General features: G+C 38.9%; 59 protein-coding genes, 1 other RNA gene and 1 riboswitch (1 of these 61 running past the window's edge). Of the genes, 13 read left to right on the plus strand and 47 right to left on the minus strand.

Going from position 1 to position 57,671, the window contains the following annotated elements:
• Positions 1 to 106: 106 nt before the first annotated feature.
• From LQZ76_RS04215 to LQZ76_RS04230, 4 genes are all read right to left on the minus strand, one after another.
• Positions 107 to 613 (minus strand): competence protein CoiA, encoded by a 507-nt coding sequence (locus tag LQZ76_RS04215; RefSeq protein WP_230098519.1) that lies wholly within the window; start codon positions 611 to 613, stop codon positions 107 to 109.
• An 84-nt stretch (positions 614 to 697) separates the two neighbouring features.
• Positions 698 to 1,429, minus strand: coding sequence for an adaptor protein MecA (locus tag LQZ76_RS04220; protein WP_230098520.1), 732 nt, complete (start codon positions 1,427 to 1,429; stop codon positions 698 to 700).
• Between the two features lie 132 nt (positions 1,430 to 1,561).
• The gene (gene spx, locus LQZ76_RS04225; RefSeq protein WP_230098521.1) at positions 1,562 to 1,966 is read right to left on the minus strand and encodes a transcriptional regulator Spx; all 405 of its coding nucleotides are present in this window, start codon (positions 1,964 to 1,966) and stop codon (positions 1,562 to 1,564) included.
• Positions 1,967 to 2,096: 130 nt separating this feature from the next.
• Complete coding sequence (locus LQZ76_RS04230; protein WP_230098522.1) at positions 2,097 to 2,837, minus strand: MBL fold metallo-hydrolase; 741 nt, start codon at positions 2,835 to 2,837, stop codon at positions 2,097 to 2,099.
• A gap of 74 nt (positions 2,838 to 2,911) precedes the next feature.
• Between LQZ76_RS04230 and LQZ76_RS04235 the strand changes: the two genes are divergently transcribed.
• Positions 2,912 to 3,412, plus strand: coding sequence for a hypothetical protein (locus tag LQZ76_RS04235; protein WP_230098523.1), 501 nt, complete (start codon positions 2,912 to 2,914; stop codon positions 3,410 to 3,412).
• Positions 3,413 to 3,456: 44 nt separating this feature from the next.
• Here LQZ76_RS04235 and LQZ76_RS04240 read toward each other — a convergent pair whose 3' ends face one another.
• From LQZ76_RS04240 to LQZ76_RS04275, 8 genes are all read right to left on the minus strand, one after another.
• Positions 3,457 to 5,169, minus strand: coding sequence for a proline--tRNA ligase (locus tag LQZ76_RS04240; protein ID WP_230098524.1), 1,713 nt, complete (start codon positions 5,167 to 5,169; stop codon positions 3,457 to 3,459).
• A gap of 24 nt (positions 5,170 to 5,193) precedes the next feature.
• Positions 5,194 to 6,480: an RIP metalloprotease RseP gene (gene rseP, locus LQZ76_RS04245; protein WP_230098525.1), complete on the minus strand. Its 1,287-nt coding sequence runs from the start codon at positions 6,478 to 6,480 to the stop codon at positions 5,194 to 5,196.
• Positions 6,481 to 6,499: 19 nt separating this feature from the next.
• Positions 6,500 to 7,297, minus strand: a complete 798-nt coding sequence (locus tag LQZ76_RS04250) for a phosphatidate cytidylyltransferase (protein ID WP_230098526.1) — start codon at positions 7,295 to 7,297, stop codon at positions 6,500 to 6,502.
• A gap of 15 nt (positions 7,298 to 7,312) precedes the next feature.
• A complete protein-coding gene (uppS, locus tag LQZ76_RS04255) occupies positions 7,313 to 8,086 on the minus strand; it encodes an undecaprenyl pyrophosphate synthase (RefSeq protein ID WP_290368166.1) in 774 nt (257 codons plus the stop codon).
• A 93-nt stretch (positions 8,087 to 8,179) separates the two neighbouring features.
• Positions 8,180 to 10,003, minus strand: coding sequence for a Stk1 family PASTA domain-containing Ser/Thr kinase (gene pknB, locus LQZ76_RS04260; protein WP_230098527.1), 1,824 nt, complete (start codon positions 10,001 to 10,003; stop codon positions 8,180 to 8,182).
• Positions 10,004 to 10,005: 2 nt separating this feature from the next.
• Positions 10,006 to 10,746, minus strand: coding sequence for a Stp1/IreP family PP2C-type Ser/Thr phosphatase (locus LQZ76_RS04265; RefSeq protein ID WP_230098528.1), 741 nt, complete (start codon positions 10,744 to 10,746; stop codon positions 10,006 to 10,008).
• A 172-nt stretch (positions 10,747 to 10,918) separates the two neighbouring features.
• The gene (locus tag LQZ76_RS04270; RefSeq protein ID WP_230098529.1) at positions 10,919 to 11,419 is read right to left on the minus strand and encodes a hypothetical protein; all 501 of its coding nucleotides are present in this window, start codon (positions 11,417 to 11,419) and stop codon (positions 10,919 to 10,921) included.
• 39 nt (positions 11,420 to 11,458) lie between these two features.
• Positions 11,459 to 11,860, minus strand: coding sequence for a DUF948 domain-containing protein (locus LQZ76_RS04275; RefSeq protein WP_230098530.1), 402 nt, complete (start codon positions 11,858 to 11,860; stop codon positions 11,459 to 11,461).
• A 183-nt stretch (positions 11,861 to 12,043) separates the two neighbouring features.
• On the opposite strand from LQZ76_RS04275, the gene LQZ76_RS04280 reads away from it, so the two are divergent.
• Positions 12,044 to 12,562 carry a hypothetical protein gene (locus tag LQZ76_RS04280; RefSeq protein WP_230098531.1) on the plus strand — a complete coding sequence of 173 codons (519 nt, stop codon included), beginning with the start codon at positions 12,044 to 12,046 and terminating at the stop codon, positions 12,560 to 12,562.
• A 116-nt stretch (positions 12,563 to 12,678) separates the two neighbouring features.
• Here the strand turns inward: LQZ76_RS04280 and LQZ76_RS04285 are convergent, their stop codons facing one another.
• Entirely contained in the window at positions 12,679 to 14,046 is a 1,368-nt protein-coding gene (locus tag LQZ76_RS04285) for an RsmF rRNA methyltransferase first C-terminal domain-containing protein (RefSeq protein ID WP_230098532.1), read from the minus strand.
• Between the two features lie 106 nt (positions 14,047 to 14,152).
• Between LQZ76_RS04285 and LQZ76_RS04290 the strand changes: the two genes are divergently transcribed.
• Complete coding sequence (locus tag LQZ76_RS04290) at positions 14,153 to 15,289, plus strand: ArgE/DapE family deacylase (protein WP_230098533.1); 1,137 nt, start codon at positions 14,153 to 14,155, stop codon at positions 15,287 to 15,289.
• 77 nt (positions 15,290 to 15,366) lie between these two features.
• On the opposite strand, the gene rbsK is transcribed toward LQZ76_RS04290, so the two are convergent.
• The 10 genes from rbsK to LQZ76_RS04340 form a co-directional block, all read right to left on the minus strand.
• Positions 15,367 to 16,296, minus strand: a complete 930-nt coding sequence (rbsK, locus tag LQZ76_RS04295) for a ribokinase (RefSeq protein ID WP_230098534.1) — start codon at positions 16,294 to 16,296, stop codon at positions 15,367 to 15,369.
• A gap of 86 nt (positions 16,297 to 16,382) precedes the next feature.
• Positions 16,383 to 16,895, minus strand: coding sequence for a hypothetical protein (locus LQZ76_RS04300; protein WP_230098535.1), 513 nt, complete (start codon positions 16,893 to 16,895; stop codon positions 16,383 to 16,385).
• A gap of 2 nt (positions 16,896 to 16,897) precedes the next feature.
• Positions 16,898 to 17,881: a hypothetical protein gene (locus LQZ76_RS04305; RefSeq protein ID WP_230098536.1), complete on the minus strand. Its 984-nt coding sequence runs from the start codon at positions 17,879 to 17,881 to the stop codon at positions 16,898 to 16,900.
• A complete protein-coding gene (locus tag LQZ76_RS04310) occupies positions 17,874 to 18,746 on the minus strand; it encodes a DUF3450 domain-containing protein (protein WP_230098537.1) in 873 nt (290 codons plus the stop codon). Before LQZ76_RS04310 ends, LQZ76_RS04305 begins: the two co-directional genes overlap by 8 nt.
• Positions 18,747 to 18,935: 189 nt before the next feature.
• A complete protein-coding gene (gene rpoZ, locus LQZ76_RS04315) occupies positions 18,936 to 19,181 on the minus strand; it encodes a DNA-directed RNA polymerase subunit omega (protein WP_230098538.1) in 246 nt (81 codons plus the stop codon).
• Positions 19,178 to 19,798, minus strand: a complete 621-nt coding sequence (gene gmk, locus LQZ76_RS04320) for a guanylate kinase (RefSeq protein WP_230098539.1) — start codon at positions 19,796 to 19,798, stop codon at positions 19,178 to 19,180. Before gmk ends, rpoZ begins: the two co-directional genes overlap by 4 nt.
• 74 nt (positions 19,799 to 19,872) lie before the next feature.
• Complete coding sequence (coaE, locus tag LQZ76_RS04325; protein WP_230098540.1) at positions 19,873 to 20,472, minus strand: dephospho-CoA kinase; 600 nt, start codon at positions 20,470 to 20,472, stop codon at positions 19,873 to 19,875.
• A gap of 18 nt (positions 20,473 to 20,490) precedes the next feature.
• A complete protein-coding gene (gene mutM / locus LQZ76_RS04330) occupies positions 20,491 to 21,324 on the minus strand; it encodes a bifunctional DNA-formamidopyrimidine glycosylase/DNA-(apurinic or apyrimidinic site) lyase (RefSeq protein WP_230098541.1) in 834 nt (277 codons plus the stop codon).
• A gap of 19 nt (positions 21,325 to 21,343) precedes the next feature.
• On the minus strand, positions 21,344 to 24,022 hold the full coding sequence (polA, locus tag LQZ76_RS04335) for a DNA polymerase I (protein WP_230098542.1): 2,679 nt from the start codon (positions 24,020 to 24,022) through the stop codon (positions 21,344 to 21,346).
• Positions 24,023 to 24,051: 29 nt separating this feature from the next.
• Positions 24,052 to 26,850 carry a helicase C-terminal domain-containing protein gene (locus tag LQZ76_RS04340; protein WP_230098543.1) on the minus strand — a complete coding sequence of 933 codons (2,799 nt, stop codon included), beginning with the start codon at positions 26,848 to 26,850 and terminating at the stop codon, positions 24,052 to 24,054.
• 216 nt (positions 26,851 to 27,066) lie between these two features.
• Here LQZ76_RS04340 and mvk point away from each other — a divergent pair, with 216 nt between their 5' ends.
• Genes mvk through LQZ76_RS04365 form a run of 5 tightly spaced genes read left to right on the plus strand, consistent with a single transcriptional unit; the run spans position 27,067 to position 31,627 of the window.
• A complete protein-coding gene (mvk, locus tag LQZ76_RS04345) occupies positions 27,067 to 28,026 on the plus strand; it encodes a mevalonate kinase (protein ID WP_230098544.1) in 960 nt (319 codons plus the stop codon).
• The gene (gene mvaD / locus LQZ76_RS04350; RefSeq protein ID WP_230098545.1) at positions 28,026 to 29,000 is read left to right on the plus strand and encodes a diphosphomevalonate decarboxylase; all 975 of its coding nucleotides are present in this window, start codon (positions 28,026 to 28,028) and stop codon (positions 28,998 to 29,000) included. Before mvk ends, mvaD begins: the two co-directional genes overlap by 1 nt.
• A gap of 13 nt (positions 29,001 to 29,013) precedes the next feature.
• Complete coding sequence (locus LQZ76_RS04355) at positions 29,014 to 30,093, plus strand: phosphomevalonate kinase (protein ID WP_230098546.1); 1,080 nt, start codon at positions 29,014 to 29,016, stop codon at positions 30,091 to 30,093.
• A gap of 2 nt (positions 30,094 to 30,095) precedes the next feature.
• Positions 30,096 to 31,133, plus strand: coding sequence for a type 2 isopentenyl-diphosphate Delta-isomerase (fni, locus tag LQZ76_RS04360; protein WP_230098547.1), 1,038 nt, complete (start codon positions 30,096 to 30,098; stop codon positions 31,131 to 31,133).
• A 41-nt stretch (positions 31,134 to 31,174) separates the two neighbouring features.
• On the plus strand, positions 31,175 to 31,627 hold the full coding sequence (locus LQZ76_RS04365; protein ID WP_230098548.1) for a flavodoxin domain-containing protein: 453 nt from the start codon (positions 31,175 to 31,177) through the stop codon (positions 31,625 to 31,627).
• A gap of 96 nt (positions 31,628 to 31,723) precedes the next feature.
• On the opposite strand, the gene LQZ76_RS04370 is transcribed toward LQZ76_RS04365, so the two are convergent.
• The 4 genes from LQZ76_RS04370 to LQZ76_RS04385 all read right to left on the minus strand — a co-directional run bounded on the left by LQZ76_RS04370 (position 31,724) and on the right by LQZ76_RS04385 (position 34,750).
• Positions 31,724 to 32,299: a hypothetical protein gene (locus LQZ76_RS04370; RefSeq protein ID WP_230098549.1), complete on the minus strand. Its 576-nt coding sequence runs from the start codon at positions 32,297 to 32,299 to the stop codon at positions 31,724 to 31,726.
• 128 nt (positions 32,300 to 32,427) lie between these two features.
• Positions 32,428 to 33,315 carry an RluA family pseudouridine synthase gene (locus LQZ76_RS04375; protein ID WP_230098550.1) on the minus strand — a complete coding sequence of 296 codons (888 nt, stop codon included), beginning with the start codon at positions 33,313 to 33,315 and terminating at the stop codon, positions 32,428 to 32,430.
• Between the two features lie 19 nt (positions 33,316 to 33,334).
• The gene (locus LQZ76_RS04380) at positions 33,335 to 34,135 is read right to left on the minus strand and encodes an NAD kinase (protein ID WP_230098551.1); all 801 of its coding nucleotides are present in this window, start codon (positions 34,133 to 34,135) and stop codon (positions 33,335 to 33,337) included.
• A 12-nt stretch (positions 34,136 to 34,147) separates the two neighbouring features.
• Entirely contained in the window at positions 34,148 to 34,750 is a 603-nt protein-coding gene (locus LQZ76_RS04385) for a GTP pyrophosphokinase (RefSeq protein ID WP_230098552.1), read from the minus strand.
• Positions 34,751 to 34,984: 234 nt separating this feature from the next.
• Between LQZ76_RS04385 and LQZ76_RS04390 the strand changes: the two genes are divergently transcribed.
• Positions 34,985 to 35,575, plus strand: a complete 591-nt coding sequence (locus LQZ76_RS04390; protein WP_230098553.1) for a DsbA family protein — start codon at positions 34,985 to 34,987, stop codon at positions 35,573 to 35,575.
• Positions 35,576 to 35,611: 36 nt separating this feature from the next.
• Here LQZ76_RS04390 and LQZ76_RS04395 read toward each other — a convergent pair whose 3' ends face one another.
• The 4 genes from LQZ76_RS04395 to LQZ76_RS04410 are packed head-to-tail and all read right to left on the minus strand — an operon-like array spanning position 35,612 to position 39,248.
• Positions 35,612 to 36,262, minus strand: coding sequence for a TIGR01906 family membrane protein (locus LQZ76_RS04395; RefSeq protein ID WP_230098554.1), 651 nt, complete (start codon positions 36,260 to 36,262; stop codon positions 35,612 to 35,614).
• The gene (locus tag LQZ76_RS04400; protein WP_230098555.1) at positions 36,246 to 37,025 is read right to left on the minus strand and encodes a TIGR01457 family HAD-type hydrolase; all 780 of its coding nucleotides are present in this window, start codon (positions 37,023 to 37,025) and stop codon (positions 36,246 to 36,248) included. The genes LQZ76_RS04395 and LQZ76_RS04400 overlap by 17 nt, the downstream gene beginning before the upstream one ends.
• Before the next feature lie 15 nt (positions 37,026 to 37,040).
• Complete coding sequence (locus LQZ76_RS04405) at positions 37,041 to 37,859, minus strand: YutD family protein (protein WP_230098556.1); 819 nt, start codon at positions 37,857 to 37,859, stop codon at positions 37,041 to 37,043.
• 9 nt (positions 37,860 to 37,868) lie between these two features.
• A complete protein-coding gene (locus LQZ76_RS04410) occupies positions 37,869 to 39,248 on the minus strand; it encodes a bifunctional metallophosphatase/5'-nucleotidase (RefSeq protein WP_230098557.1) in 1,380 nt (459 codons plus the stop codon).
• A gap of 153 nt (positions 39,249 to 39,401) precedes the next feature.
• Positions 39,402 to 39,496: riboswitch (THF riboswitch) on the plus strand.
• A gap of 46 nt (positions 39,497 to 39,542) precedes the next feature.
• Here LQZ76_RS04410 and LQZ76_RS04415 point away from each other — a divergent pair.
• Together LQZ76_RS04415 and LQZ76_RS04420 are read left to right on the plus strand one after the other, a co-directional pair.
• On the plus strand, positions 39,543 to 40,085 hold the full coding sequence (locus LQZ76_RS04415) for a folate family ECF transporter S component (RefSeq protein ID WP_230098558.1): 543 nt from the start codon (positions 39,543 to 39,545) through the stop codon (positions 40,083 to 40,085).
• A gap of 188 nt (positions 40,086 to 40,273) precedes the next feature.
• A complete protein-coding gene (locus tag LQZ76_RS04420; RefSeq protein ID WP_230098559.1) occupies positions 40,274 to 41,620 on the plus strand; it encodes an RNA-guided endonuclease TnpB family protein in 1,347 nt (448 codons plus the stop codon).
• 202 nt (positions 41,621 to 41,822) lie between these two features.
• Here LQZ76_RS04420 and LQZ76_RS04425 read toward each other — a convergent pair whose 3' ends face one another.
• The 14 genes from LQZ76_RS04425 to LQZ76_RS04490 form a co-directional block, all read right to left on the minus strand.
• Positions 41,823 to 43,328 (minus strand): carboxypeptidase M32, encoded by a 1,506-nt coding sequence (locus tag LQZ76_RS04425; protein ID WP_230098560.1) that lies wholly within the window; start codon positions 43,326 to 43,328, stop codon positions 41,823 to 41,825.
• A gap of 86 nt (positions 43,329 to 43,414) precedes the next feature.
• A complete protein-coding gene (locus tag LQZ76_RS04430) occupies positions 43,415 to 44,605 on the minus strand; it encodes an acetate/propionate family kinase (RefSeq protein ID WP_230098561.1) in 1,191 nt (396 codons plus the stop codon).
• A 29-nt stretch (positions 44,606 to 44,634) separates the two neighbouring features.
• Complete coding sequence (locus LQZ76_RS04435; RefSeq protein ID WP_230098562.1) at positions 44,635 to 45,588, minus strand: class I SAM-dependent methyltransferase; 954 nt, start codon at positions 45,586 to 45,588, stop codon at positions 44,635 to 44,637.
• A gap of 85 nt (positions 45,589 to 45,673) precedes the next feature.
• Positions 45,674 to 46,009 carry a hypothetical protein gene (locus LQZ76_RS04440; RefSeq protein WP_230098563.1) on the minus strand — a complete coding sequence of 112 codons (336 nt, stop codon included), beginning with the start codon at positions 46,007 to 46,009 and terminating at the stop codon, positions 45,674 to 45,676.
• A complete protein-coding gene (locus LQZ76_RS04445; protein ID WP_230098564.1) occupies positions 45,972 to 46,448 on the minus strand; it encodes a competence type IV pilus minor pilin ComGF in 477 nt (158 codons plus the stop codon). The genes LQZ76_RS04440 and LQZ76_RS04445 overlap by 38 nt, the downstream gene beginning before the upstream one ends.
• On the minus strand, positions 46,396 to 46,614 hold the full coding sequence (locus LQZ76_RS04450) for a hypothetical protein (protein WP_230098565.1): 219 nt from the start codon (positions 46,612 to 46,614) through the stop codon (positions 46,396 to 46,398). Before LQZ76_RS04450 ends, LQZ76_RS04445 begins: the two co-directional genes overlap by 53 nt.
• Entirely contained in the window at positions 46,580 to 46,993 is a 414-nt protein-coding gene (locus LQZ76_RS04455; RefSeq protein ID WP_230098566.1) for a hypothetical protein, read from the minus strand. Before LQZ76_RS04455 ends, LQZ76_RS04450 begins: the two co-directional genes overlap by 35 nt.
• A 31-nt stretch (positions 46,994 to 47,024) precedes the next feature.
• The gene (gene comGC, locus LQZ76_RS04460) at positions 47,025 to 47,357 is read right to left on the minus strand and encodes a competence type IV pilus major pilin ComGC (RefSeq protein WP_230098567.1); all 333 of its coding nucleotides are present in this window, start codon (positions 47,355 to 47,357) and stop codon (positions 47,025 to 47,027) included.
• Positions 47,354 to 48,358: a type II secretion system F family protein gene (locus LQZ76_RS04465; protein ID WP_230098568.1), complete on the minus strand. Its 1,005-nt coding sequence runs from the start codon at positions 48,356 to 48,358 to the stop codon at positions 47,354 to 47,356. The genes comGC and LQZ76_RS04465 overlap by 4 nt, the downstream gene beginning before the upstream one ends.
• Positions 48,330 to 49,304, minus strand: coding sequence for a competence type IV pilus ATPase ComGA (gene comGA / locus LQZ76_RS04470; protein ID WP_230098569.1), 975 nt, complete (start codon positions 49,302 to 49,304; stop codon positions 48,330 to 48,332). The genes LQZ76_RS04465 and comGA overlap by 29 nt, the downstream gene beginning before the upstream one ends.
• 115 nt (positions 49,305 to 49,419) lie before the next feature.
• Entirely contained in the window at positions 49,420 to 50,559 is a 1,140-nt protein-coding gene (locus tag LQZ76_RS04475; RefSeq protein ID WP_230098570.1) for a THUMP domain-containing class I SAM-dependent RNA methyltransferase, read from the minus strand.
• Between the two features lie 85 nt (positions 50,560 to 50,644).
• Positions 50,645 to 51,021: RNase P RNA component class B (gene rnpB, locus LQZ76_RS04480), an RNA gene on the minus strand.
• Positions 51,022 to 51,049: 28 nt separating this feature from the next.
• The gene (gpsB, locus tag LQZ76_RS04485; RefSeq protein ID WP_168722050.1) at positions 51,050 to 51,403 is read right to left on the minus strand and encodes a cell division regulator GpsB; all 354 of its coding nucleotides are present in this window, start codon (positions 51,401 to 51,403) and stop codon (positions 51,050 to 51,052) included.
• Positions 51,404 to 51,473: 70 nt separating this feature from the next.
• Positions 51,474 to 52,037, minus strand: coding sequence for an SLOG family protein (locus LQZ76_RS04490; RefSeq protein WP_230098571.1), 564 nt, complete (start codon positions 52,035 to 52,037; stop codon positions 51,474 to 51,476).
• 120 nt (positions 52,038 to 52,157) lie between these two features.
• Here LQZ76_RS04490 and recU point away from each other — a divergent pair, with 120 nt between their 5' ends.
• Positions 52,158 to 52,772 carry a Holliday junction resolvase RecU gene (gene recU, locus LQZ76_RS04495; protein WP_230098572.1) on the plus strand — a complete coding sequence of 205 codons (615 nt, stop codon included), beginning with the start codon at positions 52,158 to 52,160 and terminating at the stop codon, positions 52,770 to 52,772.
• A gap of 40 nt (positions 52,773 to 52,812) precedes the next feature.
• Positions 52,813 to 55,122 carry a PBP1A family penicillin-binding protein gene (locus LQZ76_RS04500; protein ID WP_230098573.1) on the plus strand — a complete coding sequence of 770 codons (2,310 nt, stop codon included), beginning with the start codon at positions 52,813 to 52,815 and terminating at the stop codon, positions 55,120 to 55,122.
• 45 nt (positions 55,123 to 55,167) lie between these two features.
• Here the strand turns inward: LQZ76_RS04500 and LQZ76_RS04505 are convergent, their stop codons facing one another.
• Both LQZ76_RS04505 and recJ read right to left on the minus strand, forming a co-directional pair.
• Positions 55,168 to 55,692, minus strand: coding sequence for an adenine phosphoribosyltransferase (locus tag LQZ76_RS04505; RefSeq protein ID WP_230098574.1), 525 nt, complete (start codon positions 55,690 to 55,692; stop codon positions 55,168 to 55,170).
• A gap of 40 nt (positions 55,693 to 55,732) precedes the next feature.
• Positions 55,733 to 57,671, minus strand: partial view of a single-stranded-DNA-specific exonuclease RecJ gene (gene recJ, locus LQZ76_RS04510; RefSeq protein ID WP_230098575.1) — the 3' portion only. The gene runs 365 nt beyond the window's last position; only the last 1,939 of its 2,304 coding nucleotides appear in the window; its start codon lies off the right edge, out of view; the stop codon is at positions 55,733 to 55,735.

A 57,671-nucleotide genomic window follows, 5' to 3' on the forward strand; every position in this document is an offset into this window, starting at 1 on the left:
ATTAAAATTAAATACTCTTAATTTTAATTGATTGAGGTGGCTCAATGTTATTGATTATTTTTGGTATACATTTATTGACTAAAAATGGCTCACTTTAGTTTAGCAGTCACAAGTTATATTGCAAAAAAAATTTTTGCGTGTGGGTATTATAAAAAATTAAATAATTTCCTTTAAATTTTGCAATCAGTTGCTTACTGACTTTAGTTTGTTGATATTTAGGACCTAATAACCAAATAACCTCATAACCAAGAGTTTGATACGCCTGTGTCCGTTGCCTAACTTGATTTGAGCTAATCGGACTGCATTGGTATTCTAAAATAAATTTGTGCTCTTGATACGTTAAAACGACATCGGCGCGTTGCTTGGTAGCTTGAAAAATCACCTCTACTTGGGCTGGACCTAATTGACTAGCCAATTGATACAATTGCATTTTGCCTAATAAATGCTCATTGGATTCCGCTTCACTTTCATATGCACATTGCTTATTAACATGGGCAAAATGGGCCACATTGATCGCACCTTGTCTTAAGCGAACCTCAGCCCCACAACCTGGACAATGAAAACTTTGCTGACGGCGGCTAATTTTGTCAGCACGCACTAATTTACGCCCCATTAAAGCATACAACATACCTATACCTGACCTTTTATTTAGTAATTTACGGCCGTTAGTAAAAAATGGCACAAAAAAAGCGTATTGCTACGCTTTAAAATAGTATCGTAATAACTCAATGGCCACATCTTTCATAATGTGTTCACCTTGTTCAACTAACATTGGCTTGGTTACATTACGCGCCACATCAGCATAATCAAGGACATATGACATGGTTTTGGCAACTTTAGCTGAAATCGCATTTTCATATTCAAAATCTAATGTTAGATAATAGTGATCATTATATTTAAATAAATCACTTACCGCTTCATCGAACACAAAATTTTGTGCTAATAAAATTAAATCGTTAAAATCGTTGAAAACAAACACCGGTGAATAAATCCCTTTTTCAACGCTACGACGGACTTCATGTTCATTTGCAGCCGCAATATGGCTCAATTCAGCAAACAAGTTATCATCTGCTTCATCATCAGCACTGAAATCTAAGGCACTTTCGAGTTCAAATGTATCATCATCAGCCGAGAAAAATTTCTTTTGCGCTTCTAAGTTTCGTGAAACCACAAAGGATTGTAAGCCATTTTCATCATCGGTATTACTTAAGAAAATTTGCATTTGATTTTTTTCTTCAAATTGAATAGCAACTTGTTTAATGTCAAATTGTTGATTCTCTTCATCTAAGTCCCTGAAAATGGCTTCAAAAATCGTTTCCATCTCAACTTCACCACGTACAATTTCAACGATACTGATACCATACTTAATTAAATCATCTCCTGCAAGAGTGATTTGTAAAACATGTTCACTTAGGCGGGAACATTTCATATTATCACTACCTTTCGCCCGGTTTATCACTATATTATATTAAAAATCCGGGTAAGTATAAAGTAAAAAAGTTACAGCACTCGGCTATCAAGACCAAATACTGTAACTTTTTATTATACTTAATTAATTTGGTTAAGCCATTCGATCTAAAAGTTGTGCTTGGAATAGTTCTTCCTTACGTACATGACGTGGTAAGAACAAACGAATTTCATCTTCGTTATATCCAACTTGAAGACGCCGATCATCTAACATAATTGGCCGCTTTAGAATTGCTGGATTTGCTTGAATCAAGTCTACTAAAGCACTAAGTGTTAAATCATCAATCTTAATTTTAAGGTCAGTAAACACCTTTGAACGAGTCGAAATAATTTCTTCCGTTCCTTCCTCAGTCAATCGAAGAATCCCCTTAATTTCTTCTTTTGATAAAGGTTGTTTGAAGATATTGCGTTCTACGAATTCAATATCATGCTCCACTAACCAACTACGTGCCTTCCGACAAGATGTACAACTTGATGAACTATATAATGTTACTACCATAAGATTACCCCCCCATTTTGTTTAATCTCAATGTAACTATTAATAACTTAAGCCCATTATAATCGCTAAACTAATGAATTGTAAACCTTATTAGTAATATTTTTTTAAATGTTTATTGGGCTTACATGAATCAAATTTCACATATTAAGCCTTCTTGGGCAATCGTTAACCTAATGTCTGGGGTTAATGCCGCAACAACTTCACGTTTTAAGGCATCGATGTCCCCAAATGGAGGTAAATGCGTTAAAATCACATTTTTCACATGCCCAGTATTTGCAAGCATTGCTGTTTCGGTTGTTGTTAAATGCCAACGGGGGTTAGGTTGATTAGCTAAGAAATTTGTATCGGCTAACAAGACATCGGCCCCCGCAATAAAATCATTTAAACCATCAAACAACGTAGTGTCAGCAGTATACACTAATTCATGGCAATTACCGGCTTCTTTTATCCGAACAGCATACGTTTCAACGGGATGTTTTGTTTTAAAAAATGTTAATGTGAATGGCCCAATTTGCATTGGTTTTGTCACATCAAGTGCTCGTTTAACGGTTGACGCCGGCCAATCTAATTTATCAAAATTTTCTGGTTGTTGATTACTAGCATAGATTGGTAAGATTGGGACTTTTTTAGGCCCCGGTGCTAACTGCCAAAAATGTTGTAAAACCCCAACATCAGCAACGTGATCAGCATGAAAATGGGTCAATAATACTGCATCAAGTTGGAGGGGTGATAAAACTTTTTGTAACGCCAATAACGCCCCACTACCGCAATCAATTAATAAATTAAATCCTTGGCTTTGCAACAAAAATGCACTAGTAGCTTGCCCTTTAGCTGGATAACCACCGCAAGCTCCAATTACTGTTAATTTCATTTTAACCTCTTTCTTCTCTTTTGATAAATTTTAGACTATACTTAAGATGCATATAATTCATAGGGGGATTTAACATGCTTAAACAAGTTTATGTGACGTATGGGTCAAAAGAAATTCTTAAAAATATTACCGCTGAATTTCCAGACCACAAATTTGTAACGTTAGCGCCAAATGGTGCTGACACTTCGAACCTCCAATTACTTGATATTACCGGAACCGATAATATTTTTAAGTCTGGCGTTGGCTATGACGTTAAAAATTCCTGTGGTGACATCAATTGGCATGGGTTCTTTAATTATAACTATCTTACCATTTACCCAGAATATTTAAATCTCTTTGAACGCCGTATTAATAGTTGGTTTTCAGGTCCTAAAGCTGATGGCCTTAGTGCCGTCTACCTTTTAAAGCGTAGTCAAAGCGATAATAATAACTATGTTGTTTTAACTGTTTGGAATGGCCCACAATATTATCAACGTTGGAAAGCTGACGATAGCTACTTCTTTGCACCATATGCTAATATTACAACCCATAATTTTCATGAAAGCAACTACGAATTCCGCAATATTACCGGTTAAACAAATAAAAAACGTCTGAAAATTTCAGACGTTTTTTATTTGTTTTATTTTGCAGATGACTTAAGTAAAATTTCAATTGTTTGTTGAATTTCTTCAACGCGAACCTCAATTGTTTCACCAGTCTTACGTAATTTAACTTCAACGATATTTTCATTAGCTTTTTTACCAACAGTAACCCGAATTGGTAAGCCAATTAAATCAGAATCCGCAAATTTTACTCCTGGTCGTTCCTTACGATCATCAACTAATACTTCAAAACCAGCACCAACTAATGTGTTTTCAACCGTGGTTGCCACTCGTTGTTGATCTTCATCATTGTTGTTAATTGGTACAATGTGAATATCATATGGGGCAATTGCAGCTGGCCAAACAAGACCATTTTCATCGGCTTGTTGTTCGGCAATTGCTGAAAGCAAACGTGAAACTCCAATACCGTAACAACCCATAATAATATCTTTTTGACGACCATTTTCATCAAGAACTTGGGCGCCTAAGGCTTTTGAGTAACGCGTTCCTAATTTGAAGATGTGTCCAATTTCAATCCCCTTAGTAAATACCAAGTGACCCTTACCCTCAGGATCAAGATTACCTTCCTTAGCAATCCGAATATCAAGAACATCATTTGCTTGGTAATCATGGCCGTAATTAACATTTGTAAAGTGGAAGCCATCTTTATTAGCTCCGGCCACCCCATTAACAATATCTTGTACGAATTCATCCGCGATTATACGAACATCTTCACTAACGCCAACCGGACCAAGAGAACCAAATTTAGCTCCCAAATATTTTTGCGTATCTTCTTCAGTTGCTAATTCTAAGGAATCAGCATTTAAGAAGTTCTTCAACTTAACATCATTAACTTCATAATCACCACGAACAAGGGCTATCACGGGTTGTTCATCAGCAATAAAGACGACTGTTTTGATAATTTGTGTTGGGGCAACATTCAAAAAGGCTGCCACTTCTTCAATGGTGTGGGCATCCGGTGTTGGGACTTCTTCTTTAGCATTTTGCACATCAAGTGCTTTATTGCTGCGGTAGTAGTCCTTGGCCATTTCAAGGTTAGCTGCGTAATCACTGGCATCTGAGTAAGCAATAATATCTTCCCCTGCTGCGGCAACGGCAGAAAATTCCTTAGAATCTTTACCACCCATAGCACCACCGTCACCAACAATAACCCGGTAGTCCAAGCCAACACGGTCAAAGATATTTACATAGGCACCTTCCATGGCACGGTATGTCTTATCAAGTCCCATTTCATCACTGGCAAATGAGTACGCATCCTTCATGATAAATTCACGACCGCGTAACAAACCAGAACGTGGACGACTTTCATCACGGTATTTAGGTTGAATTTGGTAAAGTGATAATGGTAAGCGTTTATATGACTTAATATCATCACGGATTAATTGCGTGAATGTTTCTTCATGGGTTGGTCCCAAAATGAAGTCTCGATCATGCCGGTCTTTTAACCGGAATAAATTTGCACCATACGTTTCATAACGTCCAGATTCACGCCATAAATCGGCTGGTAAAACAACTGGCGTCATCATTTCGATGGCATCAATTGCTTCCATTTCTTGCCGAATAATCGCATTAATTTTGTTAATCACACGTTGTGCCAATGGCAAGTAGGCGTACATTCCGGCCGTAACTTGACGGATGTATCCCCCCCGAATCATCATTTGATGTGAAATAACTTCCGCATCAGCTGGCGTTTCCTTAACAGTTGGAATAAAAACTTTGGATTGTTTCATATAAACAATACCCCTTAACTTAATTTATTTAATAAAATAACGAATTACATCGTTAAAAGTAACAGCTAACATTAATAACATCAAGAAAATAAACCCTGCAATCTGCACCATATTTTCTTTGTCTTCTGAGAGTGGTTTACGACGAATCGCTTCAACCAAATTTAATAACAATTTACCACCATCTAAAGCCGGAATCGGTAATAAATTAACAATTCCAATATTAATACTTAAGAAGGCTAAGAGTAATAAGACGGAAATGAAGCCTGCTTTCGCTGCTTGTTCAGTATTAGCAAAAATTGCCACGGGGCCACCGAGTTTATTTAAACTAAAGCCCCCATGGAATAAATTAGCTAAGGCATGTAAGACATTAGCTGCCGTTGTATATGCGCCAGTAAAGCCATACAATAACCGATCGCCAACGCCACGTTTAATAACCTGTTCCACCCCAATTTGACCAAATTTTTGACCATTACTGTGGACTGTGGCGGGGGTTAATGTCAGGCTTTTCGTTGTTGACCCTTGTTTGACAACTAACGCCGTTGCTTTACCGGGGCGACTTTGTAACATGGTTTGCAATTCAGTCCAATTTTTTACTGGGTGATTAGCAACTTTGACAATGGTGTCGCCATCTTTTAAGCCGGCTTTTTGTGCCACTGAATTTTCAACCACATGGCCTAACGTCGTGGTATTACTTGGTACAAACCCTTGCATTAAGCCGATAATTGCAAAAACTACCACCGCCAAAATAAAGTTATTCAAAGAACCAGCAAAGTTTATTAACGCCCGTTGCCATAATTTAGCTGATTGAAATTGCACATCTTTTGGCGCAATTTGTACTTCAGTCCCATCGGGTTCAATAATTGTCGCGTCATGATTAACAGCAAAGGTTTTAATTTCACTTTCATCACCATTTTCGTAACCTTTAATCCATAAACCATCAACTAAGTCGACTTCACTAATTTGCACAGGAATCCCTTGAAATAAAGTTTGCTTCTTTTGACTTGCATTTAAGCGAATCACTTGGTTAGCATCATTCATTTGGATGGTAACCATCGTCCCAGGTTGCAGTTCATCACTTTCATCTTCCTGAGCACCGGCCATCCGTACGTACCCACCGACTGGTAAAATCCGAATTGTATAACTTGTGGTTCCCCGCCGAAATGCGACTAATTTAGGACCCATCCCGATTGAAAATTCACGCACTAACACTCCTGATTTCTTAGCGAAGAAAAAGTGACCTAATTCATGAACAAAAACTAAAATTCCAAAAACAAAGATAAACGTAATAATCGTTAAAAGTGTATTCTGCAAATTTTTTTCCTCTTTCGGTTTAGTAAATTACCCCTAAAAGATAAAGCACCGGCAACACAATTAGAAGACTATCAAAGCGATCTAAAATCCCACCGTGACCTGGCAAAATTTTCCCAGAGTCTTTAACGTTATAGAAGCGTTTTAAGGCTGATTCAATCAAATCACCAAATTGTCCGGCCACAGATGCTAAGGCCGCAATAATAAGCATGACTGTCCAATCATATGCTTGTGGGAAAAATTTTAAATAAATTGCCGAAACAATAATCGAAATGACCGTTCCACCAATCGAACCTTCCCAGGTTTTGTTAGGACTAATACGGGGTGCTAACTTAGTTTTACCAATTTTTCGGCCTACCAAGTAAGCTCCTGAATCAGTAACCCAAACAATTAACAATGCAAAGAATAAGGTTGCCAATCCACCTGGCATATTACGCGCAGTAATGAAGAAGTGGAAGCCAAAACCGATATAAAAAACCGATAAAATAATTACCGCTGCATCATCAAAAGTAAAATGATTTTTACTAACAACCGTGTGGGCTAACATCAATAAAATAAAGATGTATAGTAAAGTTTGTTGTTGCAACAGCAATGGTGTTTTAGCAGGCCAGTAATAACTTGGTAGTACCGCCACAATTACCGCTAAATTACTAAGAATTGCTTCAAAAGAAATCAAAAGCTTTTTACGCATCACTAAGATTTCATTTACTGCTACAAGCCCTAATAAGACCACCAAAATTTCTAGCGGAATGCCCCCAATAAATAATAAGGGTACAAAGACTAATAACGCGACAATCGCTGTTATTACACGAGTTTTCATAAAATTCTCCTAAATCTATTTCTTTAAACCACCAAAGCGACGGTTTCGTTGTTGATACTCTGCTAAGGCTTGTTTAAAGCTTGTTTCATCCATATCTGGCCAATGTGTATCTAAAAAGACAAATTCACTATAAGCCACTTGCCATAGCAAGAAATTACTGATGCGAATTTCACCACTTGTTCGAATCACCACATCCGGATCTTGATATTCACCAAGCTTAGCTGTCATCATTGACTGACTAACCAAATCCGTGGTAATTGCTTCAACTGGGAGCGTCCCATTTTGAACTTTAGTCGCAATTTCTTGGACTGCCGTGACAATTTCAGCACGACCACCGTAGTTCAAGGCAAAATTTAACACCATGCCCGTATTATTTTTAGTTTGTTCAATCGCGTTTTCAACTGCTACGCGTGTCGCACTTGGTAATTGATCAATGTAGCCAATTACTTCAACGCGCACATTGTTTTCAATTAATTCCGGTACAAAGGTATCAAAAAATTTAATCGGTAACCCCATCAAATAACTAACTTCAGTTTCCGGACGTTTCCAATTTTCCGTTGAAAAAGCGTATAAAGTTAATACTTTAATCCCTAAATCACTTGCGAGTTTTGTTACTTTTTTGACAGTATTCATGCCCTCTTTGTGGCCTGCAATACGCGGCAAATGCCGTTGTTGTGCCCAACGACCGTTCCCATCCATTATGATGGCAACGTGTTCAGGAATATGGTCTAAATCCAATTCCCATTCAGCTGTTGCTGTTTCGTTATTTTTTTTCCAAAATGAAACCACGTCACACCTCCATGTGCTACTAAACTTAAATTTTACCATAAAATAGGTGCATTTCGCACATTCGATCAAAGGTTTAGCCCTTTGCTAAGCATCTTACTTAGTTGAACTGCTACTTTTCTTTACCGGACTTTGACTACTTGATGACGTCATTTGCGAACTACTTGAAGGTGTTACGCTTGCTTGGTTTGATGAACTCGAAGTTGAGCTAGCCGTACTTGAGTCATCTTTGGCCTTTTCATCGCTACCGCTTGAAACAGTCACTTGCATGGTTTCACCAACGGTGACGGTTTGCCCCGCTGGTATTGTTTGCGAAATTACTTTACCCGTGGCAACAGTATCTGAACTAGTCGTATTAGGTTGTAAAATTTTAATCCCATTTTGGTTCGCCCAATTATAAAATACCGTTACATCTTGATTCGTAAAATCAGGAACAATCACCGTCTGTGGACCTGAACTAACAGTGAACGTTACCGTGGTACTTTCAGGATCAACTTTACTATCAGCATTGATACTTTGACTAATGATTTGACCTGACGGTACATCAGTTGATGATTGTGATTTTTGTTGGACATCAAATCCTTTTAATGTTAACGATTTGGATACATCATCAAACATTTCACCGGTATAATCTCCGAAACGTTGCAATTTTTTACCACTCGAAATCACTAAATTAATCGTTGTGCCCCGTCGCACGATACTTTTGGCACTCGGATCAGAATTAATAACATCCCCACTATCAACATTCGCCGATGATGCTTTAGTAATTGCTCCGACCTTTAAACCGTCATGTTGGATTAAGGCAACCGCAGTAGCCTGACTCTTGTTAACAAGATTAGGCACCACCACATTATCATGGCGCATCATTGCAAATGCACCGCCAATACCACCTAAAATGATTACAATTAAAGCAATCCATAACCAACGTTTACGGCCTTTTTTAGGTGTTTTTTCCGGTTCATCTGGGACCACATTTTCAGCTTCATGGCTATTATCTGGCGTCTTATTTTGCCGGGCTGCTTGAATTTCACTAATCGGAATCAACCGTGTTTCATCGTTATCAATTTTTGACGGTACAAAACGCGGTTCCATAATTCGTGATGCGTCTAGTGACGTTCGTAAATCAATCAGCATCGCGTCAACTGAAGAATAGCGTTCAGCTGGGTCTTTAGCCGTTGCTTTGAGCACGACATTTTCTAATGCTTGCGGAATACTATCATCAAAATCGCGGACTAATGGAATTTGACTTTGCGAATGTTGTAACGCAATTGCAACGGCATTTTCACCAGCAAAGGGAACCTTGCCAACTAAAATTTCATACAAAATTATTCCTAATGAGTAGACATCTGATTTATCTGTCGCCATTCCCCCGCGGGTTTGTTCCGGTGATAAATAGTGAACTGACCCAAAAATAGTATTAGTTTGTGTCATCCCCAATTCCGAGTTAGTCATAGCAATGCCAAAATCAGAAATTTTGGCATTCCCTTGGTTATCAATCAAAATATTTTGTGGTTTTAAGTCACGATGAATGATCCCGGCCTTGTGGGCTTCACTTACCGCGGATAAAACTTGTTTTAAAATTTTTATAACTTGTTGTAATGGAATCGGGAAGTTTCGTTTGATATAGGTTTTTAAATCCATCCCATCAACATATTCCATTACTAAATATTGCATCCCGTCTTCTTCATCAAAGTCATAAACATCGACAATGTTTGGATGCGTTAACTCTGTGGCCGCCAAGGCTTCACGGCGAAAACGATTAATGGTTTTTTCATCATTTGACAGATCAAGCCGTAAAGTTTTAATTGAGACATCCCGATTTAAAATTAAATCGTGGGCTAAATAAACGTTAGCCATGCCCCCTTCGCCAAGCGTCCGCATAATGCGGTAGCGGCCTCCAATTAATTGATTTGGCATCATAATCAAATTACCTCTTCTTCACGTTCAATTAATAAAACGGTTATATTATCACGCCCACCAGCTGCGTTAGCATGCTCAATTAAGCTATCAACTCGCTCTTCTAACGAGATTTTTTTTTGTAAAATCATGGCAATTTGTTTATCACTGACAAATTTCGTCAAGCCATCCGTACTTAACATAACGACATCCCCAGCTTGGGCATGATATTTGATGACATCTAACATGGCATCATCATCAACCCCTAACCAACGGGTAATGACATTCCGATTTGGATGTAACTTAGCCGCTTCTTCTGAAATTTGGCCAGTCATTAATAGTTCATTAACTAACGAATGGTCAACTGTTAATTGTTTAAATTCGCCGTTATGTAAGATGTAACCACGTGAATCACCAATATTGGCAAACACCAATTCATCATCAAAAAGCATCACCGCAACCAAAGTTGTTGCCATCCCTTTTAAATCGTGAAACCGTTCTGATGCCTCTAAGATGGCCGAATTTTCAGCCTTCACTTGATTAATTAACCACTCGCGTGCGGCTAACGGCGTATCAATTTGGGATAATTCCCATTGATTACCAAGATGTAAGACGGCCATGGCTGATGCTACATCACCGGCCGCTTGACCACCAACACCATCAGCCACGACGGCAAACTTATACCCTAATTTATTAATAAAAGTTCCGACAAAATCTTGATTAGTTTTGCGTAACTTTCCGATATCAGATTTATAAGCAATTTTCATATTTCATCATGCTCCCAAATTAGTTTCCAGCATTAATTATAGCGAAATTTTATCATGCTTGAAATGTATAACTTCTCCTCATAGACTAGCTATGCTTTACAATTATAGCAAATTAGCACTAAAAAATGGTTGATTGCATAAACAATCAACCATTTCATAGTAAATATCGCAGTTATTTTTTTGGTGCTGCTGGTTTAGTTGGTTCCAATACTTCAACCTTAACATCGTCTTCTGTCTTAAAGGCGGCTTTGACATCTTCTGTCTTTGGTAAAGTTGCCTTATCAGCAACATCTTCAGCAGTTAAATCTAAGTCAATGTCATCATTTTCATCGTCAGTAGCCTCTTCATCTTTACCACTGAGTTTTTCTTTGACGTCACTAACTACACCTTGCGCTTTTTCCTTAGCTTTTTCAGCCAATTCTTGTGACTTAGCAACTAAATCACTATAGTGATCATCTTCATCTTTGCGCTTTTGAATTTGATCACGCATGTCTTCCACAATATCTGTAGCATAGTATGCATAATCAATGGCGCTATCACGCATACCATCGATTTTTTCACGTGCATCTTTAATTAATTTTTCTTGTTTTTGTGGTGTTAACGCCTTAAATGCGGCAAAAGCTGCTGCCCCACCAATTGCTAATCCAGTTAAAAGACCTAATTTTTTTCCCATATTTACTTCCTCCATTGACAAAAATTAACGTAATTTAGCTTACTTACTTTTTTTGTTTGTGCGGTGATTACGGTAACTTTGGAATGCTGATTTGGAAATCTTTGATGCGATTGCTAAGCCAGCAAAGCCCTTCGTATTAGCGCCCACGGTTGATACGCGCGTTGTTAAATTACGTGTTGCGTCATTCAAACTTGAAACTGATTCGCCTAAATCCCCAACCGCTTTAAATGCCGGGTCAATCGTCTTAACCTTACCATTAACATCAGTCAATAATTCATTAGCATTTGCTAAAATTTCTTCCACTTCCCGTGAAATTTGATCAACGTCCCCAGTTACGATACCAATACTTTTAGTTAGACGGAGTAAAAAGACACCAATAAATGCTACTAAGATTAAGAAAGCAATTGCCGCAATTAAACCCGCGATTTGCCCACCTGTCATATTGTTTCCTCCAAACCATTGTTATTATTAGAAGTTTAACATTGAATTTATAATGTTTCAATTAATTACATCAATTATCATCAATTCCTAGTCTTGATACTAATTAAACGATATTATAGTTGACCTCGTGTGTAGTTTGTCTATAATTATTACTGATTAAATAAAACAGAATAGGTTAATAATATGCTTGTCATTCATAGTTCAAAACTTTTAGGAACCCACGTTAAGGTGCCTAAAGATTTACAAATCCCCGCCGAAACACCCAATTTAATTAATTGGCATGCTGATTTTTTCATGTTAAATGGTAGTTTTTACTATATCTTGGTTAATGATGCTAATCCAGATGAAACCATCGCACTTTTTAGCCCCACTCCTCTACATTATAGTCAATTGGCGCAAAGTGCTGCCGAACGAATTGCCCGTTTTTATGCCCAAACGCAAAATAAAATGGCCTTTGATAACTTCCAAGCAAGTGCCAAAGAAATCATTATTCTTCCTGACACCAACAAGCAAAATTTTGTATTAGTGGAAGAAAAGATTAAAGCGCTTAAAAAGCAGTTAAAGGCGCAAGCTAAAGCTAATCCAGTACCATTACAATCAGCAGCCTCTGGTAGAGTTACACCAAATGTTGATAAGCATGCCCGTAAATTTTACGGTGGTTTAATGACCCATGCAGTCCACAAAAACACTAAAGGCCGTTAATAGTATTACCTTTACAGGCTATTTGTAAAGACAATAATAACCCCCTTGAAGCTAGCTTCAAGGGGGTTATTTAATGCACTTCTCGATTATGCCCGACCGTTTGTCACACTTACTTGCTAAGCTTGTTCACGATAAATAAAGCGTAACCCTTTCGGGTAGTAATTTTTCAACGTTTGGCCGACAACCTTGGCAAAACCAAACCCATTGCCATTGATAACAACCTGATACCAACCATTCCCATTTGTTGGTGCGCTTGCTAACATCACCGTATCCCCATGGACATATTTAACCCAATCTTCTTTGGTAATTGTCACATGGTGCTTAACTTCATTTGGTTGTAACGTAAGGCCCAATGCTAAGCTTGGCTCAAACCGATTTTTCTTAAACGTGCCAAGGTGTAAACCTGGCCGCACAACACTTAACTTTTTAACGGTTAACATGCCCGTTGGTAAGCAATATAATTGATCACCAAAAGTTAACAACGTGCCCTCAAGTGACGTTACTAAATTATCGTTTGCAAAGGCTTGCCATTGTTTAAGCTGGTCTGTCGTTAAATTTGATTGCTCAAGGGTTTGCTTCACTGGCTCAACATCTTGGGCACGCCATTTTAATTTAGCGACGAAATGCCCTTCACCATTGAAGTGATTTGGAAAAATCCGTGCCGTTTTACTTAGGTCTGGATTACCATTAGCCCATTCAGGGCGACCATCATCGATTCCGGCCGGTTTATCAATTGGTAAAATTGAAAATTCAGGATAAGTATCTAATAACCACGCAATCATCTGCTCATTTTCTTCTGGTGCAAACGTACATGTTGAGTAAATTAATTCTGCTTCGGGTTTTAGCATTTTTACGGCATCAGCTAGAATTTCCCGTTGTAAGCTCGCACATTTAGCTGGATAATCGGCATCCCAATATTGCATTGCATCGGGATCTTTACGAAACATTCCTTCACCTGAACACGGTGCATCGACGACAATTTTATCAAAAAATTGCGGTAGTTGCTTACTTAAGCGTGCTGGTGATTCATTGGTAACAACCGTATTTTTGGTCCCAAATCGTTCAATATTTTCTGCTAAAATTTGTGACCGCTTCTTAATAATTTCATTGGCCACTAGTAAGCCTGATTGTTGTAAATAACTTGCTAAGTGGGTTGCTTTACCGCCAGGAGCAGCTGAAAGATCCAAAACAAATTCATCGGGTTTGGGATGGGCCACCTCACCAACAAACATTGCACTCGGTTCTTGCGAATACACTAACCCTGCCGTGTGATCAATTGAATGCCCGTACACTTTACCAATATGGCCAAAGGGACTGTAATTAAGCCGACCGTCATCGGGAGTGTCCGCAAGCTCTTGATTCGCTTTTAACGGATTAATCCGATACGCCTTTTTAACTGGTGTATCAAAAGCCGCAAAAAAACTCGGCGCTTCATCTTTCAATAATGTTGTATATTTTTCAATAAAGGCAAGCGGTAATTCCATTCTGTTTCTCCTATTTTCCTAATGGTGTCTTTTTTAGTTTGCACATTTAATTAACTTAGAATATCATTAGAGTATTATTAATTTATTCTAACAAGAGGTAATTGCTATGCATGATGCGATTTTATTGTTGCAAAAAATCATCCAGATTCCCACAACAAATGATTATGAAGAGCGCGTGGCACTCTTAATTCAATCAACCTTAGCTCAACATAATATCCCTGCCAAAATAATTAACTATGCCCCTAATCGTAGTAATTTGATTGCTGAAATTGGTAATCCAGATGCTCCCAATGTCCTTGGTTTAACGGGCCATTTAGATGTTGTCTTACCTGGTAATCTTGCTGATTGGCATTATCCACCGTTTGCTGCTCAAATTGATGGTACGCGCCTGTATGGGCGTGGTGCAGCCGATATGAAATCGGGGGTCGTTGCGATGGTCTATGCCTTGATTGGGCTAGCATCCCATCAAGCTGATTTAAACGGGCGCGTTCGGCTTATTTTAACCATTGGTGAAGAAAATGGTGCCCAAGGAGCCCATCAATTAACTGCCCTCCATTACGCCGATGACTTAACTGGCTTAATTGTTGGTGAACCAACCGATGGCCAAATTGTCTACGCCCATAAAGGCTCTTTTAACTATACCGTCACTGCCAAAGGTAAACAAGTTCATTCATCAACCCCAGAATTGGGGATTAATGCTATTAATGGGCTTGTGGCCTTTGCTAATCGTGAAGCCCATCTCTTTGATGATGCTCCCGTGGATGAAGTTTTAGGTTCATTAGCCCATAGTATCACGGTTTTTCACGGTGGTGAACAAATTAATAATATTCCAGCTGACGCCTATTTACGTGGTAACATTCGGCCGATTCCAACATTTGATAATCAAGCCGTGACCCAACGATTAACAGATGCGGTTAATCAATTAAACACCGACCATGGTGCTCACTTGGAATTAGCCATTGATAACAGCTTTATGCCCGTCAAAACCGCTTTACAATCACCTTTAATTACTGCGGCCCAAACTGCTATTACTAAAATTTGGCAACATCCTAGTGACTTAACGGTATTTGCTGGGGCTACCGATGCTTCAGAGTTTGTCTTAGCCCCCAACCAATTTGAAACGATTCTCTTAGGACCAGGCCCATTTAGTATTGCCCACCAAGTTGATGAATATGTTGAACTATCACAATTTGAGGCGATGATTACCATCTATCAACAAATAGCCTATCAATTCTTACAATAAACGTTAATATAGAAAGGGACGAACTTAATTAAGTTCGTCCCTTTTTATATTAAATGAACTTAGCGTTAAGTACTTACTTAAACGTCTTTTTCGATAGCCGCTTGAACTTGAGCAAGCTTAGGAATTGATGGTAGTGCCCCAGCGCCTTGAACGGTAATTGATGACGCGCGATTTGAAAACTTAACGGCATCACCGATATTACTTAGATTCAATTCTAGTTGTGAAGCTAAGGTACCGATAAAAGTATCTCCAGCTGCCGTCGTATCAATGGCGTTAACCTTAAAGGCCGGTACGAAGCCTGCCCCATTAACCGTACTGTAGTATGCTCCTCGAGCACCGACAGTAATAATTAAATTTTGGACACCTAATTCACGGAATTTACGCGCATTCGCTTCCATTGAAGCCTCATCAGTTACTGCAATACCAGAAATAGTTTCGGCTTCCGTTTCATTAGGCACAATTAAATCTGTTAAACCAAGTAATTCTGGTTGGATATCAGTTTTGGCTGGTGCGGGATTAAGAATTGTAAAGACGCCATTTTGTTTTGCCATTTCAAAAGCTTTTAAAGTCACTTCTAATGGTGTTTCAAATTGGGCCACTAAGACATCACAATTAATAATGGCATCTTCGGCACTTTGAACATCCGCCACTGATAATGATTGGTTCGCCCCACCATGAATCAAAATCGTGTTGCTACCATCTTTTTCAAGCATGATAAATGCTGAACCAGTACCGATTTCTGCGTGTGTTTTAATATTTGTAATATCAACATTGTCTGCTTTCATCGCATCCAACATCATTTGACCATTTTGATCATTTCCAACGGCACCAACAAATGTAGTAGCTGCATTCATGCGTGCAGCCGCAATTGCTTGATTGGCACCCTTGCCACCAGGGGCTGTGGTGGCATCATACATTGCCATGGTTTCACCTTGCTTTGGTAACCGATCAATATGCATGATAGTATCAGCATTCAAACTACCTAATACTGTAATTTTACGTGTCATTCCTTGACCCCTCCGTATTAAAATAAACTTTATTTCAGCATACCATATATTCACGCTGGATTCCGCAAATATATTTACAACATCTTTTAATTTATTTCATCGATTAAAAGATTAAAGCATTCATTAAAATGGCCCATAATAGCATCGGGTGCCAATTCTAATTCAACTAACCCTAATTTTAAATAAGACTTGAGTAAATGCTTATAATCTTCTTGGCTATGGCGTAAATAACAATTCCACGCCATCGTCTTTAAGCCTAAATAGTGGTTATGCAGATTGCCATGCGGAAATTTACTCAATTTCTCGATATCAGCTGCTTCAATAACTACTAGGTGCATCCATTGTTCAATTTGGGCCAACCATAAAATACTATCTAAACCTTGGACATAATCATCTAAAAGTTTGTTTTGATCCACATTTAGGTTTTCATCCCAAAATTTAAACCAACCCGCAGTATCCGCCACGCGTCCTAAGCTAACATCCAAATTTTCGTAGCTTATTTTACGTAAATCATCACCCCGAAACCGCATCCCGCGGACATTGGGTAATTCTCGATGATATTGACGTGACAACCGTAATAATTCATTCGTATCTAACATCTTTAGATACTCCGTGGTTGTAAAACTTCGACTTTTACTTCATCCGCTACCATAGTTGGTTGGGCCGGTTGAATTTCTAAGACTTCACGATTTTCAAGGTACCACCGTTGAATGAATGGGAAATTAACTAAAACATTCAATAATGATGCCTTACCTTGAGCATCAAGGACTTCAAAATGCCAATATTTACTTAACTGGCGATTATCTTCACTTTGTAAGAACCGTAATTCTAACTCATCGGTCAATACTAAGCGGGCCCCAAAACCACTTTCAACTGGTTGCATTAAAACATTGGCTGGTGCCGATGCAATAAATAATTTATCTAGAATTTGACTTGGTAATTCCGCACTAACCGTTTGATAACGATATTCATTATTAGTTTCCAAGATACTGTAATCAATTTCAAATTCAAGATTTTTAGCCAAGATAGCCGCAAAGTCAAGTAAGACATTAATCACTTGATCACTTTCAGCCGGTAAAATCTGTGTCGTTGGTTGCACCATAAAGAAATCAATAATGTCTTTACTATTAAACGTCAACTTGCGGGCCGCAAAATCTAAATAAAAGAGCTGCTTATCAGATTCAATTTCCGTGAAATAAGCCCCACTGCGGGTTGCTTCACTAAATTGATAACGGACTTTAGTACCAGTTCCTGCTAAGAACACTCCTAATTCTTCATGATCGGGAGCACTCGCTAAGCTAAAATCAGTCACTTGGTTAATTTCTAGCAAGCGAGTGGTAAATAATAAAAACCAATCCGCAGTACTATATTGGTGTGGAAATTGAACTTGGTTAGAGCCAAGGCGCAACTTCATTAATCCTTGAATGGCCTGCAAAAGTTCACTGGGTGAAGTTGTTTGTAATACTGTACTTAAAAGTTCCGTAAATTCAAAGCCAGCTTGTAAACTTTGCTTGATTTCATTATTATAATTCGTCAAACTTTGGCTTGGTAAAACCCCAGCAGGTAAATTTGTTTGCTTACTCATAGTCGCCAAATGCCCCCTTTTCTTCCTTGGCAATCAAGGTTGCTAAATATGCGGTGTAAAGGTGAGCCACTGCGGTTTCAAAGGCTTCAAAATCACCAAATTTTTCCATGATACTCTTATGTTCATAACTTAAAATTGTGTCTTCTTTTGAATAGAATAAGATTTGATCATTATTTTCAATAATTTGGGTCCGCGCATTTTTAGCTTCTTCATCTTGAATTTGGAGTTCTTCAAGGTGTGCCACTAATTCATCACGTTGTTCTTTTAGCTTACCGTTAGCAAACAAGCCTTGACGGGCATTGGTAACTTCGTCAATTTGAGCTCGTAAACTACCTTTTTGCATATCACGTTGACTTTGGCCATCGACTAGTTGTTGTAAATGTTCATTTTGCTTAGTCAAGTTGGTAATTTTTTCAGTATTTAAGCGTTGGTTGTCCTTTGATAGCGCAACTGAATCGGTTAATTTTTGATATTCGGTCGTATCAAAAACAAATTTAACGTCCAAGACATCAAGATACCCAAAACTGCGGCGATCCCACCAATTTCCAAAGTAAATTTGGTAAACACCTTCATCAATTTCTTTGTAATAAAAGAATGGGAAGGCAACTGATAAATATGCAATTAATTTATTAGCAAGTAAGTGGCTTAATTGTGGTTTTAAATTGGCCACCATTTCTGCTAAATCATCATTGCTTTGGCCTGGTTGTTGTAACACTTGCGTTTGATATTTTTTACGCGCAAGTAATTCAAATACTAAGCGATCGTCTTGCACAAGAATCGCTTGTCGAAGATCAGATAAGTACCCTAGCTTCTCATCAAGTTTGCCGATTAACTCGGGATTTGTCGTTTTTGCATTTTCTACCATACTATTCACGCCCCATTTATATTGATAACTCTATTCTACCAATAATTCACTGATTTGTTCGTTTGAATGTAATAAATTTAGTAATTTTTCGCTGATTAATAGTTTTAATTCATTTAATCTTTAAAAATCACGGCTTAAACAAAAAAACCAAAGGAGCTAACTCCCTTGGTTTTTTAATAATATTTAAAATTACTTGAAACCATTCTTACGCAATTTAGCGGCTTCGGCAATGGCATCAGTTCCTGGTTCGATAATCACATCACCAGCTTCAATTTCTTCAAGTGCTTGACCAATTGATTTAACGGAATCAAAGTGATCTAAAGTTGGCTTAGCACCAGCTTCAAGTTCGTGAGCACGTTTTGAAGCTAATGAAATTAACTTGTAACGTGAATCAACATTTTCTAATAATTTATCAACAGATGGGTATAAAATCATCGTTCTAATTCTCCAATCATTTCTGTGTATTCTGGCATCACACGGTTAACGCTTAAGTGTTCGGCACGAATAATATCTTTGATTCGTTCAACTGCCAACGGTACTTCGTCGTTAACAACCGCGTAGTCATAATTTTGCATCATTTTAATTTCCGTGATTGCTGTTTCAATACGCTTATCAATCACTTCAATTGAATCGGTTCCCCGACCAACTAAACGGTTCTTTAATTCTTTTAAATCAGGTGGTGTTAAGAAAATATAAACCCCATCTGGCATCTTTTCACGAACTTGCATCGCTCCTTGAACTTCAATTTCTAAAAAGACGTCATAACCTTCATCAAGTGTTTGGTTAATGTATTTTAAAGGTGTGCCATAGTAGTTGTCAACGTATTGCGCATATTCTAACATGCCACCATTGGCAATCTCAGCCTCAAATTCTGCCTTTGTGACAAAGTAATAATCTTCGCCGTTTACTTCACCCTCACGTGGTTGTCGTGTGGTCATTGATACTGAATAAACAAAATCATTATCACCTTGTTCAAAAATTGCCTTACGGACTGTCCCCTTACCTACACCAGATGGTCCAGATAAGACGATTAACATGCCGCGTTTAACCATTACGCATATCCTCCAATAAAATTGTCAATTAACTAAATATATTAGATTATAATACCACATCAAATTTAACTTTACTATGTCAAACTGTTGACAATCGCTAGTAAGTCATCAACTTGGCAATATGTTTGTGCCAAATCACCTTGATTATCAATCACATAATCCGCCCGACGCCGCTTTTCATCGATACTAATCTGGGCGGCAATCCGTTGTTGGGCGGCCGTGAGTGATAAATTATCGCGTAACTTTAAGCGGGTCAACTGGACCTCAGGACTGACATAAACCACTACCACAAAATCAACCGTATGCTCATAGTGGGCTTCAAATAAAGTTGGCGCATCCAAGCAAACGAGTGCTGTGCCCGCTGCTTGGTAAGCCGTGATTTTTTGCATAATGGCCGTTCGAATTGCTGGATCCATCAATTCATTTAACAGCTTTAATTCATTAGCATCATTAAAGACAATCTCCCCCAACGCCCGGCGATTTAATGTCCCGGTTGGTAGTAAAATTTCAGATCCAAAATGGGCCACTAAATGGGCTAATAACGGTTTATCGGGTGCGACGACTTCACGGGCAACAATATCCGCATCAATAATTGGAATTCCTTTTTGGGCCAAATATTGACTTACCGTTGATTTTCCAGATGCAATCCCACCTGTTAATCCCATAATTTTCATTGGCAGCCTCATTAATTTCTACGCATGAATTTGTTGACATTGTGGACAATAAGTAGTTCCGCGTTGGGCAACTTTCATTTTTTGCATTAGCGTTCCACAGCGTAAGCATGGTTCACCATTGCGGCCATAGGCTTGTAATTCATTTTGAAACGCCCCGGCTTCACCAAACGCATTCGTATATGAGTGCACCGTCGTCCCATGATGCTCAATGGCGCGTTTAATTTCACTAATGATATTGGCCCGTAATTCCGTAATTTCTGCCAACGTCACTGTATTAACTGGTTGTTCCGGATGGATTTTACTTTGCCATAAAACTTCATCAACATAAATATTTCCCAATCCAGCGAGATTACTTTGATCGAGTAAAAACGGTTTAATAATTTTACGCGATTTAGCCATAATTTCCACTAAATATTCGGTCGTTAGGTCATCTTCAGTTGGTTCTGGGCCCATTTTTTTAATTCCAGGGACCAATTGATTTTCCATCCCCGTTGGTACGAATTGCATCCGGCCAAATTTACGCGTATCCAAGTACCATAAATCCGTATCATGATCTAAATGAAAGACCACACAAACATGTTTTTCAGGTGGGATGCCCGCTGGGACCGTATTGTATTTACCTTCCATCCGTAAATGACTAACCAAAGTATAATCACCACTTAAGCGAAAAAGTAAAAATTTCCCTCGGCGGTCAATATCTTCAATTGTCCGATTAGCAAGGGCTTTAATAATTGCTGGCACATCCCCTTCAATTGTTTTGGGCCATAATAATTCAACAGCTTTAATTTGTCGTTTTTGAACTAAGTGTAATAGTCCTCGTCGTACAGTTTCGACTTCTGGTAATTCAGGCATCTGGTATCCTCATTCATTTTTATTTTGCATCAAACCACGTTGGACCGTAATGACTTTCAACTTTTAATGGTACATCTAACGTAACCGCTGAATCCATGATTTTGGGAACTAATTGCTCCAAAGTAGCGATTTCACTAGTTGGTGCTTCAAAAATCAGTTCATCGTGCACTTGCAGTAACATTTTAGATTGTAAGCCACGTTCCTTTAAGGCTGCTTGCATATTAATCATCGCTAGTTTAATAATATCGGCCGCTGAACCTTGAATCGGCGTATTCATCGCTGTTCGTTCGGCAAAGCTCCGTAAATTAAACGTTTTTGCATTAATTTCTGGTAAATAGCGCCGGCGTTTTGACAACGTTTCTACATAGCCATTTAATTTAGCTTCCGCAACAACTTGTTCTAACCAAGCCGCCACACCGGGATATTGTTCAAAATACGTTGCAATCATCGTTTTAGCTTCAGCCCGGGAAACACCAATACTTTGACTCAACCCAAAATCTGAAATCCCATAAACAATCCCAAAGTTAACCGCTTTGGCCTTGCGCCGCATGTTTCCATCTACAACTTCATCCGGGGCTAAGCCAAAAATTCGTCGGGCCGTGGCCGCATGAATATCATCATCTTCTTTAAAAGCGGCTTGCAAGTGTTCATCACCGGTAATGTGGGCTAAAACCCGTAATTCAATTTGTGAATAATCGGCCCCAAAAATTTGCCAATCCGGATGACTGGGCACAAATGCTTGGCGAATTTTACGGCCTTCTTCTAAGCGAATTGGAATATTTTGTAAATTAGGATCAACTGATGATAACCGCCCCGTCTGCGTCAAAGTTTGCATATACCGGGTGTGAATTTTTGAATCTGTGCTATGAACCACCTTTAACAAACCTTCAATATAGGTTTGTTGTAACTTTGCAACTTGCCGATATTGCAAAATATCTTCGACAATCGGGGCTTCTGGTGCTAATTTTTCTAAAACATCAACCGCCGTTGAGTAACCCGTTTTCGTCTTTTTAATGACTGGTAGTTGCATTTTTTCAAATAAAATTTCCCCTAATTGTTTAGGTGATTGAATATTAAATTCTTGACCGGCTTGGCGATAAATCGCTTGTTCTAATTCACTTAACCGTTCAATTAACTTACTACCTTGCGCGCGTAATTGCTCAGTATCAACGGTAATCCCGGTGATTTCCATTTGAGCTAAAACATAGGTTAATGGTAATTCAATTGTTTCATATAATGGTAACTGTTCATGTTCAACTAGTTTTGCCGTTACTTTCGGTGCTAATTGATCAATGGCATGGACCTTATTCACTAAATGTTTAAATAAGATGTCATCATCCGTTGGAATCGCAAATTTAGCTCCCTTACCATAGACGACTTCATCACTTTCAATATCGTAATAATCAAATTGTTGAGCTAATTCACCAATATCATCAACATTCGTATTGGTATCAAGTAAGTAAGCAGCCAAAATAATGTCAACAGCCACATTTTGTAACTTAATGCCCAAACGATTTAATAACACAATCGTAGCTTTGGCGTTATAGACATTTTTCTTAATATTGGGGTTGGTTAATAACTCACTCACCGTTGGAATTAATAACCAATCGACACTGCGGGCTACAAAGTAACCTTGCGTCGCATTCCCAATGGCAAAGCCAACCATTTCACTAATGTGATAATTGGGGGACGTGGTTTCTAGATAAAAACTAATCTCACCCGCTAAATTAGCTACATCAGCTAAATTATCTTCAGTGATTGGTTGCATTTTAAGCGGTGGTTTATTTGCCGTGGCTGCTTTACCGGTCTGGCCATGACCAGCGGCATATAACTTAGCCAATTGTTGCTTAAAGTTAAGCATTTGATAGAACGGAACAATCCCTTCATAATCAGCTCCCCGATAATTAATATCCGCAATTCCCACTGGTAACTCAACATCAGTCCGAATACGGGCTAAATCTTGGGACATAAAGGCTTGTTCACGATCATTAATCAAATTATCTTTCATTTTTGATTGTTTCAATGAATCCACATTTTCATATAGCTTTTCTAATGTGCCCCATTCCTTTAATAGCTTAATGGCCGTAACCGGTCCAATTTTAGTTACACCAGGATAATTATCGGCCGTATCACCAGTAAGGGCCTTCATATCAACGACTTGTTCGGCAGTTAAACCATCATACTTCTCCATCACGGCAGCCGGATCAAAAGTTTCTAACTCTGAAACTCCTTTTTTAGTTACCAAGACCGTGATATTTTCATCAACTAACTGGAGTAAATCACGATCTCCAGTCACAATTGTAACCGCCAAGCCTTCTTTGGCCCCCACTTTAGCTAAGGTTCCAATAATATCATCAGCTTCATAGCCTGGTAATTCATAAGATGTTATCCCATGAAATTCAACCAATTGACGTAAATAAGGAAATTGTTCGACTAATTCCGGTGGCGTTGATTGACGACTGCCTTTATAAGAATCTAATTTCTCAGTTCGAAAGGTCGTTTTACCAGCATCCCAAGCAACTAGACAGTAATCTGGTTGCATCGGATCAACTAACGTATCCAGAAAGTTATTAAAAGCGACTAACGCATTCGTATGTAAGCCGTCTTGGTTTTTCATGCGATCTAATTGCGAATGCATGGCGTAAAAGGCCCGAAAGGCCAAGCTATTACCATCAATTAATAAAAGGGTTTTCTTCATATGCTCACTCCTTGTGTGCTTATTTAATTTTATTTGAGTGTGCGTTTAAAAAAATCAGCCGCAGTGGCCGCAATTTGAGCACTAGTAATTGTGTTGATTGGTAGTTTTTTAGGTAACGCATTAATTATTGTTTTACCATATTTTTTATTAACAATCCGGGCATCTAGGATAATAACCATGCCAATCGCATCCGGGGTGCGTAAAATTCGACCAATTCCCTGCCGTAAACGTAAAATTGCTTTGGGCAAACTCAAGTTATAAAACGGATTTCGATGTTGTTGCTCTAACCAATCATTTTGGGCTTGAATTAAGGGACTCTCGGGATTTTCAAAAGGTAACCGGGTAATAATCAGTAATTCAATTTCATCACTGGGCATATCAATCCCTTCCCAAAAGCCACCACTACCAAGTAAAATTACGTGTTCTTCGTCTTTAAACTTACGTAAAATCTTACTATTAGAACCACTCACTCCTTGGGCTAAGATCGTAAAATGATGTAATTCTGGCATCCCATGTAAGAGCTTAGTTACTTGTTCAATCGTCGCTAACGAATTAAACAAGATTAACGCTTTTTTTGAAACGCCCGTTAATAATTGTTTAATTTGGCGCGCTAAGTAATCACTATACATAAATTGATTAGTTTGCCGTGGATCTGGTGCATCACTAACTAAGACTAGTTGGGCTTGAGCTTCATATGGAAAATTATCTGCAAAACGTTTAACTTTGACATTATCCTTAACTAAATTCAATTGATCAAATACATATTGTGAGCGTGCGGAACTAAATAATGTCGCCCCAACAAATATCGGTGCTTGAAAGTACGGATACATTTTGTCAGTAAAGAACGCTTCCGTGTTAATTAGTGAGCTACTCAAAATAAGATTTGATGATTGATTTTGCGAATTACTGTTTAACCAAAAGACGCCTTTTTCGGGATCATTTAATACTTGCGCATGTAACGTCCAAAATACTTCTAATTGTTGTTCCAATAAATTGGCCTCTGCTTGAAAGGCCGCCATTTGTTCAAAATCATTAGCTAACCACCGTTGATTTTCTGTTTCAAAAATATTATTTAACCCGGCTAAGGCCAATTTTAAGTCGGTAACATCATTTTGTAAGCGGGTAATCAAATCGGTATGTTGGCCAAAAAATGTGGCCATTCCTTGGGAGCTAATCCGTTTTTCAAAGCCTAGTGGTGTCGTTACTAACTGCACGTTTAATAAAAAGTGACGATATAACAACATCAATAATTGATTTAAATTTTCCGCAATACCTTGGGTGGCACTACTAATTTTTTTGAGTAATTCATCATTACCAAGACTGCCACGGAAAATATCAAAAATATCGCGATTATGATTATTTAACAATAACCCTTGTAATTGGGTGATGCTCTTTAAAGCACTAGCAAATGAAAATTGGTTCCGTGAAACCGCTAAAACACTCGGTGCTAACTGATGGGCTTCATCGACAACTAAAAATGGTTGTTCAGTAAATTCATCAGCATGTTGGATTAAAAACGCATGATTGACAACTAACATATCAGCATTTTTAATTGCGGCTTGTTGCCGTTCATAAAAGGCCAATTCGCCAAACTCATTCACGTCATTTTTCGTTGTGTAAGCAATTTGTTGTCTAAAAAACGTGTTTGGATTACCAATTTGAATTTCATCCAAATCACCAGTTGTCGTCATCGTTAACCACACCACAATCCGCATTTTCAAAAATTGATCCGCATAATTAGACGCTTTACTAAATAAAATTTGGCGAAATTTGGTTAAATCAATATAATGTTGGCGCCCTTTGACCATGGTGGCTTGAATTTTAAACGGTAAGAACGGCGCTAACTTTTGGTCAATTACGTGCATAACTTGCTCTTGTAACAAAAATGTCGGCACGGATATGACCGTTTTACGACCCGTTTGACTTAAATAAGCAAATGGTAACAAGTATCCTAATGTTTTCCCCATCCCCGTGGGTGCTTCTAACATCATTGGGGAACTATTGGGATGGGCAAAATTATTGTAAATCAGGTTCATAAATTTTGCTTGTTCACCGCGATACTCAATGGCCCCTTTAAACAACTGTTCTTTGGCCCGTTGGGTATTAGGATAGCGTTTAGGTTGCGTGCGTTTAAAGGCCGTTTGATTTGCTTTAGTTAGTACTAAATCATTGGCAATAACTAAATGCGCGGCTAACTGATTAGCATTAGCTTGGCGTTCTGTCACCAGCGCATCAAAAAATATACTGGTTTGTCGCGGTAAAATATTAGCAAATTTTTGCAGAGTTTGGAGCGTTAATAATGGTAAGTCACGCGCGACTTGCCATAAGTCCATAAATAATCGTGCGGTGGCTTGCGCATCAGAGTCTGCGCGGTGCGGTTGTAAGTGCTTAATTGCTAAATATTGACTTAAATCAGCTAAGCGATAGCCTGGGGCCGTGGGATATAATATTTGTGCTAATGGTACCGTATCAATACCATCGATTTCTAAAGTTGGTAAGCCGACCCGTTTAAATTCTGCCACTAAAAATGGGAAATCAAAGTTAATATTATGGGCCACAAAAATGGTATCCTGTAAGAAATTCCATAAAGTTTGGGCGACATCACTAAATAAAGGCGCATCGTGAACATCTTTATTCGTAATCCCCGTTAATTGAATCACGGCTGGTGGAATCGCTGCTTCAGGGTTAATATTGGTGGCAAACGTTTGAATAATTTTATTGTTTTGCACAATAACCGCACCGATTTGAATAATTCGGGCACCGTCTTTTATATTTGTACCAGTTGTCTCAATATCGACAACGGCAAATTTTTGATTTTCTAATAACAAAACACTGCCTCTCCATCCTGAATTTCATTCCTAAGGTATAATTATAAATACATTTTATCAAAAAAAACATGAAACTTGGGTGAAAGCTTCCACAAAAAGTGGTTAGTTTTGCTGATATGCGATAAAATAATCTAGGATTATTTCTATAATGGATAGTAAATATTTAAAATATGCTTAGGACAGATAGAGCTAAGTAATGAAAGAAGAACTGAATTTATGTTAACAAAAGCAATTGGACAAAGTCATGCCAAAGCTATTTTGATGGGTGAACATTCCGTTGTTTACGGCGAACCAGCCATTGCAATTCCACTACTAAATATTAATATGATTGTCTCAATTATCATCCGACACGATCATCAACAAATTATCAAAAGCCGCTACTACAATGGTAGCCTCTCAGATTTGGCGGGGGCCTATGAAGGTGTCCGCCAACTAATTGTCTTTTTACTTGAGCAATTTAACGCTACTGATTTAGGCTTTGAATTAACGTTCAATAGTCAAATTCCGCAAGAACGCGGAATGGGTTCATCGGCCGCCACTTCAATTGCGGTTATTCGTGCTTTTTATGCCCTATTTGAAGAACCGCTTGATCGCAAAACGCTCTTGAAAATGGCCAATATTGAAGAATCAATTACCCACGGTTCTCCAAGTGGTATTGATACCGCCACTAGTAGTTCTGAAGATCCCATTTTCTTCATTAAAAATAAAGAAGTGACGCCCTTTAAAATTGACGTCCCTGGTTACTTAGTCATTTCAGACACTGGTATTATGGGTCAAACTGGGTTAGCTGTTAGTGCTGTGCGCCGCTTATTTGATGAAGAACCTTCAAAAACGCGCCGCTTAATTTCTGATTTAGGGGAAGCGGCTACTTCAGCTAAAACGGCCCTCCAAACGGGCGATTTAGTTGCGCTTGGTCAATTAATGACCAAAGCCCATGCCCATTTACGGACGCTTGGCGTCTCACATCCACACTTAGAGACCTTAGTCAAAACAGCCATTGAAAAAAATGCCTTAGGCGCTAAATTGACTGGTTCAGGGATTGGTGGGAGTATAATCGCTCTAGCTAAAGATTTAACGGATGCCCAACGCATTGCCGATGCCTTAAGTGCGGTCGGTGCCCAAGAATATTGGATTAGTCCCTTAGCTAGCCAAATGAATACGGAGCATCTTAATTAATGAATACACCAATTACGGCCCGCGCCCATACTAATATCGCCCTAATTAAATATTGGGGTAAAAAAAATGCAGAGTTAATTATTCCAACAACCAGTAGTTTATCGCTAACGCTTGATCAATTTTATACTGATACAACGGTGGTGTTTGATGAGCAATTAACGCATGATGAACTATCATTAAACGATACGCTAATTACTGATAATACCCTTACTAAGACAACAGCCTTTCTTGATTTGGTTCGCCAAATGGCCGGAATTGACACTTTTGCCCGCATTAACAGTATCAATCATGTGCCCACTGCCGCCGGCTTAGCTTCATCAGCTAGTGGTTTTGCCGCCTTAGCAGCTGCCAGTAGCAAAGCAGCGGGGCTTGATTTAGATCGCCAAGCCCTTTCACGCTTAGCCCGTCGTGGCTCTGGTTCAGCTTCGCGCTCAATTTTTGGTGGTTTTGCTGAATGGGTAGCTGGCGAAGATGATTTCACATCTTATGCGCATCCCATCCAAGAAAATGTTACAATGGATATTCAGATGTTAACAGTGGTCCTTGATGGTTCCCAAAAGAAAATTGGGAGCCGCCAAGGAATGCAACATGCGATTGCAACTTCCCCTTTTTATAATACGTGGGTCGCTGAATCGGCTGTTGACTTAGTCGCCATGAAACAAGCTATTGCAAATAATGATTTTCAAACGCTCGGTGAATTAGCTGAGCACAATGCCCTCCAAATGCATAGTTTGAATTTCACTGCCAAGCCCGCTTTCACCTACTTTAATGGGTATACTCTTAGCATTTTAAATCTCGTCCAAGACTTACGCCGCCAAGGTATTCAAGCTTATGCAACTATGGATGCCGGCCCAAACGTTAAGATTATTTCGCAAAGCGACGCAACGCAAGTTATTTGTGCGGCCATCAAAAACAATTTCCCAAACGCCGGGATTGAAGTTGCTAAACCCGGCCCTGGAATTAGTTATTTATAATAAGGAATAAAATATGCAAATCAAAGTACCTGGTAAACTCTATATCGGTGGTGAATATGCCGTCGTTGAACCTGGCCAATCGGCAATCTTGGTCGCAATTGACAAGTTTGTTTTTGCTGATATTAACCCCAGTGCAGTTGGTGAGATTCGTTCAACCCAATTGCCTGATGCCGTCATTAATTGGACGCGGGTTAATGATCAATTAATGATTCAAGTAGATTCTAATTTAGAATTCATTGCGGCGGCGCTGCAAATTACTTTTAATTATTTCAAAAAACACGCCTGGCCATTTGAAGACTTTAGCTTAGTTATTGATAGCCAACTTGACCATACTAATGGGCTCAAACTTGGCCTTGGTAGTTCAGCTGCGGTTACGGTTGCCGTTGTAAAAGCAATCTTAGCTTTTCATCACCGGAGTCTCCAAGCACTCGAAATTTACAAACTAGCAGCTTTAGCCCATTTCCAAGTCCAAGGTAACGGTTCATTAGGTGATATTGCCACTAGTGTCTACACTGGTTGGATTTCATATAATTCACCAGACCGTACATGGTTTAGCACCCAAACTGATGATTTACTTGATGCGTCATTAGTAGATGCCGAATGGCCTGAGCTAAATATCCAATCAATTCCCACGCCAACGAATTTAGAATTATTAGTTGGTTGGACTGGGTCACCTGCTAAAACTAAAAATCTCCTCAAAAAAGCTGCTTCATACACTGATGACTCCACTTATCGTGATTTCTTAGCGGGGTCTAACGCCGCGGTTTCGATGCTTTTAAATGGTTTATTAACCAATGAATTTGGTGATATTCAGCGTGGAATTGCCCTTAATCGTGAATTTTTACTCACATTAAGTACGCAAACTGATATTGAAATCGAAACGCCGTTACTCCGTACATTAGTTGAAATCGCCACAAATATGGGGGGCGCAGCTAAAACTTCCGGAGCCGGCTTTGGTGATAATGGTTTTACCTTAATCACCCCTGAAGCCAATCGTGAACAAATTATTGATAGTTGGCAAGCGGCTGGGATTACGCCATTGAGTTTACAACCGTATATTAGCCCAGCTAGTTTACTTGAAAGTGAGGAATAATTATGGAATCTGCCCATGCTCATCGTAAAGACGAACACTTAGCAATTACTGAAGCCAATATTCGTAAAGCCGGTCCGCAAGCTAACTTTACTGATTTACGGATTATCCATCACGGCCTCCCTGAACTAGCAGTTGCTGATACCGACATTAGTGTCCAATTACCTGATTTTAATTTACCGGTCCCCTTCTATATCGAAGCGATGACTGGTGGTTCATTACGAACTGGCCAAATCAATGCTCAATTAGCAAATGTCGCTAAAGAAACTAACTTAGCGATGGCCGTTGGAAGCCAATCAATTACCCTTAAAGATCCTACTTCTTACGCTTCATTTGAAGTCGTGCGACAAGTAAATCCAGATGGGTTTATTTTGGCAAATTTAGGTGCTGGTAGAAATGCTGCTGATGCCAAGTTTGCTGTTGACTTAATCCAGGCCAATGCCCTTGAAATTCACATTAATGTCGCCCAAGAAATTGTGATGCCTGAAGGTGATCGTGAATTTTATTGGTTAGATAACCTTGCCGAAATTGTGGCCGCTGTTGATGTCCCCGTGATTGTTAAGGAAGTTGGTTTTGGGATTAGTCAAACTACCCTAACCAAACTAGCAGCCATTGGGGTTAAATATGTCAATGTTGGTGGCCGTGGTGGGACTAACTTTGCGGCCATTGAGAACCAACGTAACCATGCGACTGATTATGACTTTATGCTTGATTGGGGGCAAACAACCCTTGAATCATTAATTGAGGGTCAATTAAGTTCGACTGATATCACCCTATTTGCAACGGGAGGTATTAATAATCCGCTTGATATTTTAAAAGCACAAATTATGGGGGCTAAAATGACTGGGGTCGCCGGCCATTTCTTGCATACATTGCTCACCGAAAAAGAAGTTGGTTTAACGAACGAAATTTTAACTTGGCAAACCCAATTACATGAACTTTACGCTCTCGTTGGGGCTAAAGATCAAACCGCGTTAACGAAGACTGAATATGTTTTAAGTCCTGAGTTAGCCAATTATCGTCACCAACGGCTTGGTAAATAAATTATCAATGCTGTGATTATCTAAATTATTATGAGGTGCTTATGCTTAATGCCCTAGTTGTCTACGCGACCATTACTGGTAATAATGAAGCGGTCGCTGATTTAATTATTGCCAATCTTCAGCAAAATAATATTAACGTTACTAAAAAAGAAATTTCACTCTGTGATGTGCAAACCTTACTTAATTTTGATATTGTTGTCTTAGTCCCATATACATACGACAATGGTGCTTTACCAGAAGAAGGATTAGATTTTTACGATGATTTAGCTTTAATTAAGCTCCCAGACGTTATCTATGGTGTGACAGGTTCGGGTGATTTATTCTATGAAGATGATTACTGTCTCGCTGTTGATGCCTTTGCGGCGGCCTTAGCTGCCACTGGTGCCACGCAAGGTGTTAGCAATCTCAAACTTAACTTATATCCAGATGATATGGCTAAAGAACAAATCCAAGCCTTTGTTAAGCAATTGCTTGTCACTACGACCAACCAATAACATAATAAAAACCGAGATGCGAATCCGCATCTCGGTTTTTATTTACGTGCCAATTTTAATAATAATTGCAAAAATAATTTTTATTGAAAGTACTAATTATGCATGTTCACGGCGTAAGCGGCCAAACCATGCTTGAAAACGTGTCTCGCCATTAGCTGGTCGTACCTTGACGCGCCCTTTTTTACGAGCTTGACGCGCATATCCAACCGCATCAGAGTACTTTTGTAACTTTCCTAATTCAAATTCATCGCCATTATTAACCGCGATTACTGAATAGAAATATAAATCTTCTGGACGAATAAATACTTCGCCATCTTCAGTAATGGTACTTGCCATTAATGTAATCTTTTTTAGCGTATATTCATCTGAGTTGGTTGACCTAATGTGACCATTATCATCTTTATATCTTCGTTTATATGTCCCTACAAAGCCCCGCAACTGAATCTTTGAACCGCGCTGCAGTTTCATCCCTACTAAGTAGTGATAGAATTCAGGATTGGTTTTTAACCACAAATGCGTCGAAATAAAATGCCCATTATTATCATGGACATCTTCAACTAAAATCCGTTTTTGCTTATCAATCACTCGATAAACACCCGTAACTTCAATTTCTTCACCAAATAACTCTGACAGATAAAGTCTAACTTTGTATTTTTCCCGCGTAACGACCAAAATACTATTCTCCTTTTTATGACTATTACCCTATTTTAATGGTGATTTATAAAATTTAAAAGAATTATTTTCAAAAAACAAAAATAATTTAATATTCATTTTATTTACCCAGTTTGATATTGGTAAATTTATTTTTCAGCGAGTAAAACTTGCATATCTGTTGGCAATGGCGCTTTAAATTCCAAGGGTTGATTAGTAAAGGGATCTTCAAAACTTAAATAAAAGGCGTGTAATGCTTGTCGAGTAATCCCCCGATCAAGTGGACCACCATAAATATCATCCCCTAATAACGGAAAGCCCAAATGGCTAAAGTGCACGCGAATTTGGTGCGTCCGCCCGGTATGCAATTGAATCCGTGCTAAAGTGGCCTCAGGGGTCCGTCCTTCTACCCAATATTCAGTTTGGGATGCCCGCCCATCTTCACGAACCTCGCGACGAATAAAATCATCATCCATCCGGCCAATGGGGGCATCAATCATTGCGTGGTCTTCAGGTAATACCCCTGTAACCACCGCATAATATTGTTTATTCATCGTATGGGCTTGTAATTGTTTATCCATCATCGCATGTGCAAAACGGTGCTTAGCAATTAATACCAAGCCAGAAGTAAAGCGGTCAAGTCGGGTTACCACGTGAGGAACTAAATCCGTTGCGCCTTGTTGTTTCAAATAACCCTTAACCCGATTAACCAACGTATCTTCACGATCAGCGCGACCAGGAACGGTCGTCATTCCGGCTGGTTTATTGACAATTAAAAAATTACTGTCTTCATAAATCACATCAAGTGCACCATAACTAGTCGCAACGATATCGTTATCCACTTCTGGTGGCATAATAATCGTTACTTCATCACCATTTTTTAAAAAATCAACAGTGCGACCGTGCACCCCATTAATGAGAATATCCCCACCATTATGCTTAATCTGTGAAAACATTCGGTGACTAACCCCATGCGTACCTAAAAACGATTTTACTTTTTGTTCAATATCGTTATCTTTTTTCCATGTAAATTCCATTAAATTTTTCCTATTACTTCTATTCCTTTAAATGACCAATGAATGATTCATTCACCCGCCGCCAAAATTGCATATGCCGATATTCTGCAAATGCGATTCGATGTGGTGCAATCCGATACGAAATTTCTTTGACGGCATGCGAATTAATTAACCCTTGATCATACGTTAAAATTAACCCGTCCGCATCTTGCGGCACAATTTTAATTATTTCATCTGGTGCTGTCACAAGTGGTGACCCTAATGTTCGATAAACTTGATTGTTAATTGATGCTAATTCAGCTAATTGTAACGCGGCTAAGCTAGGGTGTAACACCGCCCCACCAATGGCTTTATTGTAGGCCGTTGAGCCGGTTGGCGTACTAATTGCCATGCCATCACCACGAAAGCGTTCAAACCATTGATCGCCTAAATATACATCCGCAACGACCGTTCCTGAAACACGTTTGACCATACTTTCATTTAACGCTAATTTAACTTCCGTTGAACCATCAACATAAGTGACGGTGGTCTCTAAAATTGGATATTCCACTCGTTCCTGTTTATCGTTAATCAATGAGGCTATCAAGTCATCAATTTCATATTCACGCCAGTCAGTATAAAAACCTAAATGACCGGTATGTAATCCGACAAACCGGAGCGTACTTAGTTGGGTTTGGTACTTTTGAAAAGCCCCTAACAATGTTCCATCGCCACCAATACTAATTAGAACTTCTGGATGGTCATTATCAATCGGGATATTTTTGGCAATTAGCGCGTTGGTCAGATTTTTTGCAACACGTTGCGACCGCGCACTATTATTTGCATATAAACCAACTCGCATAAAATCCCCCTTTTATTCCACTTTATTAGCTTGAATTTCTTTACGAATTTGGGCCAACTCTTCATCAATTTGGTAGGCTTGGGCTGCTAAAGTCCGAAGATGTTCACTTACTTCTTCGGTAAAACCATCATTATTTTTATATTTTAAAGAGTGTTCAATCGTAGCCCAAAAATTCATTGCCATCGTGCGCACTTGAATTTCCGCTAAAATCTTCTTTTCACCAGTTACCAATTGGACTGGATACTCAATCACAATATGATACGAGCGGTACCCTGATGGCTTGGCGTTCGTCACATAATCACGTTCTTCTAAAATTTTCATATCTGTTCGTTGTCGTAAAATATGTACAATTTGATATATATCATCCACAAATTGTGTCATAATGCGCAAACCGGCAATATCTTGTAAATCTTGCTCAATGCGTTCTTCATCGACATGCCGTCGGACTAACTTTTCTTTAATACTTGCAGCTGGTTTAACCCGTCCGGTCACAAACTCAATAGGCGTTTGCTGATCTAATTGATCAAATTGTGGCCGTAACCCCCGTAATTTGACCTTCAATTCAGCAACAGCTTGTTCATATGGTAATAAAAAACTTTCCCAATCTTGAATCATGGCAAGCCTCCAATTCGTCTACTTAAAATTCCATTCTTAAATTATAGCACTCTAATCCCCGTTTTTTATCGGTAAACTTACCATTCTGAACAAAAAATTCTAATTAAGAGACTAATCAATAGCGTATTGTAACTTTCAGTGCTAAACTATGGTTTGAACTTAAACAAGAAATAACAAACACACAAGGCCCCCTTTTTTATCGCCTTGTCACCTTGTCAAAGGAGGTTCCCCCTTTTGTTAGAAGTCTTTCATTTTATTACCCCCCTGCAATTTGAAAGTTTTCAAGCACAAAAAGCACTTACTCAAGTACTAAAATCGCTCAATACTAAATCTTCTTATCACATTTTGCCACTAATTAATTTAGCAACAATGGATGAAACGTATCGCCAAGGTATTGAGTCTAATACACACACACCTTCACAGGTTGATTATGCAATTAGTCTTGATTATGTCGCTGTGCTTTCTCAAGGGCGTAGTTTAGCCCGTAAATTTTTATATGCCATGCAGGACCAAATTTTAGTACGGCAAAATGCCTATTCTCGTACGATGGTAACCAAAATCCTTACCGACATTGGTGCTGATATGCCACTCTTCGCAGAAGAACGGCTCATCGCGAATCCTGCGATGCTATTAACTAAAAATCAACAATTTGCCAACCAGTATAAGATTACTAAGAATCCGACTGCAATTATTTTTGATAGTAATAATAATGAAAGTGGCCTTATCATTGAAAATTTTAGTACCACTAATTTAGATGAGGTGTTAAATCAATATCTTAATAAGCAACACACGTCATTACCACCATATTTAGTTTTACATCGTTAATCATGAATAAAAAAAGACGCCAAACGGCGTCTTTTTTTATTTATGATGCTTCTTTTTACGTTTTTTAAAATACGTGGTTGCCCAAAAATATAAACTCGCTAACGCCACAATCACTAAACCAAAGAACAAAGTAAAACTTTGATTAAAGTAACTCTCTGGTAAAGCATTAATAATTGGATCTTGCACCGGATAAAAAATCCAATCATTATTGCGGAATAATATTTTATGAAAGGCAATAAAAAATTGATTAAACTGCATTATCATCAATGCTAATAAGATAAAGATGCCGGCAAAAACGGCTTGTAATGGCCATAATAACCGCCATTGTTCTTGCTGCCGGTGTAATTTTTTAATAAATAATCCACTTGGCCAAATTGTTACCAATAATACTAGATAATTAATTAAAAATAAGTGCTTTACTTCCCGAAAATGTTCTAATCCATCCTTTGAGTCAGTAAAATTACTCATTTTTAATTCCGTAATCCACGGTAAATTTAAATACGCCATTAATTGGTGAAAATTATGCATCATCATCTGCGGTGATAGATTAACTAAAGGTAAAAAATTACCGTAAAGCACATTAAGATAATACAACCACGTACTATTAATGGTAATTGTAATCGCCAATGAGATAATACAAAGCAATAAACTAATAAAAGCTACCCAAAATTTAAACTTGCCAATCATTTAAGTTTTTCACCTCGTAGGTTGGCGCTTGGCCTTGCTGGGCAACTTGCATCTTAGTACTAATTCCGGTATACGTCATTAAAGTGTCCACATGCGCATTTATCCCCGCCATAATATCAGTAAAATAGTTATCACCGACAATCAAAGTATCCGTTACCCCAGTTCCCAACCGTTGCCGTGCTAAATCAACAATTTGTGGACTTGGTTTACCAATTTCAATTGGCTGGACTTGCGTAGCCGTTGTCACTAATGCATTTAACGAGCCCGCACCGGGAATCAGGCCGCGTTCGGTGGGGATATTAGTATCTAAATTAGTCGCAATATATGTGGCCCCCTTCTGAATCGCTAGCGTTGCTTTGGCAAACATCTCATAATTAGCATGCGTATCCATACCAACTACGACCACTTCTGGCTGCTCATCAGTTAGCGTAAATCCTACGCTAGTTAAGGCCGTTTTTAAGCCAATTTCACCAATGACATATATTCGCGTCCCCACTGGCATGGCCAACGTATCCCGTAAATAATCAGCGGTCGCCATGGCTGATGTATATACTTGCTTAGCTGTGGTTGGTATCGCATGGACGGTCGTTAAAAATTCAGCGACCATTTCTGGTGTCCGCGTCGAATTATTCGTTAAAAATAAATATTGACGGTCATGTGCGTTAAGCCGCTTAATAAATTCTTGCGCCCCGGCAATTTTGTTAGTTCCTTGATAAATTGTCCCATCAAGATCAATTAAATAACCTGCGTATTTTTTTAGCATCGCTTGCCATTCCTACTATTTTTCATTTTTCTGTTGGATTGTAAAGTGGCGTTTCCGTTGATTAGGCTTTTTGGTACTTGCACTCATGCTACCATCAGGCTTTTTAACCCCTTTACCGTCGTTAATCGGTTTTTTAACTTCCTTAACTTCGGCCCGTTGATTATTGGGATTAGGCCGCCGTCGCCGTTTGTTCGTTGGTGTCTCACCGGTATTACGATCGCGATTATTATTTTGCCCGGTTGCATTTTTAAGATTAGCATTTTTGGAATTACTATTTTGGGGATTAGTATTTTTCGGATTGTTTTTACTAGTAGCATTTCCACGCGGGCCATTGTTCTTGCGTGAATTGGTTTTTGAAGCGTTACTTTCTTTATTGACGGACGTTTCTTCACCATGACTACTGCGATTATTCCGCTTACGACGACGGTTATTAGTACCTGAACCGGCTAATTCAAAGTCGGTTTTACTGGCAACTGGATTTTGATTTTGAATCACAAAATACGGTGCCCCAAAATTCATGTATTCCAATAAATAATCTTCAAAAGCATCAATTGAATTAATCTTCGTCATGTTATTGTTTTCAGATGCATAAAAACCCTTCAACCGTAACTGATCAGCGGCAATATCACCAACAATATAATCATACTTTGTTAAAATATCGCTAAAGCGGGCCTTAAATTTTAGCTCATCAAAAGCATCCCGATAATTCCGTAATATCGTCATCGGTAAGCCGTTAACAATAAATTCGTTGGTACCCGTATTTTTAAATTCCGTTGTCGCAGCACGCTCTGAAACTTGTGCTTCTGCTTTAATTTTTAATGATTCTCGATCCACTATTGTTCCTCACTTCACTGGGAAGTTTTGCGTTAAATAATCCGCAAAGTCTTCACGTAACATTTTCTGCATAATAATTTGATTTTCACCAACTAAATCAATGGTTGGGAAAAACGGTAAATATTTATAATAATCTAAACTAACAAATTCATATTGCTTTTGATCATCGATTAATTGATTTTGATAAGTTAACTGACCTTTATGGATATCAATTGCCATTTGTCGAAGTTGTAAATCACCAAAAACTTTCCCGCGAAAGCCGAGACCGACCATTGCAAATGAACTAACAAATTCGGCATTTTTATGAATTTCTTGGAGCAACCGTTTCAATTCTTTACCCTTTAATAGCGTCCGCATAACGTACATTTGGTGCGGTAAGATAGCTAATAAATCTGCCTTGGTTACAATTCCGGCTGGTAAATCTGCCAATACTAACCCGGTGGACAGCATGGCTGCCTCGACACCAGTTTTGTTAGTTAACATCGCAAACAAAGCATCCATAAAAGTATTATCAGCTTGCCGTAATGGGCTAGGTAATTCGGCGACTGTAGCCGCCCGCAATTGATTTAAGCCCGCATCTAGTAAACTTTGAATTTCATCAACATCACCTGTTTCGTCTGGTAATTCAGCGGTCGTAACTAACCGCGCCACTTTACTAACGATTTTATGATTTTCAAGGGTTAAACTAATTTTCCCAATGTAGCGACCCCACTTACCAGCCGCTGCTAATAAGGTGTTATTAACCATTTCACCCCGTTCAAGGCGGTGATGGGTATGGGCACCAATAATTACATCGAGCATCGGAAACATTTTAGCTAAGCGGCGATCTTCGGGTAACCCTAAGTGCGACAATAAAATTATCACATCGGCCTGGACGCTAATTTCCGGTAAAATTGCTGCTAATATTGGGGCCACTTCACCAATCCCCCATTCACGTAACGGATATGCTTCGACAAAGGGGGCAGTCATACCAATCATGGCAACTTTGGTTCCATCAGGCATCACTTTATAAACCACTTCTTGACACCACGATGGTCGGTCATCTGAACGTAAATCTTTAATATTGGCAACTGTTACCGGGAAATTTGCATCATTATACAAATTTTGTAACTTATCATGTTGCAAACTTAACCCTTCATTATTCCCAATCGTAACTGCATCATACCCGATTTGATTTAACAGCTTAACATTCGCCCGACCAGCGGTTGCTTCGGTCAGTGGGTGCACCAAATCCATGGCATCGCCAATATCAACGGTTAAGACCCCATTATCACCAAAACCTAAAATTGCTTTTTGCCCTGTTAAATACCGACGAATTTTAGGCCAGTTTTCAAAATGCGAATGTAAATCATTTGTATGCATAATTGTGATGATGCTTTGTTCTGCCATGAAGCCGCCTCCAAGATTGATATTTACTATTATAACAGACAAACTAGTTGTTTGTTCTTTATCATTTTTTTCGTATATTTAAATAAATGTTTGAATTGGAACTTTTAATTTTATTGTAAATAAGATAGAATAACCTAGTGCGATGCACAAATACACAGGGTAGAATATTGCGCGTTAAGTGTTGTGGAAACGGAATGTGAGCCACAAACGAAGGATTTTTCCGCGGTGCAATATTCGCATTCACTGTATTTTTCTTATATAGTGAAACCCTCCCAATTTTAGGAGGTTTTCAACATGAAAACATTGACGTTTGGATATACGAAATTATCCACCAAAGCAATTGCACTATTAGGTATTTTATGTGCCTTACAACTTATCATTAGTCGATTTACTTTTGGGACTAGTTTCCTTAAAATCGCCTTTACCTTTATTGTAATCACTTTGATTGCTAAATGGTTTGGTCCGGTTTGGGGAACTTTAGTTGCCATTATTAACGACTACCTAGGGACATTGATCCAAGGTAGCCCTTTCTTCATCGGCTTTACGCTTTCAGCCATCATGGCGATGTTAATTTATGGGACCTTTTTTTATGGTCAAACCCACGTTAGCTGGTGGCGCGTAATTATCGCTAATTTTTTAGTTCTTTTAATTTCAGATGCTTTTTTAAATACGGCATCATTAATTATGATCTATCATTACACTGGGCATGCAGCAATTCAACTGATTGAATTACGTTGCTTTAAAGAACTAATCATGTGGGTCATCGAAGCCCCTATTATTTACTTCATTATTAATAACCCGCAGCTTGAAAAGCTCCGTCAGCAAGCGCTTGGATAACTAAAATTTGAATAAACTAAAACGCCGAACGAATTATTTTCGCTCGGCGTTTTTTTATTGCTTTAAGGGCGAAAGACACGGTTTTTCAAAGCCGTGATGAAAGCCCATATCTTCAAATTATTTTTCCTTATAGTTCAGATTAAATATGTTATAATCTGCCTATTCAAAGTAAAGGAATTGACGAAATCATGCTTAACTTAACATCAACAACGGAATATGTCTACGTCCGTCACTATCGTATCGTAACTACCCCAGCGTTGATGTTAAAGCATCAGCATGGGTTACACGTTCAAAATAAATTGCATAACTATGCCGTTAAATATTTGGAAAAAACATACGGACGTAAACACGTGTTACGCCCTTTCCCCAGAACTTTAACCGCTAAACAGTTTTTAGTTGCAGAAATCGCTCAAAAATTTGCTAAAGATTGTTATGACTTAGATCGTTGGCAAGCTAATAAAATTGGCTTGCACTCGCAAGGAGCACGGTTGTTTTTGCTGACATTACTAACTAATTTTAGCCAGTACCGCAAAACCTTGTTTAAAGCTTTTAAAATGAGTAGCCAAGAAAAGAGCGACTATAAAAATAATGAACATGGTAACAACACAAAGCATAGGTCGTGGTATCGTAAAGGTTCACTCAACTTCTTACGTAAAAACAACTCCTACAAAACGATTTCATTGCCGGATAACAAGCAAATTAAAGTGGTTTCAAACCACGGTATTAAGATACAAGATTTTGGGGTACTACAAGTTGTTGAAAATATTAAAAACCTTGCTAATAAAACGATTGTGATTTCTAAATTAAAGCTAAAAGGCAATGGACACTACGAATTACAATTAGTGATTCGTGAACAAGTTACGCGTAAGCAACCTAATAGCAAAATCGGCGTTGATTGGAATATGAAAGATAATAAAATTTTTCATACTTCAGTGGATCAAACGTATTATCTTGCCACTGCGATTGCAGACCAAGCAGATTATTTAGAAGCCCAAATTAATACTTTAAAATCCAGACGCGACAAACTGATTTGGTTGGGGGTCACTAGCCAACGGTTGATTAAGCTAAATCAGCAGATTAAATATTTAAATATTAAACGGACCAATATCTTGGATGAAGCTTATAAAAAATTAGCACGGGCGCTGTTCCAAGCTACCGATTTAGTTGTTGTTGAACAACTCGATAGTAAGGAAATGCGGGCCGTAAAACGAACTAATACGGGGTTAAACCGAAAACTCGCAAAAATCAAACCGTATCGGCTCATGGAATTAATTGAAATGCGAGCCAATAAAACTGGTAAAACGCTAGTTAAAGTTGATAGCTACAAGACTTCACAAGTCGAATATGGTACTGAATTTGAAGAAAAGCATTCTGTTACAGTCCGTGAATGGGTATCTAAATACACTGGTAATATGATTTCACGAGATTTAAATGCCGCTAAAAATATTTTGGCATGGGGCTTATCTCCAGAAAAACACATCAAATTAAAAGACTACCCAGCAATTAAGCCAAGTAGTCTGGTTGCAATAAACTAGTTTTAAGATAGGCGAGACAGAACCTAGTCGTCTTGAAAGGCTTTGAGGACGGATATGTGCGTATCACTTTGAGCGTGCAAAACAAGTGCGATATATCCAACGAGTTCCAATGTGGAAACCACTCGCGAGAGTGCATTGCCTAAACGTTTTCAATTAAAAATTGAAGCTCGTTCATGCATGGACGAGTGGTTCACATTGCTAACTAGTTAAGTCCATAAACTTTACGATAAATTTTAGTTTGTAATGCCAACCAATATTGTGGATTCAAACTTTCACCAGTAGCATCTTCTAAGATGGCTTGGGGTGTTTTAGACGCTCCATATTGCCAAATATATTCCTTTCGCCAGTTAAAGATTGGTGTATAATCTTGACTGGCAAAAATAGCTGGTAAATCCAAATCTTGTTCCATCTTATTAAAGAATTGGGCGGCATACAAGTGACCCAAGGCATAACTTGGGAAGTAGCCAAAATCCCCACCAGCCCAGTGAATATCTTGTAAAATTCCGACTAAATCATTTTCAGGTTCAATACCAAGGTACTCTAAATATTTAGCATTCCAAAGCGCTGGTAAATCATTAACATCGACATTATCATTAAAAATCGCTTTTTCAATTTCATACCGAATAATAATGTGTAATGGATAAGTTAATGGATCGGCTTCGGTTCGAATTAACGTTGGCTTGGTAACCATCCAAGCACGATAGAATGTATCAAAATCAATATCAGCAAAGGTTGCACCAGTATAAGCTTGTAAGCGAGGATATTCATTACGCCAGAAATCTTCTGAACGGCCCATCATCACTTCATTAAATAATGATTGGGATTCATGGATACTCATAGCAAGATCTTTTTCAAACGGCGTGTAATCAAATTCGGGGCTAATATTTTGTTCAAATAATCCATGACCAGCTTCGTGTAAAATTCCTAATACCGCCATTTGGAAGTCATGTTCATCCCATCGGGTTGTAATCCGGGCATCGTTACGATTCATTGCTTCCATAAAGGGATGAATCGTATCATCAAGCCGGCCCTTCTTCAATGAATAACCTAATTTTTGAGCTAATTCCATTGAAAAATCACTTTGATTTTGTTTTGAAACAAAGCGACTAAGAATCTGATTGTCAGGCGCTTCACCAAGGGCTAATTGGGCTTGTAATTCGCTTAAGCCGGCCTTTACCTCACCAAAAACTTGATCAAGTTTAGCCACAGTTAAACCTGGTTCATATTGATCTAGTAAAACATCATATGGGGTTGCCGCACTACCTTGATCCCAAAGACCAATAAATTGTTTTTTGTACGCAATAATTTGGGCTAAGTATGGGGCAAAAATTGCAAAATCTTTGGCTTCGCGTGCCTTAGTCCAAGCATCTTGGGCTAAGGAAGTAATTTTTTGATATTCAATAAAATCTTTAGCCGGAATTTTGGCATTTAAATCATATTTCTTACGTTCATGAATTACTAGTTGTTGCCCTAAGTCTGAAAGTTCAGTTGGATGTGCTTCAAAGTACGTTAACATATCCGCATATTCAGACCCAGTTTGGAGTTCAAAGCTTTTTCCAGCTAGGTAACTTAATAATTCAGCCCGAAATGGTGCGGCATCTTCAGGCATGCCTGTCAATGAATCCCATCCCAAAAGGGCTTGGTTTTCTTCTAATAATGAAATTTCTTTTAAAACTGCGCGCAGGTCAGCTTCCGTATATTTTCCCACAATACTTCCTCACTTTTAAATTAAGATATTCTCATTTTATCATATTTAGTCACAAAAAAAGCATGCAATTATGCATGCTTTTTTAATTATTTGTTTTTAAGTGCTTCAACGTCACGAGCAATCATTAATTCTTCGTTAGTAGGAATCAAGAATGCTTTAACAGTTGAGTCGTCAGTTGAAATTTCACGTTCAACACCACGGACGTTGTTCTTTTCAGCGTCAATCGCCACGTTGAAGAAGGCCAAGCGTTCAGTAATTGCTTCACGCACGTTAGCTGCGTTTTCACCGATACCGGCAGTAAAGGTAATCGCATCAACGCCACCCATTTCAGCAATGTATTGACCAACATATTTAACAACACTATTAATAAACATATCGATTGCTAAAGCAGCGTGGTCGTTAGTATCAACAACGTCTTCTAAATCACGCATATCTGATGAAATTGTTGAAACTCCAAGTAAACCTGATTTAGAGTTAAGGATTTTCAACATTTCTTCATTTGATAAGCCTTCGTGTTCTTGGATGTAGTAAACCAATGATGGATCAACATCCCCTGAACGAGTAGCCATTGTAACCCCAGCAAGTGGTGTGAAGCCCATTGAAGTATCAAATGACTTACCGTCTTTAACGGCTGTAATTGAAGCACCGGCACCAAGGTGTAAAGTGATAATCTTCAAATCTTCAAGTGGTTTACCCATCAAAGCAGCTGTCCGTTCGGCAACGTAACGGTGTGAAGTACCGTGAGCACCATACTTACGAGCACCGTAACGTGTGTAGTATTGGTATGGTAAGGCGTATAAGTAGTTAACCTTTGGCATTGTTTGGTGGAATGCAGTATCAAAGACCGCAACAGAAACGGCGTTTGGTAAAAGCTTCTTGAAAACACGAATTCCCATGGCGTTAGCTGGGTTGTGTAATGGTGCATAATCTGCTAAACGATCAATTTTTGACAATACTTCATCATCAACAACAACTGAATGGTTAAACCATTCCCCACCGGCAACGACCCGGTGACCAACACCAGTGATGTCTTCGAAGTCTGCAATAATATTTAAGTCCAAAAGTGCATCCAAAATCTTTTTGATTGCAACTTCGTGATCTTCAATATCTTCAACTGTTTCAAACTTTTGACCGTCACCATATTTAACAGTTACGATTGAATCGTTTAAACCAATTCGTTCCACTTGTCCTTTTGCGATAACTTCTTCAGCAGGCATTTCAAGTAATTGAAATTTTAAAGATGATGAACCTGCGTTTACTGCCATTGTTTTTGCCATTTTTACGGCTCCTTTTATTTTGTGATAATTTATAACGTAGTAATCCATTGATCAAGTTCAATGAAAAACTGCGGTAATGCCTCTTTTGATTTCAAAGCGGGGACTTGCGCCAACAAAACTTGTTCTACTTGTTGGGCATGACCACCATGCCGTTGCACAATTAACAGTGCTTTAGCTGCTTTTTCATTTTTAAATGTTGATGGGGCAAACTTAATAATCCCTTGGACATAAACTGCTTGTGTAAGCGCGCCTAAGAAATCAACTGTGGTCGTCGTTTCTAAGATATTACTTGGCACGACATACACTGCGACCCCCGCCGGTTTTAAAGCTTGGTTTGCCGCACTGATAATTTGATTATCAGCACCAACCGTTTCAAGATGATGCACAACGGGAATATCAGCAACGACAAAATCAGCTGCTGGTAATTCAACTTCCCGAGCATCCCCTTCAATTAAGTTACCATTGATGTGTTGTAAATCAAAGCTAATGCCAGTTAAGGCTAACAAGGTATCATCAATTTCTACCCCGGTTACATTACCTAACTGATTATTTGCTTTTAAATAATTAGCAACCATTGCCAATAAATTCCCGATCCCAACAGTTGGGTCGAGTATATCAACTTTAACACCTGGTTTAACCATTTTAGCAACGATATACGCCACTAAAGTCGCAATTGAATCTGGTGTTTGATGGTGCGTAGCCTGAATATTATCGACTTGTACAGCTCGTAGATAAGCTAACCCAATCCCACGCCGAATCTCATCATCACTATACTTTGCTAAATTTATGCCATTGAGTAAAGTTTTTAACCGTGTTGCAACATTCGCCGATGGCTGATCATTTTCAACTTGGATGTTTTTTTGTAAAACATCTTCACAAATTTCAATTAACGCTTCAAGATATGAGCTATCTAAATCTTCTGCCAATAATTGGCTGGCTTGATCAAGTACTCGATATAATTCTTCAACTTGTGCTTGCTCCAATTACGCACCTCCTATCTTTATTAATTTTAATTGACTTAAACTTAATTGTTACATTCGATATTTTACCACATAAAAGCCCTACAATCTATGCTTCTAGTCGTTGTGGTAGAATAAATTTTCGTTCAATTGGCTCACGATTATTAATTATAAAAATTATCGTATCATTATCAACTTGTATATCCATACCTTGCAGTCTAAATTCGCGTTGGTGATTACCCGCTAATCTTTGGATGAAAATTTCATTCTCAGCAATTTTTAGTTTGTAACTCAGCGTAATTTGTTGATATAGGTCGATTTGTTTTTGATAATTATACCCTTGCCACAACTGCATACCACCAATCAGGACTAAAACGACCACTAAAATTCCCAATGCAAAGCCTGGACTATGTCGCTTTTTTTGTAATTGCCAAGTAAGCTTCATTCGTTCCTCCATCGATATACTCAACCGCCATCCAAATACGGTGCCCGCGTTTTTCAAATTGAACTTTTTTAACGTGATATACAATTGGCATATAGCCCCCAGCTACCCCACTCAAATATAAGGTGTGCGTGGATTTAGTTAACTTCAATAGATATTCTTTGGGTTCTGGTGAACTAGCATCCAGCTTACGCATTAATTTTAGCGTATGGCCATCATCTACAATTTCAACCCATTTAAACGATTGGTCGGATTCTTCTAAGGCTGAAATCATATTTTGCCACGTTAAATTCACGGGGGTAACTAAGACTGGCTGGGCTTTTAAATTTGGAAGTGCAAACTGTAAGATGGTCATAATGATACTAACCAATATTAAACCAACACAAGCCTCAATTAGGGTGAAGGCTGGTTGGTGATTGTAAGGCCGCTTGTAATTTTTCATCACTCCGCTCTTTTTCTATCCGTAATTGATGTAATTTTTGTTCCTGTTGCTTGATTTGTTGCGTCATTTGGCCTTGATTGGTGAGATACCAGGTAATTGTGGTTGCAATGATAATTACCGTGATCATGGCTTCAATTGCGATATAAGCTTGTCGGTATTGGTTCAAATTTAAACGCCCCCCATTCTAAACCAAAGATTAAGCGATATTCTTTGGCGCTACCATTTTCAATAACCCCAAATGCCACATTTTCCATTTGCGAATCATATTTTTTAAAAACGATTCGTGCTGGGTTGATATTAGTAACTTGAATATCTTTAGGATAGTTAATTATTTTTTGATGCGTTTTATTATCAGTAATCTCTAGCGATTTTCTTTTAAAATAAAATGTTATTCGTTCATCACTAAACTTGACCCGGCTTTGGGTTTGGCGAATTTCTAAATCTAACGTTTGCCAAAACTTGGCCTGTTCATTTTGTGTATTTTTAGGTTGACCCCAAAAACTAAAGAAACCCATGCTAGCAACAATGATTAAGACAACCGTCATTTCTAATAATGTTATTGCCGGCCTTTGCATACTATTTGGTTGGTCCAGTAACATGATTATTATCATCAATCACAATTTTAGCGTTATTGGCTTGCTTTTGCTGCTCACTAGTTAAATAGTTTTCCCGTACTAAATCAGCTATGGTAACGGCTTTTGAACCGTTTTCGGTTAAATATAAATCAACTTGGGTTTGAACCATTTTGACCATTGCAATTGTTTGGCGAGCATTTGCGCTGTCACGAATCTTACTAACATTTGGAATAACTAGTAATAACAATAACCCAATGATTAATAAAACCACCGTCATCTCGAGTAAGGTAAACGCTCGTGAGCGCTTCACTTGTAAATACATGTTTGTCTTCATTTAAGTTCTCCTATCATTTGATACATCGGTAGTAACATGGCGGCATACATACTCACAATCCCAATGGCAATTCCAATAAACATCACCGGTTGAATTGCTGCCAATAGGCGTTCATAGCGTTTAACTAAGGTTTCAAAACTAATTTTGCTGTATGCTAGCAAATCCTTGCCAACCTCAACGTTGGTCTTGCCACGGACAAAAAACAACGCAAATTCATGCGAGATATATGGTAGTTTACCAATAAAAGTTGCCAAATTAGCACCTGCGTTACTGTGTTGCTGAATCTCGTGCCCTATATGATGCAAAATTGATTTTTCGGGTAATTTTACAAACAATTGACTCATTTCCTGATACGAATGGCCGGCTTGTAAAAGTAATGCAAACGTAAAGCTAACTTGATAGTTTAGCTGTTCTTTAACTAGCTGCTTAACCACTGGTATTTTCAGTAAAAATATTATTTTTTGCGGCGTTGTTAAATGTTGATACCACCAATATAAGCTAATACTACCGATTATTAAGCCAATAAATGCCAGCTTAAGCCCCGGCAGATTGCCACTTGGTAAAATTTGCATGGCCGTTTGGTTTAAGCGCAATAGTTGTTCAATAAAGTAAAACCGTAAAAAGAGACCCATCGCAATTAATAAGGCGATTAATACTACTGGATATTGCATTAGTTGGCGTAATTTACGTTGCTGGGTGAATCTTTGTTGCAAATTACGGGCAATCACCGTAATTGTCATGGGTAATGATCCATGCGCCTCTGCAAGTTCAATTTGCCAACTTATTTCAGCCTCGACAAACGGCTTGATACTGTTGGCAAAACTTTGGCCATTTTGCATCGTATGTTGCATCGCTAAGACCGGCGCTTTAAATTTAGTATCTTCTAACTGCGCCATGAATGATAACGCCGTTTGTAATTGAAAACCAGCATGTAAAAGTGCCGTTATTAACTCAAAGAAACTCACTTGGTCTTTAAGAGCCAATCGTTTTAAATTCTTCATAGGTTGCCGTTGTAATTTTATTAATCGCCAAGGCATAGGCCAATGCTTCATTCCATTCATCCCCGTTACTTTCCCAGATTTTTGAACCACTAAGTTGTGCTTGTAAGGCGTGTAATTGCTTTTTGGTATTTGGAATTAACCGTTGATAAGTTACTGAACGTAAGCTTGCTTGTAAATAAGCTTGTTTAACCCCCATTTCTAACAGGCGGGTAGTAACCTCACTAGCCGCCAAGGCATGAATTGTTGTTAGCACGGTATGACCACTTAACGCTGCATGAACTGTCGCTTGGGCCGTTTGCGTATCCCGAATCTCTCCGATTACAAAAACATCCGGCCGATGCCTTAGCCCACTTTTTATCAAATTGGTATACGTCATATCAGCGGTATTGTTCACTTGTAACTGAATAAAATTGGCATTGTTGATTTCGACTGGATCCTCAATCGTTAAAACAATTTTATTTTGTTGGGCTAGTTTCTGTGCGACCCCATAAATCGTTGTGGTTTTGCCACTTCCCATTGGTCCGGCTAAAATATGCAAACCCGGTTGGGTCGTTATTGCGATTAACTGTTGTAATTGATCATCAAAAATAAAGCGTGGTTGTACGGTATGGTTATCATAAATCAAGCGGCAGACTAATGTTTCCCGTTGGTGATAATCCCCCACCGTTGAAATGCGAAAATTAATTGTCGCAAAATCGGGTAATGTAAATTGACCCGTTTGGGGCCGCCGTTGCTCAGTAATATCCAAATTTGCCAAATATTTTAAATATGTGATTACTTGGGGACCTAATGCCGGGGGAATGGCAATGGCTGGTAAAATTTTAACCGGAGTTCGGACTAATAGTTGATATTGACCGGTAGCTGTTGGTAATAAATACAAATCACTAACTTGCTGAGCTAAATGTTCCGTGACGACTTGTTTAAAAAATTGTTGCACAATACTCATACTTAACCTCCTTAGCAATTTTTAATACACAACAAAGTACGCGGTGCCCCTAAAAATGGTCAAAAAAAAGACCCAGAAAATTTCTGAGTCTGCATTTAATATTTAATTTAAAGCCTTAGTTACGTTCTTTTTTACCCCAGTATTGGAAGAAATCTGTCCGCAAGGCCCCATTGTAAAGTTTACGTTTCTTAGTTGCCCGTTCACCGTAGAACTTTTCAAATTCTAAATCACTTGTCAAAATATACTTACTCCAAGTTTGCATTGGTCGGTATACTTGACCCATTTCTTTGTAAAGTTGGTGGACAGCATCACTATCAAGCAACCGTTCCCCATATGGTGGGTTGGCAACTAAAATTCCGTTTTTCTTATCAGTATGCCAATCCTTGGCAGCTAATTGTTTGAAAGTAATGTCTTGGGCTAACCCAGCTTCAAGGGCGTTGGATTTGGCAATTGCAATCATATTTTCATCAATATCATAACCAGTAATATCAAGTTCAATATCGTAATTGGCTGCTTCATCAGCTTCCGCCCGTAAATCTTCACTAATTTGTTTATCAACCCAATCCCATTTTTCAATCGCAAAATCACGGTTAAATCCAGGCGCAATATTACGCGCAATTAAGGCCGCTTCAATCGGAATCGTTCCTGAACCACATACGGGATCAACAAACGGTTGGTCAGGATACCAGTGGGCTAAGGTTACTAACGCCGCTGCCATGTTTTCTTTTAATGGCGCGCCCCCTTTTTCCGTCCGGTAACCACGTTTAAAGAGGGAATCCCCCGTTGTATCAAGCGTAATCATGACGTGATCTTTGTTAATCATCACTTCTAATTGGAATAATGAACCTGATTCCGGTAGCATTGTCCGCACGTGATATTCTTCTGACAACTGACTAGCAATCGCTTTTTTAACAATCGCTTGGGCCGTTGGTACACTGTGTAAAACGGAATTGCGTGAACGTCCTTGCACAGGGAATTCAGCATCGAATGGTAATAATTCATCCCATTTAAAAGCTTTAGTTTGTTCAAACAACTCATCAAACGTTACCGCATCAAATTCAGTAACGACAATTTTAATCCGATCAGCCGTCCGTAACCACAAATTAGTGCGAATAATATCTTTGACGGTTCCTTCAAAGCGCACCCGACCATTTTCAACTTCAACATCATATCCTAAATCACGCAATTCTTTACCGACAAGTGCTTCAATCCCAGCCGCTGCCGTTGCCATTAACTTAAATTTTTTATCACTCATTTATTTACATTCCTATTTGATTTATTTGATAAATCTATTTTACCACAAAAAAAAGCCCGCCGAAGCGAGCTGCATGGATGTGAATTTCTGTAAGCCACGTTATGTTCTCACTTAACTTCATGCATAATTAAGCAAGTAGTAATCATCTATCTTCTAGTAGTTAAAAACTACTAACACGACCATCGTTTCAATTCACTAGGCCGAGCTCCCCTACCATATGTTTGGGTTTCCCGCTTGAGGGGTTTACCGCGTTCCACCTGATTCGTTTCCAAATCAGCATCGTCACTGTGGCACTTTCAGAAATACTCGGGCATAGCCGAAGCCTTAGCCGTTTTTTCCGCCGTCACCTTAAAAGGTGCCCCGGTTTATTTTTTCGCCGAGCACAAACACTACAGGCATCGCAGCCTGTGCGAGCATGGACTTTCCTCACATAAGATAACTTATGCGCGATTACTAGAAATTCACACGGTAGAAATAATTATAGCACAAACTAAATCAAATGAGAACCACTGTTTTGTTGTTCATCAACTTGAGCGCCAAAAACGCGGCGTTCCAAGTTACTCAATCGTTTGAGAATATCCATGTTAGTTGTTCCAGTTGCTTGTGGTGTCACAGTTTTTTGTGAGCCGGCCACGGCCAACTGTTTATTTAATTCTTCAATTTGTGAACGTAACCGACGATTTTCGTCTTCAAGTTCATTTTGAATCTTGTTGAATGTATCGTAGTCCTTAATAATTTCATCCAAAAAAGTATCAACGTCTGTAGGATCAAAGCCGCCACCCATACGTTTTGGCTTAAATTCCTTTCGTACAATATCTTGTGGAGTTAATCGTAAATTTTCCATTAATCTCATTAATCCTCCGTCTTTAGTTCTAGTTCATGTTAGCAAATTTTAGGCAAAAATGCTATTGATATTAATAATTCTTATCACTTTCTTGCTCCTCACCATATGCAAAGGCATATTCTTGCAAATCATCAAAAGATACACTCTGCCATGGATAATTCTGGCTATTTTGCTGATTGGTGATGACAAAATAATCATACTTAGTTTTACCTTCAAATTCAGGATCATAAATTAACAACGCTGCATCCGTATGGGTGAGCATAAATGATTGATAGCCTTTTAGTTGGCTCGGATTTTGGTATTCTTGGGCCGAGACGCTCGCATAATAATCAACTTGTGTTTTTAATTGGGCTAATTGGGCTTGCTTTTCTTCTTGCCAATTTTTTTCAACGTTTAAATATGGTGCCATCATAGCAACTTGGACGGCATAATCGGCTTTGAGTTCATTCACCACCTCAATCGTCCACTGTTCAATACCAAGTTGCGGTCCAGTAATAATCCAATCTACCCCTTGCTCGAATTGATTGATTAATTCACGCTTTAAAGCGTATTTAATGACTGCTACTTTCAGATCATCATTTTTAAAAACCCCTAATTCATACGCCCGATACCCAGTTACCCATAACCTTGTCATAATTTGCCTCCACGTTCTAACTTCTTTAATATTTAATTATGGCACATTGACATTTAACATGTCAGTCATAATTTTGGTATAATAGTTGGGGTATAGGTACAATTAGAAATGGGGCGAACAATGATTAAGTATCCTAATGGGAACACCTTTTTGGCACATAAAAATCCGAGCGCTACTATCAAAGCAACACCCACGATTAGTCACAGTAAACGTGGAATGACGCTTGAAGAAGCGATTAATGCCGCCAATACCTTTTATCTCGATCGTCAAATTGCGGTTATCCACAAAAAGCCAACCCCAATTAATATTGTCAACGTTGCTTATCCTAAACGAGCAGCCGCCAAAATTAATGAGGCCTACTTTGCCCAAGCATCGACGACCGACTATAATGGTATTTATCGTGGTTTTTATATCGATTTTGATGCTAAGGAAACCCAAAATAAGACCGCCATTCCACTGGCTAATTTCCATGAACACCAAATTAAACATCTCGATGCTATTATTAAACAAAATGGAATTGGCTTTGTAATCATCAAGTTTGCGGTGTACAATGAATCTTTCGTATTACCTGCGACTGACGTGATTACTTTTTGGCAGCAAAGTCAAAATGGCGGTCGCAAGTCAATTCCGTATCAATATATTAAAGAACACGGATTTATTATTTCTGCAGGGTTAATTCCTGAATTACCCTATCTCAAAGCGGTAGACGCGTTAATTGCACAGCAACTCAATTAAGCTACCATGCTTATCTAACTAAGACTTAGGAGCAAAATATATGTCGGAACAACAAACACAATCACGGATGGCTAATAAAAAACCAGCTGTTCGAAAAACCAAGCAGCCCAATAAAAAGCGGCGGCCATTAGCAGTCTGGGAAAAGATTTTAATTTCTTTATTCGCCTTGCTAAATGTCGGTTTAGTATCAGGAACCTTACTATTTTTCTACTATGTAAGTTCGGCACCAACGATTACCCAAGCAAAACTATCTTCAAGTAATTCCACGGAATTTTTAGACGCCAGTGGTCATGTTATTTGGTCAATGGGGTCACAAAAGCGTGACTATGCATCGGCCAGCCAAATTCCTGATCAACTTAAAGAATCAGTTGTGGCCATTGAAGACCGGCGCTTCTACCAACATGGTGGGATTGATGTCCGGCGAATTGCCGGGGCCACGTTTGCTAACTTAGCGGGTTCATCACTTGGTTTGCAGGGCGGTTCAACTTTAACCCAACAATTGGTTAAGTTATCTGTCTTCTCAACAGCAGCTTCTGATCGGACCATTAAGCGAAAAGCCCAAGAAGCTTGGTTAGCAATGCAAGTTTCAAAACGGTATTCTAAAAACCAAATTTTAACGTTCTACATCAATAAAGTTTACATGGGTGAAGGTGTCTACGGGATGAAGACGGCGGCACGCTACTATTTTGGCAAGCAACTCAACCAACTTTCAATCCCACAATATGCGTTACTTGCTGGGATGCCACAATCACCCGTGCGTTACGATCCATATGTTAATCCCGTCCTTGCAAAAGAACGACGCGACACGGTTTTAGATGCTTTAGTAACTAGTAATAAATTAACGGCTAGTCAAGCACAACAATTTAAACAAGTGCCGGTTACTGAAGGGCTTTTGAAAAAGCACCCAACGATTGGTGGTGCTACCCAACCAGCAACCCAACAAATTGTTGACGCATATGCCCAATCGGTTTTAGCTGAATTAACTAAAATGGGTTACAAACCCGAAACCGACGGCCTTAAAGTGTACACGTACTTAAACCTTGATTTACAAAAACAAGCTTATAATGTGGTTAACACTAATGATTACGTGAATTTTCCAAACGCCAATCTACAAGTTGGTTTAACGATGACTGATCCCAATAACGGGCATGTGGTCGCCCAAATTGGTGGTCGCCAACAAACAGCGGCCCTTGGTTTAAATCGGGCTACCCAAACTAATCGTTCAGCTGGTTCAACCGTTAAGCCATTTTTAGATTATGGTCCTGCGATTGAATACTTAAACTGGCCAACTTACCGGACAGTTGTTGATAAAAAGTACTTCTACCCTGGTACTAACACGCAAGTCCACGATTTTGAACCAACCTATGCCGGTCCAATGACGGTGCGGAATGCGTTAGCCGAATCTCGTAACGTACCAGCTGTGCAAACCTTGCAAACTGTTGGAACAAGTCGTGCTAAATCATTCATCAAGCGCTTTGGTTTAAACAATCCCCTTTATGCTTCTTCAGCTTTAGGGATTGATATTTCAACCCTTCAAGAAGCTGGGATCTATGGGTCATTTAGTACCGAAGGAATTTACCACACACCAGAATTTATTGAAAAAATTGTCACCCAAGATGGTAAGACCGTTGATGTATCTTCATCTTCTAAGCGTGTTATGCAACCATCAACGGCATACATGTTAACTGATATGCTTAAATCAGTCATGACCGCACAAAACGGAACTGGTCAGTTAGCTCATATCCCAGGAACTTTTGAAGCTGGGAAAACTGGGACAGTTGGTTATTCTGATGATGTTGATGTGCCAGCCGGAGCGGTTTCTGACCGTTGGTTTACCGGTTATAACCGTAATTTTGTGCTTTCCGTTTGGACTGGTTATGATCAACCAAACCAACCTGGGAACTACATTACACCGGGGTATATGTCTAACATCCCACTGTATATTTATAAAGCCATCATGGGTTATGCTATGCAAGATATTACGTCCGAAGATTGGTCAAAACCTGATAATGTGCAAGTAATTAATCGTGGTGGCCAACGTGAACTACAAATTGCAGATGCATCATTTAGTGATAGTAGTACACCAGTTGTCCCATCAAGTACTTTTAGTTCAAGTTCTTCAACCATTTCAAGTTCTGATTCAAGTAGTTTAAGTTCTTCTAGTTCGATTTCTAGTTCAAGCTCAAGTTCTTCAAGCTCAAGTTCTTCAACTTCAAGCTCAGAAAGTTCAATTTCTAGTTCAAGCTCAAGTAGTATTGAACCAGCTAGTTCAAGTTCATCACAAGCAAGCTCAGAACCAGAAAAACAACCTTCAAATCAGCCCAATAATAATTCAACATCAAATAAATAACCAAATAAAAAAACCGATTCTAACGAATCGGTTTTTTTATTTATTTTAGTAGTGCATTAATGAGTAGATATCGTAATTTGCTAACTTATCGCGACCGTGTAAATCATCAAGTTCAATTAAGAAAGCAATCCCAACAACAATCCCACCAAGTTGTTCAATTAACTTAACGGTGGCTTCAATCGTGCCACCCGTTGCTAAGAGGTCATCAGTAATTAAGACCCGTTGGCCAGGTTTAATTGCATCAGCGTGTAATTCTAAGGTATTTACGCCGCCATATTCTAATTCATAGTCTTGACGGACCGTTTCACGGGGTAATTTACCAGCTTTACGGGCTGGGACAAAACCAATCCCTAATTCATATGCAACTGGTCCACCGACGATAAAACCGCGTGATTCTGGTCCAACTACAACATCAATCCCCCCACGGGCTTTAGTGTACGCAACAAATTCCTTAGTTGCCGCAGCATAAGCTTCTCCATCGGCCATGAGCGGTGTCACATCACGGAAAATAATTCCAGGTTCTGGAAAATCAGGAATTGCTGCAATATACTTTTTAAAATCAAATGTCATTTTTCTACCTCATTTATAACATCAGTTACGCATGGTTATCTCATTGTGACACTAATTGTGCTAATGTCTTCGTTAACTCACTTGTTTTACTGTAAATTAATTGTTTTTCAATCGCTTGTTTGGTAATCCACCCTTGGTAACTTGGTGCTGACGTTAAATCAGCATGGGCTGGATTTGGCAGCGAATTTAAAACACCGTTTTCTATTCTAACAAATCCCAATTCAAAAAACACGGTTATCATCAAACTTAATTGATTTTCGCCAATTTGTAAAAATTTAGCTAGTTTGGATAACTCTGCGCGTATCGGTAGATTAGCATGTCCTAAAATATATTTGTACAATTTACCAAAATCAGCTTTTGTGGGTAATGCTTCTAAATACACATGTTGGGCAGTATAAAAAATAACTCGTAATTCTTTATACTGATACCCTTTTAATAATTCCAAGTCTGCTAAATTTTTAGGTAAATCAACGAGGATTGTCGAAACATTATCAACTAATTGATCGCCATTCGTTAATGCCACTGCCGTGCTTTCAGCATTAATATATGGTAACAATTGTTGCATAACTTTGGGATTAAAGAAAACGTACTGCCCAGGGGCTTTAAAAATATCTGGGCGGAGTTTATTAGTCCGTTGATCAATAATCGCTAAGCCCCCTTGTTGGAGATCTTTGACCATCAATTGTAAACTTGTTTGCCCTTGCCATGTGTTTTCTGACAATGTTGCAACCACATTTAACGGCGCTTTATCGATTAACAAACCCGCTCCAAGTTCACCTTTCCCAAACGCCAAAGCGGCTAATTTAGTATCATTGGCCGCTAAATTAAATTTGAGGTGCGTTTTATCGGCCCCAATTTGCTTAATATCCGTAACCATTCCGGTAATTTCAAAGTATGGTTGCTCGTTACCATTCCCAAAGGGGGCTAATTTTTGCACGGCCGCATATAATTGCTCGTTAACCGCCTCAAAAGGAATTTTTTCGGCAATAATTAATGGGGCTTTCATCCCTAATTGGACATCTTGTGCATCAGCAGCCTGTTCAAAGGCGGTTTTTAAGGCCGCTAGATTAGCCGTTGGTAATGATAATCCTGCAGCCCCAGCATGCCCACCAAATGAAGTAAACAAATCTTCATGGGGGGCTAAAGCTTGATATAAATCAAAATCCGCAATACTGCGAGCGGAACCCTTTAATTTCCCATCTGCTTGCGTCAAAATAATTGTTGGCCGATGAGTTAATTCAACAACTTGACTAGCCACAATCCCCAAAACACCTTCATGCCAACCATCCCCAGCTAGAATAATGGTTTTTTGGTTTGCTAAATCCAAGGCCGCAAGTTGGGCTTTGGCTTCCGTGACAATATCGGCCACAATTTGTTTGCGCGTATCATTGAGTTGATTAACTTTTTGCGCTAAATCACTTGCCCGTTCTGGGTCCTGTGTGACTAATAATTCAACCCCAATTTTAGCCGATTCCAAGCGGCCAATCGCATTTAGCCGTGGTGTAATCCCAAATGCGACTTGTTCGGCACTCACCTCATGCAGCCCAACCCCCGCGAGCTCCATCAAGGCTTGTAAACCCGGTCGTGTGGTTTGCGCCAGCATTTTGAGCCCATACGCAACCAACACGCGATTTTCGCCCGTTAATGGTACTAAATCCGCAATTTCACCTAAAGCGACTAAATCCATCATTTCTTGAGGAATTTCTTCAAGTAATGCCGTGGCCACTTTAAAGGCCACCCCGACACCTGATAAATGTTTATATGGATAAGCACTTTCCGGATGTTGGGGGTGAATAATTGCATAGGCCGCCGGTAATTCCTGGGGAATTTCGTGGTGATCCGTTACAATGACATCAACACCTTGTTCATTAGCAAAATCAATCGCAGTGTGACCAGCAACCCCATTATCAACCGTGATAATCAGTTGGGTTCCTTGTTGAATTAAACGTTCATAAACGGCTTTGTTGGGACCATAACCG

The sequence above is a fragment of the Periweissella ghanensis genome (genome assembly GCF_918814755.1).
Lineage (GTDB): Bacteria > Bacillota > Bacilli > Lactobacillales > Lactobacillaceae > Periweissella > Periweissella ghanensis.

Coding starts and splice junctions, on each gene's coding strand:
- mutM (WP_230098541.1), bottom strand. CDS start 21,324: ATGCCTGAATTACCAGAAGTCGAAACTGTACGACGAGGACTATTACAC.
- LQZ76_RS04265 (WP_230098528.1), bottom strand. CDS start 10,746: ATGAAAATTGCTTATAAATCTGATATCGGAAAGTTACGCAAAACTAAT.
- LQZ76_RS04215 (WP_230098519.1), bottom strand. CDS start 613: ATGGGGCGTAAATTAGTGCGTGCTGACAAAATTAGCCGCCGTCAGCAA.
- LQZ76_RS04355 (WP_230098546.1), top strand. CDS start 29,014: ATGCAAATCAAAGTACCTGGTAAACTCTATATCGGTGGTGAATATGCC.
- spx (WP_230098521.1), bottom strand. CDS start 1,966: ATGGTAGTAACATTATATAGTTCATCAAGTTGTACATCTTGTCGGAAG.
- LQZ76_RS04380 (WP_230098551.1), bottom strand. CDS start 34,135: ATGCGAGTTGGTTTATATGCAAATAATAGTGCGCGGTCGCAACGTGTT.
- LQZ76_RS04275 (WP_230098530.1), bottom strand. CDS start 11,860: ATGACAGGTGGGCAAATCGCGGGTTTAATTGCGGCAATTGCTTTCTTA.
- polA (WP_230098542.1), bottom strand. CDS start 24,022: ATGAAGAAAACCCTTTTATTAATTGATGGTAATAGCTTGGCCTTTCGG.
- comGC (WP_230098567.1), bottom strand. CDS start 47,357: ATGAAGACAAACATGTATTTACAAGTGAAGCGCTCACGAGCGTTTACC.
- LQZ76_RS04365 (WP_230098548.1), top strand. CDS start 31,175: ATGCTTAATGCCCTAGTTGTCTACGCGACCATTACTGGTAATAATGAA.
- LQZ76_RS04490 (WP_230098571.1), bottom strand. CDS start 52,037: ATGACAAGGTTATGGGTAACTGGGTATCGGGCGTATGAATTAGGGGTT.
- LQZ76_RS04410 (WP_230098557.1), bottom strand. CDS start 39,248: ATGGCAGAACAAAGCATCATCACAATTATGCATACAAATGATTTACAT.
- LQZ76_RS04415 (WP_230098558.1), top strand. CDS start 39,543: ATGAAAACATTGACGTTTGGATATACGAAATTATCCACCAAAGCAATT.
- fni (WP_230098547.1), top strand. CDS start 30,096: ATGGAATCTGCCCATGCTCATCGTAAAGACGAACACTTAGCAATTACT.
- LQZ76_RS04290 (WP_230098533.1), top strand. CDS start 14,153: ATGCATGATGCGATTTTATTGTTGCAAAAAATCATCCAGATTCCCACA.
- LQZ76_RS04305 (WP_230098536.1), bottom strand. CDS start 17,881: ATGAGTAAGCAAACAAATTTACCTGCTGGGGTTTTACCAAGCCAAAGT.
- LQZ76_RS04475 (WP_230098570.1), bottom strand. CDS start 50,559: ATGAGTGATAAAAAATTTAAGTTAATGGCAACGGCAGCGGCTGGGATT.
- rbsK (WP_230098534.1), bottom strand. CDS start 16,296: ATGACACGTAAAATTACAGTATTAGGTAGTTTGAATGCTGATACTATC.
- LQZ76_RS04400 (WP_230098555.1), bottom strand. CDS start 37,025: ATGCTAAAAAAATACGCAGGTTATTTAATTGATCTTGATGGGACAATT.
- pknB (WP_230098527.1), bottom strand. CDS start 10,003: ATGATGCCAAATCAATTAATTGGAGGCCGCTACCGCATTATGCGGACG.
- LQZ76_RS04250 (WP_230098526.1), bottom strand. CDS start 7,297: ATGAAAACTCGTGTAATAACAGCGATTGTCGCGTTATTAGTCTTTGTA.
- comGA (WP_230098569.1), bottom strand. CDS start 49,304: ATGAGTATTGTGCAACAATTTTTTAAACAAGTCGTCACGGAACATTTA.
- rpoZ (WP_230098538.1), bottom strand. CDS start 19,181: ATGATTTTATACCCATCTGTTGATAAATTATTAGAAAATGTTGATTCA.
- mvaD (WP_230098545.1), top strand. CDS start 28,026: ATGAATACACCAATTACGGCCCGCGCCCATACTAATATCGCCCTAATT.
- gmk (WP_230098539.1), bottom strand. CDS start 19,798: ATGGTTAAACGCGGCATGTTAATCGTCTTATCTGGACCATCTGGTGTA.
- LQZ76_RS04220 (WP_230098520.1), bottom strand. CDS start 1,429: ATGAAATGTTCCCGCCTAAGTGAACATGTTTTACAAATCACTCTTGCA.
- coaE (WP_230098540.1), bottom strand. CDS start 20,472: ATGAAAATTATGGGATTAACAGGTGGGATTGCATCTGGAAAATCAACG.
- LQZ76_RS04455 (WP_230098566.1), bottom strand. CDS start 46,993: ATGACGGTTGTCTTAATCATTGTTGCTAGCATGGGTTTCTTTAGTTTT.
- LQZ76_RS04465 (WP_230098568.1), bottom strand. CDS start 48,358: ATGAAGAATTTAAAACGATTGGCTCTTAAAGACCAAGTGAGTTTCTTT.
- LQZ76_RS04395 (WP_230098554.1), bottom strand. CDS start 36,262: ATGATTGGCAAGTTTAAATTTTGGGTAGCTTTTATTAGTTTATTGCTT.
- LQZ76_RS04505 (WP_230098574.1), bottom strand. CDS start 55,692: ATGACATTTGATTTTAAAAAGTATATTGCAGCAATTCCTGATTTTCCA.
- gpsB (WP_168722050.1), bottom strand. CDS start 51,403: ATGGAAAATTTACGATTAACTCCACAAGATATTGTACGAAAGGAATTT.
- LQZ76_RS04440 (WP_230098563.1), bottom strand. CDS start 46,009: ATGAAGCTTACTTGGCAATTACAAAAAAAGCGACATAGTCCAGGCTTT.
- LQZ76_RS04285 (WP_230098532.1), bottom strand. CDS start 14,046: ATGGAATTACCGCTTGCCTTTATTGAAAAATATACAACATTATTGAAA.
- LQZ76_RS04300 (WP_230098535.1), bottom strand. CDS start 16,895: ATGTTAGATACGAATGAATTATTACGGTTGTCACGTCAATATCATCGA.
- LQZ76_RS04375 (WP_230098550.1), bottom strand. CDS start 33,315: ATGGAATTTACATGGAAAAAAGATAACGATATTGAACAAAAAGTAAAA.
- LQZ76_RS04385 (WP_230098552.1), bottom strand. CDS start 34,750: ATGATTCAAGATTGGGAAAGTTTTTTATTACCATATGAACAAGCTGTT.
- mvk (WP_230098544.1), top strand. CDS start 27,067: ATGTTAACAAAAGCAATTGGACAAAGTCATGCCAAAGCTATTTTGATG.
- LQZ76_RS04430 (WP_230098561.1), bottom strand. CDS start 44,605: ATGGCAAAAACAATGGCAGTAAACGCAGGTTCATCATCTTTAAAATTT.
- LQZ76_RS04230 (WP_230098522.1), bottom strand. CDS start 2,837: ATGAAATTAACAGTAATTGGAGCTTGCGGTGGTTATCCAGCTAAAGGG.
- LQZ76_RS04240 (WP_230098524.1), bottom strand. CDS start 5,169: ATGAAACAATCCAAAGTTTTTATTCCAACTGTTAAGGAAACGCCAGCT.
- recU (WP_230098572.1), top strand. CDS start 52,158: ATGATTAAGTATCCTAATGGGAACACCTTTTTGGCACATAAAAATCCG.
- LQZ76_RS04420 (WP_230098559.1), top strand. CDS start 40,274: ATGCTTAACTTAACATCAACAACGGAATATGTCTACGTCCGTCACTAT.
- LQZ76_RS04310 (WP_230098537.1), bottom strand. CDS start 18,746: ATGGTAGAAAATGCAAAAACGACAAATCCCGAGTTAATCGGCAAACTT.
- LQZ76_RS04235 (WP_230098523.1), top strand. CDS start 2,912: ATGCTTAAACAAGTTTATGTGACGTATGGGTCAAAAGAAATTCTTAAA.
- LQZ76_RS04500 (WP_230098573.1), top strand. CDS start 52,813: ATGTCGGAACAACAAACACAATCACGGATGGCTAATAAAAAACCAGCT.
- LQZ76_RS04445 (WP_230098564.1), bottom strand. CDS start 46,448: ATGAAAAATTACAAGCGGCCTTACAATCACCAACCAGCCTTCACCCTA.
- LQZ76_RS04270 (WP_230098529.1), bottom strand. CDS start 11,419: ATGGGAAAAAAATTAGGTCTTTTAACTGGATTAGCAATTGGTGGGGCA.
- LQZ76_RS04280 (WP_230098531.1), top strand. CDS start 12,044: ATGCTTGTCATTCATAGTTCAAAACTTTTAGGAACCCACGTTAAGGTG.